Source organism: Streptomyces sennicomposti (genome assembly GCF_019890635.1).
Classification (GTDB): Bacteria; Actinomycetota; Actinomycetes; order Streptomycetales; family Streptomycetaceae; genus Streptomyces; species Streptomyces sennicomposti.
The window spans coordinates 1-57,671 of record NZ_JAIOAB010000021.1; the positions used below are offsets into that span (position 1 = coordinate 1).

The following is a 57,671-nucleotide window of genomic DNA, read 5'->3' on the forward strand; positions in this document are numbered from 1 at the left end:
GATCTGGCGGTCGGCCCAGTAGCGCACGCGCGTGCCGGTGCGGGACTTGGGGATCTTCTTGACGGGGACCGGTCCGGCCCGCGCAGGCCGGTGCGACCGGTCCACGGCGGGCGGTTCTCGGGCAGCGGCTCCGGTGCGGGCCGCTGCCCGGATCCCGAGACGGGATTGCCGCCCGCCGTTACATGGTATTTACATGCATCTTATGCGCAGCTCCGAGACCCCCACCTCTTCCGGCGCCCCCACGGACGCCGACGGCCCCGCCCCCACCCGCGGCCCCGCGGACGCCGGCCACCCCGCGAACGCGGGCGGCCCCGCTCCGGCCGACCGTGCCGCGCGCCGGGCCGTCACCGTCTTCCCCGTCCTCGTCCTCGCGGCCGGGCTCGTCGGACTCCTGTTCCCGGACACGTTCAGCGGCTACGGGACGGACGTGCCGTACCTCCTCGGCCTGGTGATGTTCTGCATGGGACTCACCATGTCCCTGGACGACTTCAAGGGCGTGGCCCGCCGGCCCTGGGTGGTGCTGCTCGGCCTCGTCGCCCACTACGTCATCATGCCGGGGCTCGGCTGGCTGGTGGCCCACCTGCTGCACCTGTCCCCCGCCCTCGCGGCCGGCGTCATCCTCGTCGGCTGCGCCCCCAGCGGCACCGCCTCCAACGTGGTCACCTATCTCGCCCGGGGCGACGTGGCCCTGTCCGTCTCGGTCGCCACCGTCTCGACCGTCCTCGCGCCGTTGCTGACCCCGCCGCTGACGCTGCTGCTCGCGGGCCAGTACCTGCCCGTCGACGCCGGGTCGATGGTGACCGACATCCTCAAGACCGTGCTGCTGCCGGTGATCGCGGGGCTCGTGGTGCGTCTGGTGGCCGGGCGGTACGTCGGCCGGGTGCTCGGCGCGATGCCGTGGCTGTCCTCGCTGGCGATCGCCGCGATCGTCGCCGTGGTCGTCGCGGGCAGCGCGCACGCCCTGAAGTCCGCCGCCCTCACCGTGCTGCTGGCCGTCGTGATCCACAACGGCTGCGGGCTGGCCCTCGGCTACGGCTGCGGACGGCTCGCCCGGCTCGGGCGGCCCGCGTCCCGTGCGATGGCCTTCGAGGTGGGCATGCAGAACTCCGGGCTCGCCGCCTCGCTCGCCACCGCGCACTTCAGCCCGCTGGCGGCCCTGCCCGCCGCCGTGTTCTCCGTGTGGCACAACATCTCCGGCGCGGTCGTCGCCGCGTGGATGGCGCGGCGCACACCGGCCGACCGGGGGTGAGACCTGGCTCGACACCTGGGGCAAGGCCTGTATCGGGGCCAGGTTCGAACCGGGCCGCGACCTGGTTGAAGCGGGCCGCGGCGGGAAACCCGGTGCGGGACGCGCGGAGGCGTCCGGCTGTACGCCGGTCCGCGCGTCCCCTGCGGGTGCGGCGCACAACCGCCGCACCCCCGGAAGCCGCCGCACCCCCTAGGAGGCAGGTCCGTGGTCGAGCCGCAACCAGTGATCGCCCCGCCGGCCAGGTCCGCGCTGTTCCTCGTGTGCACCATCGCCTCCGGCGGCGAGTCCGTCGTACGGGATCTGCTCCCGGACCTGGCCGGGCTGAAGCGCTCGGTGGGGTTCCGGGCCCCGGAGGCGCAGCTCACCTGTGTCACCTCCATCGGCTCCACCGCGTGGGACCGGCTCTTCGCCGGGCCGCGCCCCCGCGACCTGCATCCCTTCGTGCCGCTGACCGGCGCCCGGCACCACGCCCCGGCCACCCCGGGCGACCTTCTGTTCCATCTGCGGTCCCGGCGCATGGACCTGTGCTTCGAGCTGGCGCAGCTGATCGGCGAGCGGCTGCGCGGAGCGGCCACCGTCGTGGACGAGGTGCACGGCTTCAAGTCCTTCGACGAACGCGATCTGCTGGGCTTCGTGGACGGCACCGAGAACCCGGAGGGCGCCCTCGCGGACGAGTCGGTGTTCGTCGGCGCCGAGGACCCGGACTTCGCGGGCGGCAGTTACGTCATCGTCCAGAAGTACCTGCACGACATCACCGCCTGGAAGGCGCTGTCGGTGGAGGAGCAGGAGAGGATCATCGGCCGGACCAAGCCGGACAACATCGAGCTGCCGGACGACGTCAAACCCGTCGACTCGCACGTCGCGCTGAACACCGTCACCGACGAGAACGGCGACGAGCGCAAGATCGTACGGGACAACATGCCGTTCGGCCGGGTCGGCGACGGGGAGTTCGGCACGTATTTCATCGGGTACGCCCGTACGCCCGACGTGACGGAGCAGATGCTGCGGAACATGTTCCTCGGCGACCGTCCGGGTGTGCACGACCGGATCCTCGACTTCTCCACCGCGGTCACCGGCTGTCTCTTCCACGCGCCGAGCGCCGATTTCCTCGACGACCCGCCGGCCGCGCCCAAGGGCGCCGTGGCGCTGGAGGGTTCTCTGGGGATCGGCGGTCTCAAAGGAGCCTGACCCATGTCCACGCCCACGCCCTTGGCACCGAGCAACCTGCACCGCGAACTCGCCCCGATCACCGCGCCGGCCTGGGCGCAGATCGAGGACGAGGCTCGCCGTACCTTCCAGCGCAACGTCGGCGGCCGGCGCGCCGTGGACGTGACCGGACCCGACGGCCCCGAGCTGGCGGCGGTGGGCACCGGCCACCTCACCGGCATCGAGGCCCCGGCCCACGGGGTGACCGCACGGCTGCGCCAGGCGCGGCCGCTGGTCGAGCTGCGGGCGCCGTTCCGGGTCACCCGCGACGCCGTGGACGATGTCGAGCGCGGCGCGCAGGACTCCGACTGGCAGCCGGTGAAGGACGCCGTGCGCACCATGGCGTTCGCCGAGGACCGGATCGTCTTCGAGGGGTATCCGGCGGCCGGTGTCGACGGGCTGCGCGAGCGCACGTCCCATCCGGTCGTCGCGCTTCCCGAGCAGCCGCGGGAGTACCCGGACGCGGTCAGCCGGGCGCTGACGACGCTGCGGCTGGCGGGGGTCGACGGGCCGTACGCGCTGCTGCTGGGCGCCGACGCGTACACGGCGGTGAGCGAGACGTCCGACCACGGCTATCCCGTCGCGGCACACCTGGGGCGGCTGCTGGACGCGCCGCCCGTCTGGGCGCCCGCGCTGGACGGCGCGTTCCTGCTGTCCACCCGGGGCGGCGACTTCGAGCTGCGCCTCGGCGAGGATCTCGCGATCGGCTACACCGCGCACGACGCGTCCGGGATCGAGCTGTACTTCCGGCAGACGCTGACGTTCCTGGTGTACACGGACGAGGCGGTCGTGGCGCTGCGGTGAGCGCGGGCCGCGCGCTCACGCGCTGGGTGAGACGCCTGCCGCGCCGATTCGCCGGAGGGTATTGCTTTTCATTCAACTAAGAGGAACCCTGCATAACTATATGCAGCGGTGAGTGTGCGCCGTCCAGTGCCTCGAACCGCATCCGACCCGTCGGCCCCGGCCGACGCGCAGCAGGACGGAGCAGCTTGTGGCGCAGGCCATGGTCGAACGGCGGTCCATCGACGTCATCCCCGACGAGGAGCGCCACGGCACGGCGTTCTCGCAATTCACCCTCTGGCTCGGAGCCAACCTCCAGATCACCACGGTCGTCACCGGCGCCCTCGCGGTGGTGTTCGGCGGCGACGTGGTCTGGTCGGTGACCGCGCTGCTGCTCGGCAATCTGGTCGGCGGCGCCGTCATGGCGCTGCACTCGGCGCAGGGTCCCCGGCTCGGCCTGCCGCAGATGATCTCCTCGCGGGCGCAGTTCGGGGTGCGCGGTGCGGTGGTGCCGCTGGTCCTGGTGGTCGTGATGTACGTCGGGTTCTTCGCCAGCGGCTCGGTGCTCGCCGGTCAGGCGGTGGGCAAGCTGACGCATCTCGGGCCGGTGCCGGGCATCGTGCTGTTCGCCCTGGTCACCGGGGTGATGGCGACCGTGGGCTACCGCGTGATCCACGCCCTGGGGCGGGTGGCGAGCGTGGTGTGCGCGCTCGCCTTCGTCTATCTGGGGATACGGCTGCTGGACCATGTGGACCTCGCGGACATGGCGCACCGGCACCACTTCTCGCTGCCGATGTTCCTGCTGGCCATGTCCCTGTCGGCGTCCTGGCAGCTGGCGTTCGGGCCCTACGTCGCCGACTACTCCCGCTATCTGCCGCGCACCACCTCCGCCCGCGCCACCTTCGGCTGGACGCTGGCCGGCACGGTGCTGGGCGCGCAGTGGTCGATGACCTTCGGCGTGCTGGTGGCGGCCACCGCCGGGGCGGCCTTCGTGGACGACCAGGTCGGCTATGTGGTGGGCCTCGGCGGGACGGGGCTGATCGCCTCGTTCCTGTACTTCGTGATCGCGCTGGGCAAACTGACGGTGAACGTGCTCAACACCTACGGCGGGTTCATGTCCATCGTGACCAGCGTGAGCGGCTTCCGCGGTCAGCGTGTGCTGTCCCGGCGGGCCCGTAGCGCGTACATCGCGGGCATCATGACCGCGGGCACGCTGGTGGCGCTCGCCGGGCGGAACTCCTTCCTGGACTCCTTCGCCGACTTCCTGCTGTTCCTGCTGACCTTCTTCACCCCGTGGTCGGCGATCAACCTGGTGGACTACTACCTGATCTCCCGGGAGCGCTACGACCTGGCCGCGCTGAGCGACCCCGACGGCCGTTACGGCGGCTGGCGTTGGACCGCGCTGCTGGTCTACGGGATCGGCGTCGCCGTGCAGCTCCCGTTCCTGGCCACCAGCTTCTACACCGGTCCGCTGGTCGAGCCGCTGGGCGGCGCCGACATTTCCTGGATCGTCGGCCTGGTCGTACCGGCGGTGCTCTACGGCGTCCTGGGCGCCCGGCGGGCGGGGCGGGTGACGCGGGACGCGGGAGCGGCGGGGAGGGCGAGGGTCAACTCGTGATCTTGGAACGGTCGTTCCCGATGACGCGGTCGACGGGTTCGACGCGGTCGACGCGGTGGACGTCCGGGACGCAGAGGTTGAGGACGGCCGTGACGACGATCAGCGCGGCGCAGGCCAGGAGCACGGCCCGGGTGTCCCAGACGTGCGCCGCGAGGGCGGTGACGAGGTAGCCGAGGGGGATGGCCAGCCGCTCCCCGATGCCGTTCAGCGCGCCCATGCGGCCCTGTTCGGCGGTGGGCACGTGCTGCTGGAACGCGGTGCTCCAGGCGACGATCGAGATGTCGAGCCCGACGCCCGCGAGCACCGCGGCCGCCAGGACGGCGGGCAGCGGCAACCCCCAGCCCATCGCGGTCAGCGGCAGCGCCAGCGCGCCACTGGCGACGACGGCGCAGGCGAGCAGCCGGCGGGGTTTCCAGCGCAGACACACCAGCGTCCCGGCCAGCAGACCGCAGGCCAGGGCCGCCTGGATCAGCCCCCAGTCGCGGGCCCCGGCGTAGTGCTCGGCGGCGTCGACGGGGCCGAGCAGCTGGAACCCGGCCAGCCAGGCGGCGACGAGCACGGTCCCGGCGGCCGTGTAGGTCCACAGCCAGGTGCGCGACCAGAAGGCGGTCCAGCCCGCCCGCAGGTCGGCGAGGACGCCGGCGGGCGCGGCGACCGGCGCGTCCAGGCGCAGTCCGAGGAGCAGGACGGCGGCGACGGCGAACGTGACCGCGTCCCAAGCCAGGGCCCAGGCGGCCCCGCCGGCGGCGACGACGAGTCCGCCGGCGACCGGCCCCAGCACCTTGACCGCGTTGGTCGGCAGCCGCAGCAGCGCGTTGGCCCGTTGCAGGTGTTCCACGGGGACGATCTGGGCGAGGGCGCCCTGGGCGGCGGGCCCGGTGAAGGAGGCCGCCGTCCCGGAGGCGAGGCCGCACAGGGCGATCGACGCCGTCGTCGCCTGCCCGGTGGCCACGGTGACCGCGAGCACGCCCTGCGCGGCGGCCGCCAGCAGATTGCCGAGGAACAGGATGCGGCTGCGCGGGAGACGGTCCGCGAAGACGCCGCCCGCCAGCAGGAACACGATCGTCGGGACGGTGTTCATGGCGAGCACCAGCCCGAGGGAGCCGGCGCCTCCGCCCTGTTCGATGACGGAGTAGGCCAGCGCGAGCGGGGCCATCGCGGACCCGGTCGCGGAGACGAGATTGGCCGACATGAACCGCCGGAAGGCCACCGTCCGCAGCGGCGTACGGGGGGTCGGCGGTGACTCGGCGGCGGTTTTCATGATCTCCCTCGGCTCGGCGCAGCGAGCACCATAACCGCCGCCCGCCGGTCCGTGGCGCGCGCCGGGGGACGGCACGCGCATGTGGCCGAAAGCAGGGCCGGATGGCCGGAAGAGGCCCAGGACATGCCGGTCATGCCCGCTCATGTCCGCATCCGCGGACGGCCGGCCGCGCACACGTCCAGGTGACGCCGGTCGTGGCCGCATCCGGGTGCGGCGCCCTCGGCCGCGACAGAGACATGTGACATCGCACAGAGCGTGGTCGAGGCCTTCGACGCCGTCGTCGTGGGCGCCCGAGCCGTCGGCTCCGCGTGCGCGTACTACGCCGGCAGGGCCGGGCTCTCCGTGGCGGTCGTCGACCGCGCCTCCCCGGCCGGCGGCACCACCGGGGCGGGCCGCCTGGTCGCGGAGCCCGGCGTCGCGGGGCGGCCGGCGGTGGTGCCCACGATCACCGGACGGGCGTGACTCACCGGCACCGCCCAGTTCTCCCTGGACCCCGCCGACCCGTTCCCCGAGGGCTTCCTGCTGTGACCGCCGTCCCGTGCGCGACGCCCGCCCTGGCGGCGGAGCTGGGTGTGTCGGGACGAGTTCACGGAGCTGCGCGCCCTGATCGAGGTCCCGACCGTGGGCCGGGTCGCCGCGACGGCGGGCGCCGAGCGGCTGGAGGCCCTGCGGCCGCCGGCCGAGCGGATCGTGACCGCGGCGCGGCAGGGCGACGTGCTCGGCTACCTGGAGGCGGATCACCGCTTCCATCTGGAGCTGCTGGGTCTGGCCGGCAACGACCGCCTGGTGGAGGTGGTGGCCGATCTGCGCAAGCGGTCGCGGCTGTACGGCCTCGGCAGTCTGAACGAGACGGGACGCCTGGTCGCCTCCGCCCGGGAACACGTCGAACTCCTCGACCTCATGGTGGCCGGGAACGCGCGGGCCGCCGAGGACTGCGTGCGCCGCCACCTCTCCCACATCCGCACCCTGTGGGCGAACGGCCACCAGGCCCCCGAGGACGACCAGCGGCCCGCCCTCCACCTGGACGGCCACCGCTGAGCCGAGGCGCCACCGCACAACTCCCCGGATCGGCAGGGGAATCCGCGTCCCCGGCTACAGGCTCCGCGTCCCCGGCTACAGGCTCCACTACGACGATTTTCGGCCCGTACCGGGCTGTTGACGCAAGAAGAGTCACCCGCTTCGGCCCGGACCCCAAATTCTGCTTATGATTCGACGCGTGTTCGATTCACGGCACATCAGGACCTTCCACGCGGTGGTGCAGGCCGGGACGTACTCCGGGGCCGCCACGGTGCTCGGCTATACGCAGCCGGCGGTGACCCAGCAGATGAAGGCGCTGGAACGGTCCGTGGGCAGCCCGCTGTTCATCCGGGCGGGCCGGCGGATGCGGCTGACGGAGGCCGGCGAGACGCTGGCCCGGCACGCGGAGGCCATCCTCGACAGTCTGTCCGTGGCCGAGGAGCAGGTCACGGCGATCACCCGGCTGCACAGCGGCCGGGTGCGGGTGTGCGCCTTCCCCAGCGCCAGCGCCACCCTCGTCCCCGAGGCCCTGGCCCTGCTCGCCGCCGACCACCCCGGGATACGGGTGAAGCTCCTGGAGGACGAGCCGCCCGACTCACTGCGCCAACTGGCGCGCGGCGAGTGCGACATCACGCTCGCCTTCACCTATCCCGGGCTGCGGGAGGCGGTGCCGGACGAGGTGGTGGAGGTCCCGCTGCTGGAGGACCAGCTCACGGTGCTGATGCCGGTCGGCCATCCGCAGGCCCGGCGTCGGGCGGTGCGGCTCGCCGACTTCACCGGCGAGCGCTGGATCGCCGGGTGCGCCCGCTGCCGTACCCATTTCCTGCACGAGTGCGCCGAGTTGGGGTTCGCGCCCGACATCGCCTTCACCACCGACGACGGTCTCGTCGTGCAGTCGCTGGTCGCCGAGGGCCTGGGCGTCGCCCTGATGCCGAGCCTCGTGCTGTCCTTCCTCCGGCTGGACCGGGTCGCCGGCCGCGCCCTGGAACCGGCCCTGCGCCGCCGGATCTCGGCGTACGTGCTGCGCGAGCATCTGCGCATCCCGGCCACCGCCCTGGTGATCGACACGTTCAAGGCGGTCGCCGCACGCCGCGTCGGCTGCTGATCCGGCTGATCCGCCCCGCGCGCCGACGACTACCGGGGCCGCCGCCTCACACGTATCCATAAGCAGCGCTTGGGCAGAGCCGAAGAAACCGTCGTTGGACGCCCAGGTCGCCGAGGTCCGACGCTGCCGTCATGACCACTTCCGAAGCCCGGACGCGCACGGCGGTGACCACTCGCCTGGACCGTCTCGTCCACGAGGTGAGAGAGACCGTCGCGCGCTGCCTGCCACCCGACCGCACCGCGCACCTGGTCGGCGAGCGCCTCGCGCCGCACCTCGGCGCCGCCGATCTGCTGACGGATCGTCAGTGCGAGGGCGACTCGGGCCACTACCGCCAGCACGTCCTGCACGCCGAGCCGGACGGCAGCTTCTCGATCGTCTCCCTGGTGTGGCTGCCCGGCCAGCGCACCACCGTCCACGACCACGTCTCCTGGTGCGTCACCGGGGTCCATACGGGCCGTGAGCACGAGCGCCGCTACGCGCTGGTCCCCGGCGACGACGGCCCCCGCCTCGTCGCCACCCGGGACGTCGTCAACGAGCAGGGCGAGGTGTGCGGCTTCGCACCGCCCGGCGACATCCACCGGGTCTGGAACGCGGGCGAGGACAAGGCGATCTCCCTGCACGTCTACGGCGCCGACATCACCCGCCTGGGCAGCAGCGTCCGCCGCGTCTACGAACCGCCGGCCGGCGAACGGTGACCGGCCGCGACACGGCGACCAAGGCGCGCACCCGGCCGGAACCCGCCGCCGCGGCGGCTCCCCGCGCGCCGGGGCGGCCTCCGGCGGCCGCCGTCCGCGACAAGCTGCCCGGCCTCGCGGTGGCCGCCGCCGGGGTCGCCCTCGCCTGGACGGCGCACCGGGTGCTGCCCGCGGTGCCCCTGCTCACCGCCGCGATCGTGCTCGGTGTCGCCGCCGCACACCTGCCGGGGCCGCGCGCCGTCGTGCGGGGCGTGGCGCGTCCCGGACTGTCCTTCGCCGGGAAACGTCTGATGCGGGCCGGTGTCGTGCTCCTCGGACTGAGCGTCGGTCTCGGCGACGTGCTCGGCCTGGGCTGGGAGACCGTGGCCATGGTGCTGGGCACCGTCGCCGCGACGTTCGCCGGGACGGTGTGGCTGGGCCGGCGGATGGGACTGCCCGGCGACCAGCCGCTGCTGATCGCGACCGGCTACGCCATCTGCGGCGCCTCCGCCATCGGCGCGATGAGCGAGGTGTCGGACAGCGAGGAGGAGGACGTGGCCACGGCGGTGGCGCTGGTGACGCTGTGCGGCACCCTCGCCATCGTCGTACTGCCGTTGCTGCACCGGCCGTTGGGGCTGGACGCCACGCAGTTCGGACGCTGGGTGGGAGCGGGTGTGCACGACGTGGGCCAGGTGGTGGCGACCGCGCAGACCGCCGGGCCGACCGCCCTGCGCGAGGCCGTCCTCGTCAAACTGATGCGGGTGGCGATGCTCGCGCCGCTGGTCGCGGCGGTCGGCCTGTCCCTGCGCCGACGCCGGACGGGCGGTTCCGGTACGGCACACACCGCGCCGGACGACGCCGCGCACACCTCACCGGCCGGTGCGCGGCGGGCCCCGATCGTCCCCCTGTTCGTCGTCGGCTTCCTCGCGATGACCGCGCTGCGCTCCACGGGCCTGCTCGCGCAGCCCGTCCTCACCGCCGCCCACCAGGCGCAGGAACTGCTGCTCGCCGCCGCCCTCGTGGGTCTGGGCAGCGCGGTCCATCTGCCGTCCCTGGTACGCGGCGGAGGCCGGGTCGCGGCACTCGGCCTGTGCTCGTGGCTGGTCATCGCGGGTGTGTCGTACGGCGGCGTCCTGCTGACGACGTGAGCGGGGCGCCCCGGCCGCCGTACGGTGTCACACCCCGGGGGCGGGCCGTACGGTGATGCCGTGCCGTTCCAGCAGGGCCGCCGTCACTCCGTCGCCGCGGGTCAGCGCGCCCGTGAACGAGCCGTCGTAGACCTCGCCCCGGCCGCACGAGGGGCTGCGGGGCATGAGCAGCGCCTCGGTGCACCCGGTGCGCCGGGCCGCCTCGAGCGCGCGCCGGGCGCCGGCCAGGAACTCCGCCGTCACATCGCGCCCGGTGTCGTCGACGACCCGCGCCGTGCCGTCCAGCACGTCCTGCCCGTCGCCGCCCACCAGTTCGGCGGGCCGGCGCGGTGTGGGAAGCCCGCCGGCGACCTCCGGGCAGAACGGGACGACCGTACGGCCGGCCACCGCTTCGGCCGACTCCGGCGTCACCTTGTGCCGCCCGTCGAACCGGCACGGCACCCCCCGCAGACACGCACTCACCAGCATCGCTTCCACACCCGCCAGCCTAGGGCCGCCACCGGCCCCCGGCGGCGGCCGGGCGGACACGGGGTCATGGGCGCGACGGCGGAGGCAGCGGAGCAGACGCCGACGGCCGGGGCAGCGGTGGGGGCGGTGTCAGCGGTCCAGGGGCGGGAGGTCCGCCAGGCCGGTCTCGCGCAGGATGCGGTCGACGGTGGCCGCGAGGCCGCTGTCGGCGCCGATGACGGTCTCGGCGCCGCCGGGCAGCAGGTCCAGCGACCGGTACCACTCCCGCAACTGCGTCTCGGTGACCACGTCGGCGATCGGCTTGGTCGCGTGCCGGACGAGCGTCTCCTCGAACGGCACGTGCAGGTAGTAGCCGTGGGTGTGACCGCGGTGGTCGGCCCGCAGCCGGGCCAGCATCTCGCCGTAGCGGTCCGCGCTGAGGATGCCCTCGACCACGACGTGGTACCCGGCGTCCAGGGCGTAGCGCGCGGTCAGTTCGATCAGGCCGATGTTGGCGGCACCGGGCCGGTCGTGTTCGCGCAGCACGACCCGCCGCAGATTGTCCTGCCCGACCAGGGCCAGTCCCCGCCCGAACCTCTCCCGCAGCCCCGCGGCGACGGACGACTTCCCCGAGGCGCTGTTGCCGCGCAGCACGATCAGCCGAGTGTGTCCGGCGCCCACCATCACGCGGGGAAGACTAGCGGCCGGGGCGCCGGAACCCTCGGGGAAGTCCCGAAAGGGTGACGGTTCCGGCGGCACCGGAGTGGGCGGCCCCGCGCCCGGGCGCAGCCGCCCTGTTCACCGCCGAGGGCCGGCGAAGGCTCTCGCGTCAGCGGCCGGCGAGGAGTTCCAGGGTGTCGATCACGCGGTTGGAGAAACCCCACTCGTTGTCGTACCAGGCGACCACCTTGACATGGCGGCCGTCGACGCGGGTGAGCGCCGAGTCGAAGATCGAGGAGGCCGGGTTGCCGGTGATGTCGGAGGACACCAGCGGGTCCTCCGAGTACTCGAGGACGCCGGCGAGCGGACCCTCGGCCGCGGCGCGGTACGCCTCCAGCACGTCCTCGCGCGTCACGTCGCGGGCGACGGTCGTGTTCAGCTCCACGATGGAGCCCACCGGCACCGGTACGCGGATCGAGTCGCCCGACAGCTTGCCGTCCAGGTTCGGCAGCACCAGGCCGATCGCCTTCGCGGCGCCCGTCGTCGTCGGCACGATGTTGACGCCGGCGGCGCGGGCGCGGCGGGCGTCGCGGTGCGGGCCGTCCTGGAGGTTCTGCTCCTGGGTGTAGGCGTGCACGGTGGTCATGAACCCGTGCTCGATGCCCGCGAGCCGGTCGAGCACCGCGGCCAGCGGCGCGAGCGCGTTGGTCGTGCACGAGGCGTTCGAGATCACCGTGTGCGCCTCGGGGTCGTAGGCGTCGGTGTTGACGCCGTACGCGAGCGTGACGTCGGCGCCGTCCGAGGGCGCGCTGACGAGGACCTTGCGCGCGCCCGCGTCGAGGTGGGCGCGGGCGGCCTTGGCGGCGGTGAAGCGGCCGGTGGCCTCCAGGGCGATGTCGACGCCGAGGTCGGCCCACGGCAGCCGCGCCGGCTCGCGCTCGGCGAGCACCTTGATCCGGCGGCCGTCCACGACGAGGGTGTCGCCGTCGACGGTCACCGGGCGACCGAGCCGGCCCGCCGTGCTGTCGAAGGCGAGCAGCCGGGCGAGGGCGGCGGGCTCGGTGAGGTCGTTGACGGCGACGATCTCCAGCTCGCTGTCGCGCTCCAGCAGCGCGCGCAGCACGTTGCGTCCGATGCGGCCGAATCCGTTGATGGCGATGCGGGTCATGAATGGTGTCCCTTCTGGCTGGTCACCTCCAAGATCCCGCGCCGCGCCGGTCCGGGACAGCGGCGCGAGTGCCACGGTCCGCAAGGATCTCGCCACTCACACCCGGAAGACCTCGCCCTGGCTCACACCCGCCGGGTCAAGCCGCGACGGCCGGTCCTCACTCCCCCCGCGCGAAGGTGCGCCGGTACTCGCTCGGTGTCGTCCCGAGGATGCGCTGGAAGTGCAGCCGCAGATTCGCGCCGGTGCCCAGACCGACGTCCGCCGCGATCTGCTCCACGCTCCGCTCGGACCGTTCCAGCAGCTCACGGGCGAGATCGATGCGGGCCCGCATGACCCACTGCATCGGCGTGTACCCGGTGTCCTCCACGAAGCGCCGCGAGAACGTGCGCGGCGACACCGCAGCGTGCCGGGCCAGCACGTCGAGGGTCAGCGGCTCGCCGAGCCGGTGCAGCGCCCACTCGCGGGTGGCGGCGAACCGTTCGCCGAGCGGTTCGGGCACGCTGCGCGGCACGTACTGCGCCTGGCCGCCGCTGCGGTAGGGCGCGGCGACGAGCCGCCGCGCCGCGTGGTTGGAGGCGGCCACCCCGAGGTCGCCGCGCAGGATGTGTAGGCACAGGTCGATGCCGGAGGCCGCGCCCGCCGAGGTCAGCACGCTGCCCTCGTCCACGAACAGGACGTTCTCGTCCACCTCCACCAGGGGGTGTTTCGCCGCGAGCGCCGCCGAGTAGTGCCAGTGGGTGGTGGCGCGTCTGCCGTCCAGCAGACCGGTGGCGGCCAGCGCGAACGCGCCCGTCGAGATCGCGGCGAGCCGCGCGCCGCGCGCGTGGGCCGCGAGCAGCGCCTCGACCACGGCCCGCGGCGGGTCGTCGCGGTCGGGGAACCGGTAGCCGGGGATGAACACGAGGTCCGCCCACTCCAGGGCGTCCGGCCCGTGGGCCACGTGGTACGACAGCCCGTCGCCGCCGGTCACCAGGCCGGGCGCGGGCCCGCACACCCGTACCTCGTACGGCATGCTCGCCCGCGTGGTGAACACCTGCGCGGGAATCCCCACGTCGAGCGGTTTCGCACCCTCCAGCACGAGAACGGCGACACGGCGGAGGGCGGGGGCGGACACGGGAACAGGGTACGCGGGCGCGGCGGCCCGCCTGGCCGGATAAGCCGGGGCCCGGCGGCCCGCCCGGCCCGGCAGGTCACGCGGACCTGGCCGCGCCCACGCCCGCGCCCACGCCGGACCAGCTCCTCCCCGCCCGCCTCCACAGCACACCCTCCCGCACGCTTATTGACAGCCACCCCGACAAGCCCCTAACAATATGGGAGCGCTCCCACACCTCACGCCGGCACGCACGCCCGGAGCGCCCGCACGCAGCACATCCCGCCGACCTCCCCGCGACGAAGGTGAGAACCGCCGTGCACGCTGCCGAACCGCACGTCCGCAGAACGACGGGCCGGCCGTCCCGGCCGCTGCTGCGCAGCCGGAGCCCGTTGCGCCGGGCCCTGGCCGCGGGGGCGCTGACCGCCGCCCTGCTGGCCACCGCCGGCCGGCTCCCCGCCGCCGCGGCGGACGCGACCGCCCTCGCCGGCGCCCCCGTCGCGAGCACCGCCGCCGACGACCCGGCCGCCGTGGACGTCACCGTCAACGCCGGCCAGGGCCTCGGCACCATCCCGGACACCGCGTACGGGCTCAACAGCGCCATCTGGGACGCGCACATGAACACCCCCGACACCCAGGACCTGGTCAAGGCCGCCGGCATCGGCATGCTGCGCTACCCGGGCGGCAGCTACGGCGACATCTACCACTGGCAGACGCACACCGCGCCCGGCGGCTACGTCGCCCCCGGCACCGACTTCGACTCCTTCATGGGCACCGTCCAGAAGGTGGGCGCCCAGCCCATCCTGATCGCGAACTACGGTTCGGGCACCCCCGAGGAGGCGGCCGGCTGGGTGCGGTACGCCAACGTCACCAAGAAGTACGGCGCGAAGTTCTGGGAGGTCGGCAACGAGCTGTACGGCAACGGGCATTACGGCTCCGGCTGGGAGACCGACGAGCACGCCGACCGCTCCCCCGCCGCCTACGCGCACGGCGTCCTCGACTACATCTCCGCGATGAAGGCGGTGGACCCGACGATCAAGGTCGGCGCGGTGCTCACCACGCCGGGCAACTGGCCGGACGGCGTCGTGGCGGACGGCGACGCGGCCGACTGGAACCACACCGTCATCCCGCTGGTCGCGGGCAAGGCCGACTTCGTGATCGTGCACTGGTACCCGGGCGGCTCGGACGCGGCCGGCATGCTCGACACGCCCGCGCAACTGGCGGGCGAACTCCAGCAGTTGCGTACGGAACTGGACGCGGCGGGCGCGGCGGACACTCCGATCGCACTGACCGAGACCAATTCCAACCTTCTGATGGACACGCAGCCCAACGCGCTGTTCGCCGCCGACACCTATCTCACCGCGCTCGCCAACGGGGTGTTCACGGTGGACTGGTGGGACACCCACAACGGGGTCGGCACGATCTCCACCGCCCCCGACGGGGCCACCGACTACGGCGACATGGGCCTGCTGTCCAGCGGAGGCTGCACCGGCTCGGTCTGCGAGCCGCCCGTCAACACGCCCTTCCCGCCCTACTACGGCATCCAGATGCTCAGCCACGCCGGCCGTCCCGGCGACCAGCTGGTCAACGCGGGCACGGACAGCGCGCTGGTGAGCGCACACGCCGTACGGCGGGCCGACGGGGATCTGAGCGTGCTGCTGATCAACAAGGACCCCTCGGCGGCGCACACCGCGCACCTGCGACTGAGCGGCTACACGGCGGACGGCTCGCCCGCCGACGTGGCGGTCTTCCGCGACCGGGCGTCGGCCGTCGAGACCGGCACCGGCGACGGCTCCTCGCAGCCGCTGCCGCCCTACTCGATCACCACCGTCACCCTGCATCCCAAGAGCGGCACCGCGTCCGCGCTGGGCGCGCCGCGGTCCCCGAAGGTCGCCTCCGTCACCGACACCACCGCGACCCTGTCGTGGACGCCGGCCACCGGCGGCACTCCGGTCCGCTACGAGGTGTACCGGCAGCAGGGCACCACCAGCGAGCTGCTGACCGGCACGAGCGCCACCTCGGCGACCGTGCGCAACCTGACCCCGGGCACCACGTACACGCTCAACGTGCTGGCCCGGGACGCCGACGGGCGGCTGTCACGCGCCTCGGACCCGGTCACGGTGCGCACCACCTCGCCCGCCGAGTCGACCTGCCAGGTGGCGTACCGGCTCACCGGCGGCTGGGGCAGCGGCTTCAACGCCGAGGTCACGGTCACCAACACCGGTCCGAACCCGATCGACGGCTGGACCCTCGCTTATTCCTTCCCGGACAGCGGTGTCTCGGTGACGGGGTACTGGAACGCGCAGGTGAGCCAGTCCGGCCGGAACGTGATCGCGACTCCGGTGTCGTACAACTCCGAGCTGGCCGCGCACGGCGGCAACTCGGTGTCGTTCGGCTTCACCGGGGCCAACTCGGGCGCGTATGCGGCGCCGACGGTGTTCACCCTCAACGGCACGGTGTGCACGACGACTTGAGTCGCTCGCGACGGGGCGGGGGCGTGCTGCCCCCGCCCCGTCGCGTCCGGTCAGTCCGCCGCCGTCGCGGCGGTCTCCTTCTCGCCGGTGACGATGCGGCGGATCGTCTCCAGCGGCAGTTTCGGCGAACCGTCCGGGAAGAGCAGGCCGTTGGTCTCCTGCGCGGTGTCCATGAACTGCGTGTAGCAGAAGCCCGCGACGACGGGGCTGGAGCGCAGCGCGGCGAACAGGTCCCCCAGCAGCGCCGCGTACTGGGTGTCGGAGCTGGTGCGGGTGTAGGAGAAGTCGTCCTCGTCGGCGCGCAGCGACAGTCCGCCGAACTCGGTGATCATCAGCGGGGCGTCGCCCGCGGCGTACCGCTCGGTCTGGCGCCGGGTGACCGCCAGCGCGCGTCCCTGCGGTCCCGGGCCGGCCAGCACCGTGTCGAAGGCGGCGGCGTCGCCGTAGCGGCGGGTGAGTTCGTCGGGGTCGCAGGAGTAGTCGTGCACGCCGAGGATGTCGCTGTCGGTGTGCTCCCAGCCCTCGTTGGACAGGACCGGGCGGGTGGGGTCGAGGGCGCGGGTGAGGTGGGCCAGGGCGAGGGAGTAGTGGCGCTGCGCGGGGTCGTGCGGGATGTCCGAGGCGCCCCAGCTCTCGTTGACGGGGACCCAGGTGACGATCGAGGGGTGGCTGCGGTCGCGGCGGACCAGCTCCAGCCACTCGCGGGTGAACAACTCCACGGCGTACGGGCCGAATTCGTAGGCGGCCGGGGCCTCGCCCCACACCAGCAGGCCGAGCCGGTCGGCCCAGTACAGGAAGCGGGGGTCCTCGGCCTTCTGGTGGACGCGCACGGCGTTGAAGCCCATGGCCTTGATCAGCTCCACCTCGCGGCGCAGCTCGTCGGTGCCGCTGTTGGCGAGCAGGGTGTCGGTGCGGTAGCCCTGGTTGAGCACCGAACGGACGTAGTAGGGGCGGTCGTTGAGCAGGAAGGCGCCGTCGCCGACGCCGGTGCTGCGCAGTCCGACGTAGCTGTCGACCGTGTCGAGGACGGTGCCGGCGCCAAGGTCGCGCACGGTGACGCGGGCGTCGATCAGGGTGGGCCGCTCGGGGCTCCACAGCAGGTCCTCGCGGTCGATGCCGTTGCGCAGCGCGGGGACGACGAGGTCGATGCGGCTGCGCGGGGTGCGGACGGTGGTGGTGCTCTCGGCGAGCACCTCGCCGTCGTGGGTCAGCACGATGTCGACCGCGAGTCCGGCGGCGGGGGCCTCGGCCAGGGTGATCTCGGCGAGGACGCCGCGCGCGGGGTCGGGTGTCCAGGCGAGGTCGGTGATGTGCTGGGCGGTGACCGTCTCGGTCCACACGGTCTGCCAGATGCCGGTGGTGCGCTCGTACCAGACGGCGTGCGGCCGGTCCTGCCAGTCCTGCTTGCCGCGCGGCTGCGCGAGGTCGGCGGGGTCGTCCTCGGCGCGGACGACGAGGACGTGCTCGTCTGCGCCGGGGCGCAGCGCGTCGGTGACGTCGGCGGTGAACGGGCTGTGCCCGCCGGTGTGTTCGGCGACGAGGCGGCCGTCCAGCCAGACCTTGGCCCGGTGGTCGACGGCCCCGAAGTGCACCAGGGCCCGGTGGCCGTCGCCCGCGCCGAGCAGGTCGTGCTGAATGCTGCGGCGGTACCAGACCACTGGGTGCGGGGCGGTCTCGCCGATCCCGGAGGCGGGGGCCTCGGGCGGGAACGGGACGGTGATCCGCCGGTCGAAGGCGTCGGCGGCGTCCTCGGCGTACCACGCCTCGCGTTCGCCGGCGCCGGTGTCGTCGTAGGCGAAGTCCCAGACGCCGTCGAGGCTGTGCCACCGCTCCCGGCGCAGGATCGGCCTCGGATACGTCCCGTCCTGCTCGCTCGCGCTCACGAGTCCTCCTTCTGCCGGCTCCGGTATGCCGGGAACACGGGGGCATGCCGGGTATCGGCGCTGATCGGCGTTTTCAGAATCGAAGCCCTGCCATCATGAGTGATCGTTTGCATCGATGCAAGGCCCGGCGGACGGTGTGAGGGAGGGCGCGGCCGACTGCCCGTGCCGCGCGTGCGGCAGACTCAGGGGGCCGACTCGACGGGAAGGAGCCCCAGTGGCCAGGGTGCGGATGCGGGATGTGGCCGAGCACGCCGGCGTCTCGGTGCGGACGGTGTCGAACGTGGTCAGCGGCTATCCGCATGTGAGTCCGGAGACCCGCGCCAAGGTGCAGCGCTCGCTGGACGAGCTTGGGTACCGGATGGACTACCTGGCGCGCGGCCTGCGTTCGGGGCGGACCGGGTTCATCGCGCTGGCGGTGCCGTTCCTCGCCGAACCGTACTTCGCGGAGCTGGCCCAGGCGGTCATCCGGGCGGCCGGCCGGCGCGGGATCACGGTGCTGGTGGAGGCGACGGCGGGCGACAGCGAGGTGGAGCGCCGCATCCTCGACGGCGGTCTGACCAATGTCGCCGACGGGGTGCTGCTGAGCGCGCTGACCGTGCCGGCCGCCGACGTGGGCGCCCGCACACCGGACTTCCCGCTGGTCATGCTGGGTGAGCACAGCGTCGGCAACCAGTTCCCGCGGGTCGGCATCGACAATGTCGCGGCGGCCCGCACGGCGGTGGAACACCTCGTGGAGCAGGGCTGCCGCCGGATCGTCGCGCTCGGGCGGAACGGCAGCGAGAACGGCCGCCAGCGCACCGAGGGCTACCAGCAGGCGATGGCGGCGGCCCGGGTGCGGCGGGTGAACTGGCTGGTGGTGCCGGTCGAGGACTGGACCAGGGAGCAGGGCTACGCGGCGGTGCGGGAACTGCTGGAGGGCGACGGCCCGCTCCCCGACGCGGTCTTCGCGTTCAACGACGCGCTGGCCGTCGGCGCGCTGCGGGCGCTGGACGCCTCCGGGGTGCGGGTGCCCGAGGACGTGGCGGTGGCCGGCATCGACGACATCCAGGAGGCGGCGTACACGCACCCGCCGCTCACCTCGGTCGCGCCCGACCTGGACGTGATCGCCGAGCGCGCGCTGGCCCTGCTGGAGGAGCAGACGGGCAGGTCCGGGGCGGCGCGGGAGGCCGGGGCGCCGGTCGCCGCGGTGCAGGAGGCGACGCCGTTCCGGCTGGTGGTGCGCGAGTCGTCGCGGTGGCGGTCGGCGGGGCGGTGAGGTGACGGCCGGCGGGGCGGTGCGGGGCGTTCGGCGTACGAGGGCGCCGCGGGACAGGGCGCGCGCACCCGTGGCCCCGCCCGCGGCGCACCCGTGCTGACGAGGGCTTCCGGCTTCTTCGAGGCAACCTATTGCATCGTTGCAAATCGTGTGCCAAGGTCTGCGCCATCGAGTTCACATCGAATTAACGAGGTGAATACCCCCATGAGCGGAGCGATGGCACGCCGTCGGTTTCTGGCCCTTGGCGGTGGTCTTGCCCTGACCGGAGGGCTCGCGGCGTGCTCCTCCCCGCTCGCGTCCGGTCTCACGGGCTCGCAGCCGAACACCGCGGACGTCATCTTCTGGAACCTGTTCACCGGCGGTGACGGGGCCAACATGGTGCTGATGGAGGACGCCTTCCGCAAGGCCAACCCCGGCACGACGGTCGAGGCGACCATCCTGGGCTGGGGCAACCCGTACTACACGAAACTGGCGCTGGCCACGGCGAGCGGCACGCCCCCGGACGTCGGCATCACCCACCTGTCCCGGCTGCCGCTGCTGGCCGCCTCCGGACTGCTGGAGCCGATCGAGCGGACCGGGGCGAGCGAGCTGGGCGTGACCGAGGACCGGTTCACCCCCGCGGCCTGGAAGAAGGCCACCGTGGACGGCACCGTGTACGCGGTCCCCCTGGACACCCACCCCTTCGTCCTCTACTACAACGTGGACCTGGCCGAGAAGGCCGGGCTCCTCGACGCGGCCGGCGACGGGCTGGTCCCGCTCAAGGGCAAGGAGGACTTCCTCGCCGCCGTGAAGGCGATGAAGGAGACGGCCGGCGCGCAGTACGGGGCGGTCATGTCCATCACCGCGGACCCCTCCACGGCGTGGCGCTACTTCAGCATGATCTACTCCGGCCTGGCCGGGCCGGTCGTCACGGACTCCGGGACGAGGATCGACCTCGACGACGAGGCGGTCCAGGAGACCGTGTCCTTCATGCAGAGCCTCACCGCCGGCGGCCTGATGCCGAAGAACCTCACCGGTTCCGGAGCGAACGCCCTGTTCAGCACGGGCAAGGCCGGCTTCCTCTTCGACGGCGAGTGGCAGATCCCCTCCTACCGGCTGGTCAAGGGCCTGCGCTTCAACGTGGTGCCGTTCCCGGCGCTCCTCGGCCCACAACCGGTGGCGTACGCCGACTCGCACGCGCTGGTCGTCCCACGCAGCGGCAGGCGCTCGGACGCCCGCACCCGCACCGCGGCCGAATTCATCAAGAGCCTCCTCGACCACAGCGCCGTATGGGCCGAGGGCGGGCACATCCCCGCCTGGCTGCCCACCCAGCGCAGCAAGGCGTTCCTCGACCAGTCGCCGCAGCGCAACTACGTCCAGGCGGCCTTCGACGCGCAGTACGACCCCGTGGCCTGGTACACCGGCGCGGGCTCGGACTTCCAGAGCGTCGTCGGCGGAACGATCATCGAGGCCCTCGCCGGGCGGGTCTCGCCGAAGGGCATGGCCGCGCGCATGCGCTCCGATCTCAAGCGGTACACCACGGCCCGACCGCCGGTCACGATGAAGTAGGAGGCAGTCACCATGACGACCGTCGTCTCGACGCGACCGGCACCCGCGGCGTCCACAGCGGCCCCGCCGGCCGACCGGCCGCCCCGCTCCGAACGCCGGGCCGGTGCGCTGCTCACCGCCCCCTTCCTCGTGATCTACCTGCTGTTCCTGATCGGCCCGCTGCTCGTGGGCGTGGTGCTGAGCTTCTTCAACACCACCACCGTCAAGAGCGGTCTCGGCGACTTCGTCGGCCTGGCCAACTACCGCGAGGTGGTCACCGACTCCCTGTTCTGGGACGCCATGTGGCACTCGGTGGTCTTCACCCTGCTGACCACGCCCCCGCTGGTGATCCTCGCCCTGGTCGTCGCCATCCTCGCCGCCCGGATGCGGCGCGGCCGGGTCTTCTACCGGATCGCCTTCTTCGCGCCGTACGTCGTGCCGTCGTCCGTGGTCGCGCTGATCTTCCTGTGGATGTACACCCCGCAGATCGGACTCCTGCCGAAGCTGTTCGGCGCGGTGGGGCTGCCGGTGCCCGACTTCATCGGCAGCACCTCCGGCGGCTGGACCGCGGTGACGCTGATGACCCTGTGGTGGACGTTCGGCTTCAACTTCGTCCTCTACACGGCCGCCATCCAGGACGTCCCGCCGGACGTGTACGAGGCGGCGGCCATCGACGGGGCCAGCCCCTGGCAGCAGATCCGGCACATCACCGTGCCCCTGCTCGGCCGCACGACCAGTCTGGTCCTGATCCTCCAGATCCTGGCCTCCCTCAAGGTCTTCGACCAGATCTACCTGCTCCTGGCCGGCGGCCCGAACCAGTCCACCCGCCCGGTCATCGAATACATCTACGACACCGGCTTCACCTCGTACCGGGGTGGCTACGGCGCCGCCGCCACCATGGTCTATTTCGTCGTCATCGTCGCGGTATCGGCGGCCTGGTACGGACTGCGGCGCCGACGCGCCGGCAGCACCGCGGTCTGAGCGGAGGACCTGACCCATGACCACCATCACCACCGAGCCCACACCCATCGCGCGGCGCAGCGCACCGGCCGTGAACGGCGCGAAGCTCTTCAACCGCCTCTGCGCCGTGTGTCTGACCCTGTTCGCCCTGATCTGGCTGGTGCCGTTCGTCTGGGCGCTGATCACCTCGCTGCGCTCGGACGGCTCGATCACCCAGAACCCGACCTCGCCGTTCGCCGGCGGCTGGTCCCTGCACGCCTACTCCTACGCGTGGGACAACTATCCGATCGGCACCTGGTACCTCAACAGCCTGGTCATCTCCACCCTCGCCGTGGTGTTCACGGTGGCGTTCTGCTCGATGGCGGGCTTCGCGCTGGCCTTCCTGCGCTACCGCGGCCGGGCCGTGGTCATGGCGCTGATCGCGGCGGGGCTGATGCTGCCGAGCGAGGCGCTGGTGCTGCCGCAGTTCATCGAGTACCGCTCCTTCCATCTGCTCGGCACCTTCTGGGCACTGATCCTTCCCTCGGTCGCGGCGCCCGTCTCGGTCTTCGTCTTCCAGGCGTTCTTCCGCGGCATCCCGACGCCGTTGATCGAGGCGGCGCGCATCGACGGGGCGAGCTGGTGGCGGGTGTACGCGACGGTGTGCATGCCGATCTGCCGGCCGGCCCTGTCCACGGTCGCGATCCTCACGTTCATCACGTCGTGGAACTCCTTCCTGTGGCCCCTGCTGGTCCTCAACCAGACCAAGTCCCAGACGATCCCGGTCGGCCTGGCCTCCCTGGTGAACAACACCAACATCCAGTACGCCGAGGTCATGGCCTCCTCCGTCCTCGGCTTCCTCCCCCTGATCGCGGTCTTCCTGGTCTTCCAGCGGCAGATCGTGCAGGGGATCGCCACGACGGGGATCAAGTGAGGGCGTCCCACACCTGAGGCGCCCGCCGGAGCCACCCGGCACTCCGCCCCTCGGCCCCGTCGCCCTGCGTGACGGGGCCGCCTGTCGGGAGGTGGGCGGGGTGAGCCGCCTGTGGGGAGGCGGGTGCGGTGGGCCGCCTGTGGGGAGGCGGGGCCGGGTGGTCGCGGCTCGGGCGGTGAGTGCGGGTGTTGCTCATTGACAAGGCGTGCGGGGCGTTTCGATACTTGACGCCTCGTCAGGAAACGATCGTCACCATCGCGCCCTGGGCGTACCCCCGTCGACCGCGCCTCGCGTCGCGGGGCGCCTTCCGCTGAGGAGCGAGTGCCCGTGCGCCACTTCGATCTCGTAGTGATCATCGTCTACCTCGTCGCGATCGCCTGGCTGGGCCTGCGGCTGTCCGGGCGGCAGCGATCGGCGACGGAGTACTTCGTCGGCGAGGGCAAGATGCCCTGGTGGACCGTGTGCTTCTCGGTGGTGGCCACGGAGACCAGCGTCCTCACCGTGATCAGCGTCCCCGGCGGCGCCTACGGCGACCAGGCCTTCGGCAACGTCGAACTCGCCCTCGGCTACGTCATCGGCCGCGTCGTCGTCGCCACGCTGCTCATCCCGCTCTACAAACGGGGCGGTTTCGTCAGCGCCTACGCGTATCTCGGGGACCGTTTCGGGCCGCGGCTGCAAGGGCTGGCCTCCGTCACCTTCGTGGTCACCCGGCTGCTCGCGGAGGGCGTCCGCCTGTTCGCCTCCGCCATCCCGATCAAGCTGCTGCTGGACGAGCTGGGCGTCGGCGCCGACTACCGGACGATCATCGTCGCGATCACCGCCGTCACCGTGCTCTACACCTATCTCGGCGGCATCAAGGCGGTCATCTGGACCGACGCCGTGCAGATGCTGCTCTACCTCGGCGGCGCCGTCCTCGCGATCGCGGTGCTGTCCGGGCACGTCGGGACGCAGGGTTTCGGGGACGCGCTGCACAGCGGCCATCTCCGGGTCTTCGACACGGACTTCTCCCTCAGCCACGTCCTCACCAACTCCTTCGCCCTGCCGACGGCGATCCTCGGCGGCGCCGTCTTCGCCATGGCCAGCCACGGCTCCGACCAGCTGATCGTCCAGCGCATCCTGTCCACCCGCTCGCTGCGCGACAGCCAAAAGGCGATGATCGGCTCGGGTCTTCATCACCGTCCAGTTCGCGGCGTTCTCCCTGGTCGGCGCGCTGCTGTGGGCGTACAACGACGGGCGGAGCTTCACCGGCCTCGGGCTGCACAGCTCCGACGACCTCTACCCCGACTTCATCCTGCACGGTCTGCCCGTCGGCGTCTCGGGCCTGCTGGTGGCCGGCATCCTGGGCGCGGCGATGGGCTCGCTGTCCTCCGCGCTGAACTCGATGTCCAACTCGACCGTCTCCGACCTGCTCCGCACCCTCCTCAGGCGCGTCCCCACCGAGGAGACGATGCTGCGGCTGGCGCGAGCGACGACGCTGGTGTGGGCGGTGCTGATGGCGGTCTTCGCCTGCGCCTTCAGCACCAGCACGGGCAATGTCTACCTCACCGGCCTGACCATCGCCGGCTACACCTACGGGGCGCTGCTCGGCGCGTTCCTGCTCGGCCGTCTCGTCCAGCGGGCCAACGAGGCGGACTCCCTGGTGGCGTTCGTGGTGACGGTGGCGGTGATGACGTATGTCGTACGCGGTGTGAAGATCGACACCGAGGTCGCGGGCACGACGGTGGCCGCCGGGATCGCCGCGCAGTGGCTCGTGCCGATCGGCGTCGTCCTGACGCTGGCCGTGGGCGGCACGATGAGCCTCCTCCACCGGCCGCCGACAGCCACCGTAGCCACCGACGTCGACGACGGCGACGAACCCGGAGCGACCGAAGGGACCGAGCCGCAGAGCGCCCCGTCCCGCTGAACCGCCCCGGCCCGACCAAGCCCTCCCCCGGGAGACAGCATGCGCGTGATCGGCCTCATGTCCGGCACCTCCTACGACGCGATCGAAGCGGCAGCCGCCGAACTCCGCCTCGACGGCGATGAGTTGGTGATGTCCCTGCTCGGCGCCCGCAGCCTGCCCTGGCCGGAGGAGCTGCGCCACGGCATCGAGGCCGTCCTGCCGCCCGCCGCGACGACCGTCGAGGCCGTGTGCCGGCTGGACACGCTCATCGGGCAGGCCTTCGCCGACGCCGCCGTGGACGCCGTGGAGGCGCTGTGTTCCGGCGCCGCCGATCTGGTGGTCTCGCACGGGCAGACGGTCCACCACTGGGTGGAGGACGGCACGGTCCGCGGCACCCTCCAACTCGGGCGGCCCGCCTGGATCGCCGAGGCCACCGGCCTGCCCGTGGTGTCCGACCTGCGCAGCCGCGATGTCGCGGCGGGCGGCCAGGGCGCTCCGCTGGTCAGCGCGGTCGACACGTTGCTGCTGCGCGGCCGGCCGGGTGTGGCCGCCGCCCTCAACCTGGGCGGCATCGCCAACGTGACCGTCGTCCCCCGCGCTGCCGCCCCCGTCGCCTTCGACACCGGCCCCGCCAACGCGCTCCTCGACGCCGCCGTACGGCACTTCAGCGGGGGCACGCGCCACTACGACGAGGACGGGCGCGGCGCGGCGGCGGGCCGGGTGGACGACGGGCTGCTGGCCCTGCTGCTGGAGGAGCCGTACTACCGGCGGCCCGCGCCGAAGACCACCGGCAAGGAGCTGTTCCACCTGCCGTACCTGCTGGCGGCGCTCGCCGCCCGGCCCGTCCCCGAACTCGCCGACGTGCTCGCCACGTTGACCCGGCTCACCGCGGTGACCGTCGCGGACGCCTGCCGCGCCCACGGCGTCACCGAACTCGTCGTCTCCGGCGGCGGGACGCGCAATCCGGCGCTGATGCGCGCGATCGACGCCGAACTGCCGGGCGTACGGGTCCTCACCAGCGACGCCGTGGGTCTGCCGGCCGACGCCAAGGAGGCGCTCGCCTTCGCCGTGCTGGGTTTCCTGACCGTGCACGGGCTGCCCGCCACCGTGCCCTCGTGCACCGGGGCCCGGCACACCTCCCTGCTCGGCAGCATCACCCCCGGCCGCACCCCCCTCGATCTGCCCCCTCCGGCCGCCGTCGCACCGACGCGGCTGCGCATCGTCCCCGCACCCGTCTCATCTCGGCGACTCGGCTCGTCCCAGTGCAGCCCCTCAACCACCAGCCCCGCATGGAGGATCGTGTGACCCGCACAAGCCGTACGTCCGCCTGCCGCATCCTGGCCGCCGCCGTGTGCGCCGCCGCCGTCACGCTCGGCGCGGCCTCCCCCGGCGTGACGGCCGTCCGTCCGTCGTCCACCGGAGGGCGCTCGGTGCCGCTGCGGGTGGCGACGTACAACATCCACGCCGGGGCGGGCGAGGACAACGTCTTCGATCTCGACCGCACCGCACGGGCGATCCGCGACCTGGACGCCGACGTGATCGGCCTCCAGGAGGTCGATGTGCACTGGGGCGACCGCAGCGGCTTCACCGACGAGGCACGCGAGCTGGCCCGGCGACTGCGCATGCGGGTCTTCTTCGCACCCATCTACGACCTGCCGCCCGCCGCCGGACACACCCAGCGGCAGCGGTTCGGGGTCGCGGTGCTCAGCCGCCTGCCCGTCGTCAGCGCGGAGAACCACGAGATCACCCGGCTGTCCACCCAGTCCCCCGATCCGGTGCCGGAGCCCGCGCCGGGCTTCGCCGAGGTCACGGTCCGGGCCCACGGCACGCTGGTCCACGTCTACTCCACCCACCTCGACTACCGCCCCGATCCGTCGGTCCGGCGCACGCAGGTGGACGACATGCTGGGCATCCTCGCCGAGGACCGCGGACCGAAGGTCCTCGTCGGCGACTTCAACGCCGAACCGGACGCCCCCGAACTGATCCGCCTCTGGGGGCCGTTGGCCGACGCGGCGCCGGACGCCAGCGACACGTATCCCGCGCTCGACCCGGTCAAGCGCATCGACGTGATCGCCACCTCCCCCGACGCCGTCGTCACCCGCGCCCGCACGGTCGACACGGCGGCCTCCGACCACCGGCCGGTCGTCGCCGATCTCCTGCTCCGCCGGCACACCCCCTGAGACGCCTCTCGCCCCGATCGCAGCTGGTCCCGGCCGGGCACGGTCCGCCTCCCCCGGCCGGGACCGCCGCCCTCGCACGCCGAAGCACCCTTGCCACACCGCCCGTCACTGATCCATGCTCGGCGGCGTGTGGACGCCCCAGGAACCCGACGCCGCCCCCTCGCCGTCCCCCGACGCGCTGCCGCCGGGCCGCCCGGCCGACGAACTGCTGGCCGAGCTGCGCGACCTGCGCGCCGGTGACGCCCCGACCCGGGGCGGCCGTACCTTCGCCTACGTCTACGACGCGGGGCTGCCCGGCCTGGACGATCTGGCCGCCGCCGCGTACGGCGCCTACGCGACCGTCAACGGCCTGGACCCCACGGTGTTCCCGAGCGTGGCCCGGCTGGAGAACGACCTGGTGGGCGCGGTCGCCGCGGTCCTGGGGACGCCCGGCGCGCAGGGCGCCTTCACCAGCGGCGGCACCGAGTCGGTGCTGCTCGCGGTGAAGGCCGCCCGCGACCACGCCCGCGCCGAACGAGGCATCACCGAGCCACAGTTGGTGCTGCCCTCGACCGCGCACGCGGCCTTCCACAAGGCGGCCCACTACCTCGGTCTGGAGGCCGTGACGGTACCGGTCGACCCGGTGAGCTTCCGGGCCCCGGCCGCGGCCGTGGAGGCGGCGCTGACCGAACGGACCGCGCTGGTCGTGGCATCGGCGCCGTCCTATGCGCACGGCGTGATGGACCCGGTGACCGACATCGCGGCGGCTGCCGCCGCGCGCGGGATCCTGTGCCATGTGGACGCCTGCATCGGGGGCTGGTTCCTGCCGTTCCTGCGCCGCACGGGCCGCGAGGTGGAGCCGTTCGACCTCTCCGTGCCGGGGGTGACCTCGCTCTCGGTGGACCTGCACAAGTACGGCTACGCCGACAAGGGGGCCTCCGTTGTCCTGTACCGGGACGCGGAGCTACGGCGTCACCAGTACTTCGCGCACGCGGGCTGGCCCGGCTACCCGGTGGTCAACCCGACCGTTCAGGGCACCAAGTCCGCCGGGCTGCTGGCCCAGGCGTGGGCGGTGCTGCGGCACATCGGCGAGGACGGCTACACCGCGCTGGCCCGGCGGATCGCGGACGCCGCCGACCGGCTCCTCCCCGCGCTGCGCGCCCTGCCCGGCGTGCGCGTCCTCGGCGAACCGGCGGGATCGCTGGTGGCGTTCACCGTGACCGGCGCCGACGACGCCCCGGATCTCGCGCGGGTGCTGCATCTGGCGGACGAGATGCGCGAGCGCGGCTGGTACCTCCAACCGCAGCTCTCCTTCGGCCCGTTGCCGCCCAACCTGCACCTCACCCTGACTCCGGCCACCGGCGACCGGGTGGAGGCCCTGCTGGCGGACCTCGCCAACGCCGTGAAGACGGTCCGGGCGAGCGAACCCGCCTGCCCCGGCCCGGCGTTGGCCGAGTTCGCCGCCGGGCTCGATCCCGATCGTCTCGGCCCGGAGGAGGTCGCCGCGGTGCTCGCCTTCGCCGGCCTCGACGGCTCCGGCCCGCTGCCCACCCGGATGGCGCCGGTGCTGATGCTGCTCGACGCGCTGCCGGTCCGGCTGAAGGAGCGCCTGCTGACGGAGTTCATCGGCTCGCTGTTCCACATCTGAGCCGGAACCGCCGGCGGAAGCGCCCTGACGGCCGCCGCCCCGGACATGCCGCCTAGGCTGCGCACATGAACGCGCACACCTACCTCTCCGAACTCTTCTCGCTGGACGGCCGCACCGCCGTGGTGACCGGCGGCAGTTCCGGCATCGGCCGGGCCATCGCCGGGGCGCTGGCCCGCGCCGGGGCGAGTGTGGTCGTCGTGGCCCGCGGTGAGGAGCAACTCGTCGATTCGGTTGACGAGTTGAAGGCCGACGGCTGCCGGGCGGGGTGGGTCAGCGGCGATCTGAGCACCCGCGACGGGGTGCGGACGGCGGCCGAGGCGGCGGCCGGGGTGTTCGGCGAGCCGGACATCCTCGTCAACTCGGCCGGCATCAACCTGCGCCCGCCGCTGAGCGAGCTGGACGACGACGTCTGGGACACCACCATGGCGGTGAACCTGGAGGCGCCCTTCCTGCTGGGGCAGCGGTTCGGCCCGGGCATGGCCGAGCGCGGCTTCGGCCGGATCATCCACGTCACCTCCCAGCAGGCGCACCGGGCGTTCGTGCAGAGCGGCGCGTACGGCGTCTCCAAGGGCGCGCTGGAGTCGCTGGCCCGCTCCCAGGCCGAGGCGTGGTCGCCGTACGGCGTCACCTGCAACACCCTGGTGCCGGGCTTCGTGATGACGCCGCTCAACGCACGTCTGTCCTCCGACCCCGAGAAGGTGGCGGCGCTGGCCGCACGCACGATGGTCGGCCGCAACGGCCTGGCCGAGGACTTCGCGGGCGCGGCGGTCTGGCTCGCCGGCCGCGCCTCCGCCTACGTCACCGGCCAGTCGATCTTCGTGGACGGCGGGTTCTCCGTGCACTAGATCCGGTCCGGCCGGGCCGTCCTGCGCCCCGCTCGGCGACGGGGCTGCCTGTCCGGCCGCCGAGCGGGGCGGACGCCGACCGGGGCGGACGCCGACCGGTGTCAGGCGCCGAGCGGTTTCAGGCGCCGAGCGGTTTCAGGCGCCGACGTAGGCTGCCAGGTGTTCGCCGGTGAGGGTGGAGCGGGCCGTGACGAGGTCGGCCGGGGTGCCCTCGAAGACGACACGGCCGCCGTCGTGGCCGGCGCCGGGGCCGAGGTCGATGATCCAGTCGGCGTGCGCCATGACCGCCTGGTGGTGCTCGATGACGACGACCGACTTGCCCGAGTCCACCAACCGGTCGAGCAGGCCGAGGAGTTGCTCGACATCGGCGAGGTGGAGACCCGCGGTCGGCTCGTCCAGGACGTAGACGCCGCCCTTCTCCGCCATGTGCGTGGCCAGCTTCAGCCGCTGCCGCTCGCCGCCGGAGAGCGTGGTGAGCGGCTGGCCGAGGGCGAGGTAGCCGAGTCCGACGTCCGCGAGCCGCCCGAGGATGCGGTGCGCGGCGGGCGTACGCGCCTCACCCGCGCCGAAGAACTCCTCGGCCTCCTTCACCGGCATCGCGAGCACCTCGCTGATGTCGCGCCCGCCGAGCCGGTACTCCAGCACCGACGCCTCGAACCGCTTCCCCTCGCACTCCTCGCAGGTGACCGCCACACCGGCCATCATCGCCAGATCGGTGTAGACGACGCCGGCGCCGTTGCAGGTGGGGCAGGCGCCCTCGGAGTTCGCGCTGAACAGGGCCGGCTTGACGCCGTTGGCCTTGGCGAACGCCTTGCGGATCGGCTCCAGCAGCCCGGTGTACGTCGCCGGGTTGCTGCGCCGGGAGCCGCGGATCGGGCTCTGGTCGACCGTCACCACCTCCACCCCGGCGGCCCCGCCGCCCAGCGACCCGTGCACGAGGGAACTCTTGCCGGAGCCGGCCACGCCGGTGACCACGCACAGCACCCCGAGCGGGATGTCCACGTCCACCCCACGCAGGTTGTGGGTGTTCGCGCAGCGGATCTCCAGCGCGCCGGTGGGCTTGCGCACCGTCTCCTTGAGCGCGGCCCGGTCGTCGAAGTGCCGGCCGGTGACGGTGCCGGCGGCCCGCAGCCCCGCGACGTCGCCCTCGAAGCACACCGTGCCGCCCGCCGTGCCCGCCCCGGGACCGAGATCGACCACGTGGTCGGCGATCGCGACGACCTCCGGCTTGTGCTCCACGACGAGCACCGTGTTGCCCTTGTCGCGCAGCCGCAGCAGCAGGTCGTTCATCCGCTGGATGTCGTGCGGGTGCAGGCCGGTGGTGGGCTCGTCGAAGACATAGGTGGTGTCGGTGAGCGAGGAGCCGAGGTGGCGGATCATCTTGACGCGCTGCGCCTCGCCGCCCGACAGGGTGCCCGCGGGCCGGTCGAGCGAGAGATAACCGAGCCCGATCTCCACGAACGAGTCCAGGGTCTGCCGCAGCGTGGCGAGCAGCGGCGCCACGGACGGCTCGTCCAGACCGGCGACCCAGGCGGCCAGGTCGCTGATCTGCAGGGCGCAGGCGTCGGCGATGCTGAGTCCGTCGATCCGCGAGGACCGGGCGGCCTCGCTGAGCCGGGTGCCGCCGCACTCGGGGCAGTCGGTGAAGGTGACGGCACGGTCCACGAACTCGCGGATGTGCGGCTGCATCGCCTCCCGGTCCTTGGCGAGCATCGACTTCTGGATGCGCGGGACGAGTCCTTCGTACGTCATGTTGATGCCCGCGATCTTCATCCTGGTCGGCTCGCGGTGCAGGAAGTCGTGCAGCTCGGTCGCGGTGAAGTCGCGGATCGGCTTGTCGGCGGGGAAGAAGCCGGACTCGCTGTAGAGCCGGTGGTTCCAACCGCCCGCCTTGTAGCCGGGGACGGTGAGCGCGCCCTCGGCGAGCGACTTGGCGGCGTCGTAGAGCTGGGCCGGATCGAGGTCGGTGATCTGGCCCCGGCCTTCGCAGCGCGGGCACATGCCGCCCGTGATGCTGAACTCGCGCCGCTCCTTGACCTTCTTGCCGCCCCGCTCGACGGTGACCGCGCCGGCCCCGCTGATGGAGGGCACGTTGAAGGAGAACGCCTTGGGCGAGCCGATGTGCGGCTTGCCGAGCCGGCTGAACAGGATGCGCAGCATCGCGTTGGCGTCGGTGGCGGTGCCGACGGTGGAGCGGGGGTCGGCGCCCATGCGCTGCTGGTCCACGATGATCGCGGTGGTGAGCCCTTCGAGGACGTCGACCTCGGGGCGGGTCAGCGTGGGCATGAAGCCCTGGACGAAGGCGCTGTAGGTCTCGTTGATCAGCCGCTGCGACTCCGCGGCGATCGTGCCGAACACCAGGGAGCTCTTGCCCGAGCCGGAGACCCCGGTGAACACCGTCAGCCGGCGCTTGGGGATCTCGATGCTGACGTCCTTGAGGTTGTTCACCCGGGCCCCGTGCACACGGATCACGTCGTGGCTGTCGGCGATGTGTCGTGCGGACGGCTGCCCGGGCGTGCGCGTGTCCGTCCTCGGGGCCGTGTTCATCGTCTCTCCATCCGTCGTGGCGGGGGCGGCCCCGACGGAGGGAGCCCTGGCGTCGCGGGCTTGTCGTCGCGGGCTCGTCATCGGTGCCGGACTCGACCTTACTGACCCGCGCCGGATCGTACGTCGGCCGAGCGGCCGCGGTGCCTTCGGTCCGCGGCGGTGACGGTGTCGGCGCTGGCGGTGATCTCGTCCAGTTCCCGCAGGGCGGAGTCCTCCGGCGCGCCGCCGGTGGTGAGGCCGAGCAGGAAGCCGGTGTGCGCGCTGTCGACCGCGACGACGGTCAGCTCCAGGTACGCGGTGTCGCCGTCGCTGGTCGCGACGCGCAGGACGGCGGTGTGGGCGGGCCGGCCGCCGACCGTCGCGGGCCGGGACTCCTGGAGGCTGGCGGGCTGGTCCGGGAAGAAGAACTCGGCGTTGGACCGGGCGGCGGTCTCCGTGGCCGTCTTCAGACCGGCGGGGGCCACCGGCCGCCCGGCCGGACCGGTCATGAAGGCGCTGCTCGGGCCGTCCGCTTCCGCTTTCTTGGTCATCTGGGAGGAGAAGGCGTCGACCAGGTCCTCGTCCTTGGCCGTGTCGTGCCGCCAGCCCTCCGGTACGGCGTAGGAGAGACCGGCCTTGGCGTCGGTCACCCGGGGCCGGCCCGCCAGCGGACCGTCCTCGCCGCGGTTCACCCACCACACGGCGCCCCCGATGAGGGCCAGGACCAGCACGGCGACGAGACCGGCGAGCAGCGCGCGCGAGGACCGGCGCGCGGGCGGAGCGGAAGGCCCGACAGGCCCGGACGGCGGCCCGAAAGCAGGCTGGACCCCCGGCACAGGCGGCGGCCCGAAACCAGGCTGAGCAGGCGGAAAGCCCGGCTGCCGGGGCTGCCCGAAGCCCGACTGGGGGTGCCCGGAACCAGGCTGGGGCTGCCCAGAACCAGGCTGGACCGGCGCCGGTCCCGAGGGCGCGCCGAAGCCGGAGTGGGCCTGCTGGTGACCGCCCTGTGCCGGAGGGGCCCCGGGCTGGGGCGCGGGATGGCCGGGCTCGGGCGGAGGACCGGCGGGCGGAGTGGTCGTCATGCCGGCAACCCTTCCAGTCCGCCCGCTCCCCCGACTGAGTCGTCGTACTCAATCGCACCCCCGGGCGTCCCCCTACGTACTCACCCGGCCCGCCCGGAACGGAACCCGACCCACCCGAAAACGGAGTCGGAGAGGACACCCGAAACGGCGGAGGCGAGCCGCGCTCTCAGGGCGCGATCGGCAGCTGCCGCTTGTGCTCCGTGAGCCGGTACCGCCGCACGATCGCCTCGAAGGCGGCCTCGGCGACCGGCTTCCCCTCCAGGAAGTCGTCGATGTCGTCGTAGGTGACACCGAGCGCGTCCTCGTCGGGCTTGCCCGGGTCCAGCGTCTCCAGGTCGGCGGTCGGCGTCTTGCCCACCAGCTCGGCCGGGGCGCCCAGGGCCTGTGCCACGGCCCGCACCCGCCGCTTGGTCAGACCGGTGAGCGGCACCACGTCGGCCGCGCCGTCGCCGTGCTTGGTGAAGAACCCGGAGACCGCCTCCGCCGCGTGGTCGGTGCCGACGACCAGGCCGTCGTGCGCGCCCGCCACCGCGTACTGGACGATCATGCGCTGGCGGGCCTTGATGTTGCCGTGCAGGAAGTCCTGGTGGTTCGGGTCCCGGAAGACCGCGCCGCCGGCCAGCACCGCGTCCAGGGCGGCGTCGCTCGCCGGCCGCACATCGACGGTGAGGACCCGGTCGGCCCGGATGAAGTCCAGCGCGCGCTGCGCGTCCTTCTCGTCGGCCTGGACGCCGTACGGCAGCCGCATCGCGAAGAACGTCGCCTCCCGCCCGGTGGCCCGCACCCGCTCGACGGCGAGCTGGCACAGCCGTCCCGCGGTCGTGGAGTCCACGCCCCCGCTGATGCCGAGCACCAGCGACCGCAGCCCCGTGGAGGTCAGCCGGTCGGCGAGGAAGGCCACCCGGCGCTCGATCTCCTGCTCGGCGTCGAAGGACGCGCTCACCTGGAGGTCGCGGGCGATCTCCTGCTGCAGGGACATGGACGCCACGTCGGTCACGGTTGCTCCTCGGTCGGGTGCGGGTACGGAAAGTCCGAGCGGGCCGCCGGGCCGGAGCCGGACGGCCGCCCGCGCCCGCGGGTACCCGCCCGCGGCCGCGGTAGCTCGACGAGCATGATGTCACCCCCGCCACCGGCGACGGCGACCGCCGTCCGCGCCGCCCGGGCCGGTCACAGCAGGCGGCGGATGTCCCCGCGGACCCGGTAGAAGCCGCCGGCCGCCGGGTGCAGCGCGTCGACCACGTAGCGGGCGCCCGGCTCGCGTATCGCACGGGGGAACTGGACGTTCCAGGAGGAGTCGTACCCCTCGGACACCACGTGGACGCGCAGGCGGCCGCTGTACTGCACGCACTCGACCACGATCGCCCCCGCGGGAACCTGCGCCACGGTGGCCACCGCGGCGGCGGTCGTGGCCGGCGCGTAGGCGGGCAGGGTCGCGGCGAGCTTGACGTCCCGGGCCACCGGCACCGTGCCCTGCTGGGCGGCGGCGACCGCGGCCTCGCTCGCGTCCACGCACACCAGCGAGCCGTCGGTGGTCACCAGGTACAGCCGCTCGTCGTGGTACTGCATCGACAGGGCGGAGCCGCCGCCGGTGGCCAGCTTCCACAGCCGGGTGCCGTCCTGGTCGAAGCAGTACACGGACGAGGCCGCGTCACCGGCGAAGACGAACCGTCCGCCGGGCGAGGTGGCGCACGAGTAGACCGCGCTGTCGCAGGCGTAGGTGGCCTCGATCGCGCCGGTCGTCTTGGACAGCCGCTGCACCACGCGATGGGCCGTGCCCGCGTACAGGGTGTCGTCCTCCTGCCAGCCGAACAGGACGCCGCCCCGGGTCGGGCTGTGCCACAGCTCGCCGCCGCCGTCGGGCGCGTAGGCGGTCACGCCCCGCTGGTGACCGTGGTAGACGGCCCGGTCGTCGGCGCGGACCATCCAGGCGTGCTCGCCCTGGCTGCGGCGGGCCCACTGGTGCTCGTCCTCGTGGTCGATGACGGTGATCCGTCCGTCGCGGTCCGAGACGTTCAGCACGCCCTCGTGGATGTCCAGCCAGAAGATGTCGACGTCGGCCGCGATGTCGTAGGCCGCGAACGGCAGCTTGGAGGACAGGTCGTAGACCTTGCCGTCGTCGCAGCCGGCGTAGATCCAGAAGTCGTCGGCGACCAGGCACTTCACTCCGTCGGGGAGGCTGAAGCGGGCGAGGACGCCGCCGTCGTGGGCCAGGGTGTAGACGTCGCCCGCCTGGTTGCCGACCCAGCAGTGCTCGTCGTCCACGTGGATCCCGAACGCCGCGGAGCCGGTGGCGAACCGCCACAGCACGGGCGCCACGGCACGCGCCGTGGAGGGCGCGGAGGACACCTGACGGCGGGTCACGGCGCGCGGGGCGCGCTGTCCGGGGACGGCCGGGGCGTACCCCTTGCGGACCTTCTCCCCCACCTTCTTCGCGGCGGCGGCCCGCGCCTTCTCCGCCGAGGGGAACGTCGTGGTCTGAGTCTGCCCGGCGGCGCCGATTCGGCCGTAACGGACCGTCACGACCTGCCCGTCGACGGCGACTTCGTAGAACTTGTGCGCGCCGCCGCCGTCCTGCGACAGCTCCAGATACGTCGTCGAGTTCCCCGCAGACATGGCAGACCCCTCCCCAGGCCGTGGCTCCCCCGGCCGTTCCGGCGAATCCCACTGCTCACACCGTAGAGGCGACCACTGACAATCGCGGGAGACGAGTGGGGGCCTCGCCCCGGCGCCGAAGCGCCGGGGCGAGGCCCCCTTCCTCAACGCCGTTCCTGTGAACGGCCGCGAGGCGCCGTGACCGGTACTACTGTCAGTACAGGTCCCGGTAGGTGTTCCAGCCCGTACCGAGCTTCACCCGGGCCTTGAACTTGCCCGTGCCGGTCGACGAGTAGACGAACAGCTCGCCCTTGGAGTTGGCCGCGACGAGGTCGGCGCGGTTGTCTCCGTCGATGTCGCCGGGCGAGGCCAGCTTGTTGTACTGCTGCCAGCCGTCACCGATCTTCACCTTCGAGGCGAACGGCGCGGACGAGTTGCCCGTACCGCGGTACAGGTAGAGCGTGCCCGAGGGCGTACGCGCGACGATGTCGGTACGGCCGTCGCCGGTGAGGTCGCCCCCGCCGACGATCTTGTCGTACGCGTTCCAGCCGGCGCCGACCTTCACCGCGGAGACACCGGTGCCGGCGCCATTGCCGCGCTCCAGGTACAGGACGCCGGAGCTGTCCCGGGCCAGGAGGTCGCCCTTGCCGTCGTCGTTCAGGTCGCCCGGACCGAGGAACAGGTTGACCTTGCCCCAGCCACTGGCCATGGAGTCGTTGTTGTACAGGACTCCGTCGTACACCTCCAGCAGATCGGCGTACCCGTCCGGGTCGAGCGAGGAGGCGTAGGCGATCTTCGCGCCCAGCCAGCCGCCCGTGTCGCTGATCTGCTCGCGGGCCGACAGCTTGCCGTTGTTCTGCACTCCGTACCAGAACAGCGTGCCCTTGGTGTCCATGCCGATCAGCGACGTCTTGCCGAACCGCGGGTTGGCCCCGCTGCCCACCAGGAGGTCGATGCCGTTGAACCCGCTGCCGACCCTCTGCCGCGGCAGGAACTTGCCCTTGCCGTCGGACAGGTAGAAGTACATGTCGCCCGAAGTGGTCCGGGCGACCAGGTCGTTCTGGCCGTCGCTGTTCCAGTCGTACGCGGCGGCGATCTGGTTGTACGTGTTCCAGCCGCCGCCGATCAGCACCTTGCCCGCGAGCGGGGCGGTGGTGCTGCCCTTGCCCGCGTAGTAGTACAGGTCGCCGTTGGCGTTGCGGGCCACGACGTCGCCGAGCCCGTCCTTGTTCATGTCGCCGACGCCGACCAGCTGGTCGTAGGCCCCCCAGCCGCCGCCGACCTTGACCCGGCCGCGGAACGGGGCGCTCTCGCTGCCCGTGCCCGCGTACAGGTACAGGTCACCGGCGTACGTGCGCGCCAGCAGGTCCGGCTTGCCGTCGCCGGTGACGTCGCCCGGGGCGAAGACCTTGTTGTAGATCTGCCAGCCGCCGCCGCTCCAGACGGCGTACCCCGTGCCGGTCGTACCCGCGCTGTGGTACAAGGACAGGGTGCCCGTCGTGGACAGGGTGAGGACGTCAGGACCACCGGTACCGTCGAGGTCTCCGGGGGTGATGATGTCCTTCTGCCGGACCGACGGGTCGTCGGCGCCGATGGTGTACGTCGAGAACGCGCCGCCCTCGGTGCTCAGCCAGACGCCGGTCGTGCCGTCCATGAGCCGGACGAGGGTCTCGTCGATGCCGTCGCCGTCCAGGTCGAACTGCGGGTTGGCACCTGCCTTGATGGCCGGGCGCGCCCGAAGCCCCTGCTGCGGTGCCGGACGCTCGAGCTTGGGCACCGAGGACTTCGGAGTCGGCACGCTCACGTCCCCGGACGGCCGGTCGGCCGCGAGGGCGGGCGTGCTCAGGAACATGCCTGCCGCCACCGCGAGGGCGGTGCAGCCAAGCAGTCGGGAACGACGTGCTTTGCCGTACAGGCTTGATATGGACAAAAGCCCCCCACTGAATGTGTAGAAGTTCTGGCCGACTTCTGAAGATCCGTCAAAGCCAGTGATCGCGGATTGTATGGCATGTCTATGACTGCCAGAGAACGCGGGGCCCGGAAATCGGCCCGGCGGTCAGCGGGGAACGGCGGTCGGAGGGCTTCCGCGCTACGCGGGGCCCGGAGCCGTGAGGTGTGTGCGTGCCAGCTTGCGGAAGTCCGCGACGAGCGGGCTGTGGCCCTCGGCGCGGGTGGCCAGGACGACATGGCTCGGCTCGACGCCGTCGAGCGGCACGGTGGTGAGATCGGGGCGGAAGCCGTGGCCGTGGACGCCCGCCGTGATGGCCACCGCCTCCCCCGCAGCGATCACCTCGAACTTGTCCTCGACCGCGTCGACCAGGGGACCGTCCGGCGCCGGGCGGCCGTCGGGTCGCGGGTCGATGCGCCAGTAGGCGCTCCAGGCCGGGTCGGAACGCCGGATGCGGGGCAGGGGCTCGTCGGCGATGTCGTCCAGGGTGACGGACTCCTTGCCGGCCAGCCGGTGGTCGAGCGGCACGACCAGGACCCTGGGTTCGTCGTACAGGACGGTCACGTTCAGCCGGTCGGCGGCCAGCGGCAGCCGGGTCACCACCGCGTCCACCCGGTGGTCGAGGAGGGCCGTCCGCGCGTCGTCATAGCGCAGGTGCAGGGTCTGCACCTCGGCGTCCGGGTGGCGGCTGCGCAGCCGGCGCACCGCCGGGGTGACGATGAGGCCCGCCGTGTAGCCGATGGTGATCCGGTCGGGGCGCGCGGCGGCCCGGGTGAGGGTCGCGGCCTGCGCGGCGGCGCGCAGCAGCGCCTTCGCCCGGGGCAGGAACACCTCCCCCGCCTCGGTGAGACGGGCGCCCTGCGGGGTTCGGTCCAGCAGCCGGGCGCCCAGCAGCTGTTCCAGGCGGCGGATCTGCCGGCTCAGCGACGGCTGGGTGATGTGCAGGGCCTCGGCGGCACGTCCGAAGTGCCGGTGCTCGGCGACCGCGGTGAAGTACCGCACCAGCCGCAGATCGAGATCCGGGCCGGAAGCGGGGGCGACGGAGGCCTGGCCGGGCATACCGGCAGCGTACCGCGACGCGGCCGGTATGCACCGGGTGTTCCTGCCGCGCAATCCCGGCTGATCTGCGGTGATGCCCGAGGCGTATTGCGGGATGCAGAACAAGCTTTGGACGCGGTGCCGGATCGGTCCGGACGATGGAGACAGCCCAGGGCCACCTCGTCACCTCCGTTTCCCCACTTCTTCCAAGGACCGCACCATGCGTGTATTCGTCACCGGCGCGACGGGCCACATCGGCTCCGCCGTCGTCTCCGAACTCCTCGAGGCCGGGCACCAGGTCGTCGGCCTGGCCCGCTCGGACCGGTCCGCCGCCGCGCTGACGGCGGCCGGCGCCGAGGCGTACCGGGGCTCCCTCGACGACCCGGACGGGCTGCGCGAGGCCGCCGCGGCGGCCGACGGCGTCATCCATCTGGCCTTCAAGCACGACTTCTCGGACTACCAGGGGGCGGTGGCCTCCGATCTGCGTGCCGTCGAGGCGATGGGCGCCGGGTTGGCGGGCTCCGGGAAGCCCTTCGTGGTCACCTCCGGCACGCTGATGCTCGCGTTCGCGCTGCCGCCGGGACAGCTCGGCACGGAGGCGGACGTGGCCGCGCCGCCGGTTCCCCGCGTCGAGGCGGAGAACGCCGCGATCGCGCTGGCGGAGAGCGGAGTGCGCTCGTCCGTCGTACGGCTGCCGCCGTCCGTGCACAGCTCGCTCGACCGGCACGGCTTCGTCCCGCGCCTCGTCGCGACCGCCCGGGAGAAGGGGGTGTCCGCCTACGTCGGGGACGGCGCGAACCGCTGGCCCGCCGTGCATACGCTGGACGCGGCCCGGCTGTTCCGGCTGGCGCTGGAGAAGGCGCCGGCCGGGACGCGGCTGCACGGCGTCGCCGACGAGGGGGTGCCCTTCCGGGACATCGCCGAGGCCATCGGCCGCCATGTGGGCGTACCGGTGGCGAGCGTGGCCCGCGAGGAGGCCGACGCCCACTTCGGCTTCCTCGGCGTGATGGCCGCGCTGGACAACCCGACCTCCGCCGACCGGACCCGGGAACTCCTCCAGTGGCGGCCGGAGCGGGCGGATCTGCTCGCGGACATCGAGGCCGGCCACTACTTCGACACGGCCGACCGCGCGTCCTGAGGATCAGACCGGCGTCCGACGAGGGTGAGTCCCTGGTCTGACGCCCCGCTCCCTTTCTTACGCCCGCGGGCTGACCCTCGCCGATCCCGTGGTCGGATGTGGCCGAAGACGGCGCGTGGGAGCCTCCAGAAGTCCCAACTCCCCTACTTCTGGAGGCTCTTATGCCCATGCCCATGCGTACAGCGCCGCCCGATGCCCCCGCGCGTCCGACGACCGCCTCGCCCGTCCCCCCGTGGGCGCGGCGCGCGGCGGCCGCGGCCTTATGGACGTCGCTGCCGTCGGCACTGTGGCGGTTCGCGGTGGTGGCCGGCCTCCCGCTCGGTCTCGCCCGGTCCGAGTACGACGCGATGCTGATCCCCGGCTGGGGCTATATCGTCGTGCCGGCGCTGTCCGTGCTGCAAGAAGCCCTGGCCTTCCTCACCCTGGGGCTGGTGCGGCCGTGGGGCGAGGTGTGGCCGCGGTGGATTCCGCGTCTGGGCGGCCGGCCCGTACCGGTGCCGGCCGCCGTCGTGCCCGCCGCACTGGGCGCGCTCTGCTGCACGGTCTACGGCGTGCTGTTCGTCTGGACCACGCTGCACGCCGACATGGAGATCACCCGGTGGGGAGCGTGGGTGATGAACGCCTGCTACGTGCCGCTGGTGGCGTGGGGGCCGCTGCTGGCCGTCGTCACCGTGCACTACTACCGGCGCCGCGGGTACGGCGCTCCCGGCCCCGCCACGACGCCCGCCGCTGAGTTTGGCGCGGCCGGGCCGAAGTAGCGCGGCCGGACCGACCCGGAGCGGACCGACCCGAAGCGGACCGACACGGAGTGAGCCGACACGGAGTGAACCGCCGTGGAGCGAGGTGGGAGCGCCTGCGCGCGGCCGGTCAGGTCAGCGTGGGTTCCGCTGCGACACGGTCGGTGTTCTCCCCGGGGCCCGACGGCGGCTCGGGCACCACCGGGTCCGGGCCGGAGCCGCGCCGCCCCGGAATCATCAGAGCGGCGACCGCGGCGAGGGCCACCACCGCGGCGCCGACCACGAGGGCGGGCCGCAGACCGTCGACGAAGCTCTGTGCGCTCTCGTAGCCGCCCTGCGCGGCGAAGATCGAGGCCATCACCGCGATGCCGAGCGCGCCGCCCACCTCGCGCAGGGCGTTGTTGGCGCCGGAGGCGATGCCCTGCTGCTCCGGGCGGACGCTGGACATCACCAGGTTGGCGGCCGGGGCGAAGTACAGGGCCATGCCCACACCGCTGATGATCAGGCCGGGCAGCTGGACGCCGTAGGAGACGTCTGTGGTGACCACGTAGGCCAGGTAGCCGAGGCCCGCCGCCTGGAGGAAGAGACCCGCGGCGACGACCGGACGGCCGCCGACACGGTCGGAGAGGATGCCGGCGATCGGCGCGACGAGCATCGGCATTCCGGTCCAGGGCAGCATCCGCAGACCGGCATCGGTGGGCGAGTAGCCCAGCACGCCCTGCATGTACTGGCTCAGCAGGAAGATCGAGCCGAACATGCCCAGGAACATCAGCAGGCTCGCCGCGTTGATTCCGGAGAAGGCGCGGGAGCGGAACAGCCGCATCGGCAGCATGGGGTTCTTGGCCCGGGCGCCGTGCAGGACGAAGCCCATCAGGAGTGCGGTGCCCGCGAACAGCCCGGTCAGCACCAGGGAACTGGTCCATCCGTCGGAAGGCCCGCGCACCAGGCCGTAGACGATGCCGAAGAGGCCGCCGCTGGCGAGGAGGGTGCCGGGGATGTCGAGGGGCGCACCGGTGCCGTAGGACTCGGCCAGGCGCAGCCGGGCGAGCGGCATGACGGCGAGGCCGAGCGGGACGTTCAGCCAGAAGATCCAGTGCCAGGAGACGTGTTCGGTGAGGCTGCCGCCGATCAGCGGGCCGGAGGCGACGGCGAGGCCGTTCACGGCGCCCCAGATCCCGTACGCCGTACCGCGCTTGGCGGGCGGCACCGCGGCGGTGAGCAGGGTCAGGGTGAGCGGCATCATCACAGCCGCACCGACCCCTTGGACCGCGCGGGCGGCGATGAGGGAGTCGATGCCCGGCGACAGGGCAGCGGCGGCGGAGGCGCCGGTGAAGACGGCGAGCCCGGCGATGAAGAGCCGCCGACGGCCGAAGCGGTCGCCGAGGGCGGCGCCGAACATCAGCAGGACGGCGAAGGTGAGCGTGTAGGCGCTCACGGTCCATTCGAGGTCGTCCAGCGCTCCCCCGAGATCCTTGCGGATGGAGGGCAGGGCGGTGGTGACGACGAGATTGTCGAGGGCCGCCATGAATCCGGCGACACCGGTGATGATCAGGGCCCAGGCTATGGCCCCACGGCGTGGAGCGTTCTCCAGTGCCATCTCTCCCCCAGCGATGCAGTGATCGTCTGCGCGATCTCTGATTAGTTGTTGATGACTGACTTCCAGGCCCCGGAACGGCCCTGGCACGTCTGCCGTGGCAGACGTGCCACTCCCCCTGCTCTGATGCTCTGTTCTGCCGCGCCTCAGGTTTCGTCGGCTTGGCCGACCGGTTCCGCTTTCGGCAGCCGGCCCTTGACGCGGGCGAACGACGAGAGTCCCTCCCACACCCGGTGCCCGGGCGGGAAGCCCATCGCCAGCAACGCGTTGATGAGCATGCCGCACGCCAGGAAGGACGTCGTCTCGTCGACGTCCCCACCCAGTGGGAGGTGCACGGCCTCCCACATCCGCATCCAGCCGGCTCGGACGGCCTCGCCGAAGTCCCGGTCGCCCTCGGCCTCGGCGGCGGCCACCGCCACATACGTCTGCATCTGCAGCGTGAGCAGCTCCGGCCGCTCGACGATGACCTTGCTGTACGCGGCTGCCATGGACCGCAGGGCTTCCTCGCCCTCCAGTCCCTCCGAGGCCTCCTGGAAGATCCGGATCAGATCCTCCGTGCAGCGGTCGACCGCGGCGAGGAAGATCGCCTTCTTGCCCGGGAAGAGCCGGAAGAGATAGGGCTGCGAGACCCCGACCCGTCGGGCGATCGCCTCGGTGGAGGTGCCGTGGTAGCCGCCGCGGGCGAACTCACTCGTCGCCGCACAGATCACGCTCTCCCGCCGGGCCTGCGCGCTCATCCTGACCATGGAAGTAAGTTAGCAATCAATTACTAAGTGCTTCAACATTTCAGGGAACGGACCGCTGAACAGGGTCCGAAGGGTCTGAAGGGCCTCAAAATCAGAAGATGGTCGCTGAAAGAGTGGTCGGACCATCTGGGCAGGGGGGTGGACCGGCTATTACGCCGTAATAATCCGACGGGCGCGCGGCCGTACGGTGACGCCTCAAGAGAGGCCCCGGTGGGAGGCGGCGAGGGGCCGCGAGGACGGAGGGCTCCGCCGGGAGGGGGCAGCGGGCTCGGCGGAGGACGGCTCAAGGTCTCCCCCACACCGCCCGCTCACACCGCGGGTTATTACGGCGTAATAGATCTGAGGCTCAGGAGCGGGCCGAGGAAGCCTGCTCGGCCTGGAGGGCGGCTGCGGCCAGGTAGGCCGCATGCGCCTCCTGTGTCGTGGTGACGGGTGAGGCCGTGCGCTGTTCGAGCTTGCGCAGGGACCGTACGGCGGCGGCGAGATAGCGGTTGAGACTGAGCATCTGGGTGGGAGTGACGCAGTCGGGAAGTACCGCCGAGATCTCGTCCAGCCAGTACTCCGCATCCTCGTCCAGCACCAGGGCCTCACGCTGCTCGACAAGCCGGCGGGCGACGGGGAGCAACAACCGATGAGAACGTTCGGCAGCCTCCTGCCGCCGCCTCTCCGCTTCCGCCTCCAACGCCCGGCGACGCTCAGCTTCGAGAACCGCTTCAGGCGTCCGGCGGACCGGGCGGCCGTCCGGAGTGTCATCGGTCAGCGTGACGGCCTGCAAGCGCTTCGTCTTGTTGTACGCCGCGCTCGGCGCCGCCACGGCCAGGGCGGGCGCGAGCTGCGCCCAAGGGACTCCCGCACTCCGGGCGTCGGTCACTGCGCGAAGCTGATGCAGATCGGTCTGTTCCCTGAGGTACTCCCACAGGTGCACGCGCTTGAGCGCGGCGGACTGCTGGACCTCGGCCGCACAGTGCCGAAGTGCGGACGCGTGCTTCTCGGTGTAGAGGAGCGCGGCGTAGATCTCTTCGTCCCCCGGCATACGCTCGATGTCCGGGTCGCCGGCGGCCTCATGCAGCTGCCGCAACTCCGCGACCACTGCGCCCGCATCCAGGGAGCCGATTCGGATCGGCGGCTTGACCAGCGGTTTTGTGGGTCTGGCCGCTGCTTGTCTGCGCTTCGCCATACAGAGAAGTCTGCCCGAGAACGATGGATTCACATAATGTGAAACCTTGTTGGAGCTGAGAGAAGGTCAGGAGCCTTCGTAGCAGGGCTTTGTCGGCGCGTGAGTATTACGGCGTAATAGCTGTGGCGATTCGGACTGCCCGTCAGAGAGCGCACGCGGGGCGGCAGTCGCACCGCCCCGCATCGCTCGCACCCGTCAGGACCGTCGGACCTGACTGCGGGGCGGAGGGACCGAAGTGACTCGAATCCCGGTTCGGGCGGCGCGGGCAGAACGAGCACATAGACCGCCAGGCGGCGCGGCCGGTGACCGGTCCGGTGACGGTGCCGGGCACTGGGGCGGGGCGGGAGCGTTTTCAGTCCCTAGGGACTGACGTTTCTCCGGGAACGGGCTCAGGGACTGAAGGCATCAGGGACCAAACCTCTCAGGGATTGGCCTGTGTGGGCGGCAGGGACCCAGGCTTCCGGCGCGGCTGCGCGGCGCGGGCTGCGCATCGAGGGACCCTCAGAGACCAGGGACCAAAACGGAGGGCCTGACAGTGTCTGGGTCCACATTCGGTCCCTGTCACGTTTCCGCAGGTCAGAGGGCTTTTCGCTAGGGACTGAGGGACTGTAGGGACCCAACCCGCTAATTATGAGCTGAATCTTGTTTGTGTGTTCATATGCGCGCGCGCATACAAGCAAGTAGTTGAGCACGTCATAATTAGCGATTTTGGTCCCTCCGGTCCCTCTGGAGGGCTTCGCAAGCCTCTGACCTGCAGAAATACCAGGGACTAAGGCTCAGGGACCAAAAAGCTGCAGACCCTGTTTCCGACCCTGCGCTGGGTCCCTCGCGGTGTTGGTCCCTGGAGGGAGCCGTTCCCCGCCCAAGGGACCAGGGACCAAACGCCAGGGACCAGGGCTGCCAACCCAGGTTCAGGGACCGAGCGGCTGAGGCCCGAGGGGCCAGGGACTGAGAGGAAGCGCTCTAGGGGGAGAGTGCCGAGGACTGAGCAGGGACTCAAGCCGCCGTGCCCAGCGCGGCCCGGCTGATCCCTCCAGCGGTCCAAGCTATTACGCCGTAATAGGAAACGGCCGAGCCTCCCCGCCCCCGGCCGGTTCCCCTTGAACTCAGGCCGATCTTCGGTCCCTACAGTCCCCGGGCGGTGTGCTGCCGAGCCGGCCGCTACCCGGTCCCACCCCCGCAGCCGCGCCTCGGGCTATTACGCCGTAATAGCCCGAGGCGTCGAGACGCCCCGTCTGACCCCCCTCTTTGCATGACCATGCGAGATACTGCATAATCTTCCTATGTCCAAGGTCCTAACCTCCCTCCCCGCCGGCGAGCGCGTCGGCATCGCCTTCTCGGGCGGCCTCGACACCTCGGTCGCGGTCGCGTGGATGCGTGACAAGGGCGCCATCCCCTGCACCTACACCGCCGACATCGGCCAGTACGACGAGCCCGACATCGCCTCGGTGCCCGGCCGTGCCAAGACCTACGGTGCCGAGATCGCGCGCCTGGTCGACTGCCGGGCGGCGCTCGTCGAGGAAGGTCTGGCCGCGCTCACCTGCGGGGCGTTCCACATCCGCTCGGGCGGGCGGGCCTACTTCAACACCACCCCGCTCGGCCGCGCCGTCACCGGCACGCTCCTGGTCCGCGCGATGCTCGAGGACGACGTCCAGATTTGGGGCGACGGTTCGACCTTCAAGGGCAACGACATCGAGCGGTTCTACCGCTACGGGCTGCTGGCCAACCCGCAGCTGCGGATCTACAAGCCCTGGCTCGACGCGGACTTCGTGACCGAGCTGGGTGGCCGCAAGGAGATGTCGGAGTGGCTTCTCGCCCACGACCTCCCGTACCGCGACAGCACGGAGAAGGCGTACTCCACCGACGCCAACATCTGGGGCGCCACCCACGAGGCCAAGACCTTGGAGCACCTGGACAACGGTGTGGAGACGGTCGAGCCGATCATGGGCGTGCGGTTCTGGGACCCCGAGGTCGAGATCGCCACCGAGGACGTGACCCTCGGCTTCGAGCAGGGCCGTCCGGTGACGATCAACGGCAAGGAGTTCGCCTCGCCCGTCGACCTGGTCGTCGAGGCGAACGCCATCGGCGGTCGGCACGGCATGGGCATGTCCGACCAGATCGAGAACCGGATCATCGAGGCCAAGAGCCGGGGCATCTACGAGGCGCCCGGTATGGCCCTGCTGCACGCGGCCTACGAGCGTCTGGTCAACGCGATCCACAACGAGGACACGCTCGCCCAGTACCACAACGAGGGCCGTCGGCTCGGTCGGCTGATGTACGAGGGCCGCTGGCTCGACCCGCAGGCCCTGATGGTCCGGGAGTCGCTCCAGCGCTGGGTCGGCGCGGCCGTCACCGGCGAGGTGACGCTGCGGCTGCGGCGCGGTGAGGACTACTCGATCCTCGACACCACCGGCCCGGCCTTCAGCTACCACCCGGACAAGCTGTCCATGGAGCGCACCGAGGACTCCGCCTTCGGCCCGGTGGACCGGATCGGTCAGCTCACCATGCGCAACCTCGACATCGCCGACTCGCGCGCCAAGCTGGAGCAGTACGCCGCGATCGGTCTCATCGGGACCGCTAACCCCGCCATCGGTGCGGCCCAGGCCGCCGCGACCGGGCTGATCGGCACCATGCCGGAGGGCGGCGCTGAGGCCATCGCCTCCCGTGGCGAGGTCTCCGACGAGGACGAGATGCTGGACCGTGCCGCGATGGAGTTCGGCACCGACTGAGCAGTTTCCGGGCGGCAGTCGTCAGTGGGGGAGTGGGGCGGAGCAGGTCCCTGACGACTGCCCCACCGGGAAGGGCCCTGGTCGACACCTTCGGTGCGGTGTCGACCAGGGCCCCTTTCTTGTTCTCCGGCCTTCCTGTGCCCTCCCTGCCGTCCCTGACCCGCCTCCCCCCGTTGTCGTCGTCCGGTGGGGGAGTGGTCAGCGGCAGGTGCTCAGAAGCCGGTGAGGGTGATCTTGCCGATGGCCGAGCCGGACTCCAGGATGCGGTGTGCCTCGCGGAGGTTGGCCGCGTTGACCGGCCCGAGATCCCGGGTGGCGGTGGAGGTGAGGACGCCGGCGTCCACCAGCCGGGCGACCTGGGACAGGATGTGCCCCTGCCTGGAGCGGTCGGGGGTGCGGAACAGGGAGCGGGTGAACATGAACTCCCAGTGGAACGAAATGCTCTTGGGCTTCAGCACGCCGACCGGCAGGGAGTCGAAGTCGTCGATGGCGACGATCCGGCCGAAGGGCTGGAGTGCCTCCGCGTAGTCGGCCAGATTGCGGTCGGTGTGCGCCGTGCTGAACACATGGGTGAGCCGGTCCGCGGCCACCTCGGCGAGCTGGGGGACCAGTGGCTTGTGGTGGTCGACGACATGCTGCACGCCCATCCGGGTGGCGAACTCGACGGTCTCCGGACGGGAGGCGGTCCCGATGACGGTCAGGCTGGTCAGGGACCGGGCCAGCTGCGCCGTGATGGACCCGACGCCGCCGGCCGCCGCGGTGATCAGCAGTGCGCCGTCCTGGTTCAGACCCCCGTCCTCCAGACCCAGCCGCTCGAACAGCCCCTCCCAGGCGGTGAGCGAGGTCAGGGGGAGCGCGGCGGCCTCGGTGAAGGACAGCTTGGTCGGCTTCAGGGCGACGAGACGTTCGTCGACGACGTGGTACTCGGAGTTCGCTCCCGCCCGGTCCACGGCACCGGCGTAGTACACCTCGTCACCGGCCTTGAACCCCTCCACCTGCTCGCCGACCGTGACGACCGTGCCCGCCGCGTCCCAGCCGAGTACCTTCGGCTCCCCACCGGGATCGGTGCTCTGCCGGATCTTGTAGTCCACGGGGTTCACGGCGACCGCGGCCACCTCCACCAGCAGATCGTGCGGGCCCGGCTCCGGGAGGGGCAGTTCCAGGTCGATCAGACTGTCCTCGTCGCCGATCGGCAGGCTCTTGCGGTAGCCGACGGCTTGCATGGTGCTGTTGCTCATGGGGGACGGGTGCCCATTCCCGGCCGGCGTTCATGCGGTGTCAGAGGTTTTCGCCCAGCCGTTCCAGCAGGGGCGCGGCCGCCGCCAGGGTCTGCAGTTCGGCGGGGGTGAACCGCTCGGTGAGCACCGTGGCCAGCTGGCGGCCGCGTGCCTCGCGCTTGCGCCGCAGTACCCCCTCGCCGGCCTCGGTGAGCGACACGATGATCCGCCTGCCGTCGTGCGGGTCGGGCCGGCGCTCGACGAAGCCGCGCGTCTCCAGCCCGTTCACGACGGTGCCCATGGCCTGTGCGGTGACCTGCTCGGCCCGTGCCAGCTCGGCCGCCGAGGCCGGTCCCGCGCCGGCCAGCCGCGACAGGGCCGAGCGCTCGGGCAGCGACAGCTCGCCGGGGGCCCTGCTGTGCCGGAGCCGCCGCGCGACGAGACCGATGGCGTCGTACAGCGCGCCTCCGAGGTCGTACGGGTCCGCCGTTTCCGGGGGACTGTGACGTTCGGATCGCGTGGACTCGGGCCCATCGCTGTCGTCGGGGCGGTCCGGAGGGGCGGGCTGCTGGGTCACGTCTCCAGGCTAGGCGGGCCGGAACACACGGTGAAGTCGTCCCGCGCCCCGGGCATGGCTGCCGGGGGAGGGGAGGGCCAAGGCCGGGAAGCGGGGCGGGGGAGTGGAGTGGGGGGCGGAGCTGGCAGGGCGGGGGAGGGGGCGCACCGCGCGAACCGCCGAGGTTCCGGTGTCCGCGACCGTCGCCGCCCCCCGTCCTCGCGTCGGCTCAGCGCGGGGTGAAGTGCACCAGCACCCGCCCGGTGTTGGCCTCGCTGACCTCGACCCGGTCGTAGAGCTTTTTGATGTGCTTCTGGCCGAGGAAGGCGAGTACCCGGTTGCGGAGCTGTCCCGTGCCCTTGCCGGGGATGATCTCGGCGACCGGCTCGCCCGACCGGTGCGCCCGGAAGACGAACTGACGCAGTGCCAGTTCGATGTCGCGGTTGTTGCGGAACAGTGGATGCAGATCCAGGCTCAGCAAGGCGTCTTCTCCTCGGTGCACGGACGGGGCGGGCATGCGGAAAACGCCGTCCTCGGGCGACGGCCCGCGTCCCCTCGTTTTCAGCTCATGGCCTCATCCGTCGATCCTGACCACCGCACCGCCGGGACGCGGCCGCCGCCGGTGCCCCGCCCGCTGCTCTTGCTGCGCCTGGTGACGGTCGTCGGCTCTCGGCGAGGTTCCCTCTGGGCCCTCAGATGTCCGTGGCCAGCCGGGCGTGGAGTTCGACGTCGTAGCGGACGCCGTCGTACTCCAGCTTCCGGCGCTGGAGTCCCTCGACGGCGAAGCCGGCGGCCCTGGCCACGCGGCAGGAGGCCGGGTTGTTGACCCGATGCCCCAACTCCAGCCGGAACAGGCCGACTTCCTCGAAGGACCAGCCGGCCAGCGCCCGGCAGGCGCGGGACGCGACGCCCCGGCCGCGGGCCGCCGCCAGGGTCCAGTACGACACCCATCCCGTCCGGTGGCGCCGGTCCACGGCCCCCACCGCGACGTTGCCGAGCACCGTGTCCGCTTCGTCGGTCACGGCGAAGGCGAAACGGGCGCCGGAGTCCCACTGCGCCGCCTCGGCCGCGAGCCAGCGCCGGGCCTCGGCCGGTGACGAGACGGGTTCGGCGGTCTGCCACGCCATCGACGGCTCGGCGAACGCGGTCAGCACCGCCGGTACGTCCGCGGCCTGCCAGCGGCGCAGCCGCAGGCCCTCGGCCGTGTCCACATGATCACGCATCCTCCGGAGTCTGCCGCAGCCGAGTCCGGCTGCCAACGCCCCGGAGCGGGGGAGGGGTGGTAATCGGCTGGTGGGCCGTTCCGGGAGGAGCGTATGATCATCTTCAAGGGCGGGGTCGTAGCACAGAGGTAGTGCGCCGCGACAGCATCTCGGAGGACGCCGTTTCGAATCCGGCCGCCCCGCCCCCTTCTCAAACTCTGCTTCCCGAACTCCGCCCCGCGGAACAGCGGCCGGGAAACGGCGAGTTGGGCCCCTGCGACAGCGGCGGCCACCGGCCCGCACGCGGAGAGCCGGTGACCGCCGGTCGTCAGTTCTTCCAAGCCCCTCCGGGCCTCTGTACGGCCCTCAGGGCTACGTCGAGGCCCGTCTAGCCCCCTGATCCCGTACGGGCCCTAGGGGGGCCGGGGGAGGCCCCGTAGGGCCTTGCCAGGCCGCGCAACGGCCTTACGGCGTGGAGGACGCCATCGCCACGGGACCCCGCTGCGAGCGGGGCGTCTTCGCGCCGGGCTTGCCGGGTTCGATGGTGCGCGGGTCGATGGCCTCGCCCGGGGCGCCCTCGCGGTAGAGGCCGTCCGGCAGGCTGTCCCGGTCGTGCGGCAGCAGGAAGAAGACCCGCCGCTTGTACAGACCGCTGTCCGGGTCGGGGGCGGCCTGGTCGTCGAGCAGGGCGTAGCCGACCATGCGGCCGTCGCGGGCGTAGGGCGGCTTGGTGTTGCGGCGCTTGGTCTTGTCGAGCGCCTGACGGACGTAGTCGAGGTTTTCCGGGTTCTCCAGCCACACCACCTCTTCCTCGTGGATGAGGTCGCTCTCGGTCAACAGCGAGCTCATGGCTGCAGCCCCTCCTTCATCGGCTCGGTCCCCACCTTGGGGGACGTGGCCCGGCATGTGTGCATGTGCGCTCCACGGTGGCCTGCGCACCGGCCAGTGGCGGGCCGCTGTGTGGCGGTCGCCGTGTGCGGGGCCCGGTCACCATGGTAGAGCGCATGCGGACGGCGGTGTAGGCCGCATGCTAGGGAGTGCCCGAAAGCGACTGTCATCATGCCTGTTCCAGCAGTGCGATACCGGGGTAGTACTTGCGTCCGTTGGACTTGATCATGTCGGCCGGCGAGGCCACTCCGACCTCCTGCCGGACGCGGTTGGCGAAGGCGCGCGGGGTGGCGGGCCGGATCCCCTCGCCCGCGTGGCACCAGGAGCTGTACTCCGTGTAGAGCAGCCCCTGCTCGACCCGCAGGTCACGTGCGTTCTCGCCGTCACGGGTGCAGCACTCGGCCAGGAACCGGCCGATGTGGTCCTCCGTCGAGGCGTAGGCGGAGGTCGCGATGCGCACCCGGTCGGGGCCCTCCAGCGGGTCCCGGGTGGCGAGGTAGCGCTGAGCGCCCTCGATCAGCCACTGCAGGATACCGGGTCCCTCGTCGCGGACCAGTTCGAAGGCCAGATTGTCGATCCGGCGTTCGGCCGGGACGGTCCGGGTGAAGGGCAGCAGGCGGATACGGCGCCAGAAGGCGAACCCGCCCGTGGACACCTCGGGCCGGTGGTTGCCGAGCAGCCACAGGTGGTGGGTGGGCGTGAAGGAGAAGTAGTCCTGCCGCATCCGGCGCGCCTTGATCTTGTCGCCGCCGGTCAGCAGCCGCACCCGGGCCTCGTCGAACTTGTCGTTGGGCTTCAGCTCGCTGCACACCACCAGCCGCCGCCCGTGCAGTTCGGTCAGCTCCGTGGAGTGCTCGGAGAAGGCGCCGCGGTCCATCAGGAAGCCGGGCGGGGCGGCGTCGGCGTAGTCGCCGAGGATCTGGATCATCGTGTCCAGCAGCACCGACTTGCCGTTCTTGCCCTCACCGTGCAGGAACGGCAGCACCTGCGCGCCCACGTCGCCGGTGATGGAGTAGCCCAGCATCAGGTGCAGGAAGTCGATCATCTCCCGGCCCTCGGCGTCGTCGCCGAAGGTGTCCGCGAGGAACCGGTGCCAGCGGGGCGTCTCCATGCGCTGCGGGGCCACACTGGTGGCGCGCGAGTGGAAGTCGCGGGTCGGGTCCGCCTTGCGGATGTGGCCGTTGTGCAGGTCGACCACGCCGGCGGGCGTGCACAGCGCGTACGGGTCGCCGTCCAGGTCGTCGGGGTCCACGGACAGGTCGGGGGAGGCCTTCGCCTGGGTCAGCAGCGCCTTCATGCCGGCCGTGGACAGGGTGCGCCGCTTGTGGTGGGCGATCTCCCGCTCGCTGAACACACCGCGCGGATCGCTGTCGGGCATGTCCTCGGCCATCTCGCCCGCCGCCCACAGCGCGGCCTTCTCGCCGCCGCCGCGCTTCCACCGGTAGCCGTCCCACACGAACCAGCCGAGGCCCTCCACGTGCCGGAACTGGTCGCGGTGCAGCCGCACGAACAGCCGCGCGTTGCCGCGATCGGTCAGCGAGGGCGGCAGGGGAGCGGTCGGCATGCCCGTGCCCACGGGGCGGGGCGCGGTCGCGGCGGCGTCCGGGTAGGCCTGCGGGGGCACCAGGGCGGGCGAGGACTGTTCGACCGGCTGCTCCAGCATCTGCAGGTCGAGCATCTGCTGCGCGGCGGCCTGTGGGTCGAACCGCGGCGTGCTCTCGGCGCTGCTCATGAACGTCCTTCGAGGTGGAGCGGACGGGCGGACCCCACGGCGAGGGCATCGTCGACGATCGCCTCGTTGCGCGCCTGCTGCCACGGCCTGGCGTGCTGGGCGACCCGGACGAGCCGGTCCCGGACCACGGTGTGGTCCAGGTGCCCGGCCGCGATCAGTCCGCCCGCGGTGTAGGCGGCCCGGTTGAGCTTCTCCGTGAACGCGGTGCCCTCGCGCGCCTCGGCGCAGCGGGCCACCTGGGCGATCAGCGGATCGAGGATCCGGTGCGCCGCGCCGGTCCGCGCGGCCCGGCGGGCCGGGGGCACCTGACCGGAGCGGGTGGGCCGCCGGGCGGCCGTACCGTCCGGGGCGCCGCCCGTCCCGGCGTGCGCCGCGCCCTTCACAGGCCCGGCGCCCTCCGCCGGCCCCGCGCCCTCCGCAGGGGCCGTCAGCGGCCCGTCCGGAGGCTCGGACGGCGCCGGGGCGACGAGGTGGCCGGTGCGGACGAGTTCGTCGCGCAGCCAGTCCGGCAGCGGCGCCGGGAGGCGCGTCGAGCCGACCGGCCGGTACACGCCCTGTGCCGTGCGGGTGGTGGGCGCCACGATGTAGCCGCCGTCGGCGCGGACGTCCACCTGCCAGGCCAGGGCGGCCCTGCTGCCCGAGCCGGTGGAGCAGCGCAGCCGGGTGTCCGGATCGGGGTTGCGGTACCACACGTGCAGACCGCCGGAGGGCGTACGGACCCTGAGGGTGTCCTCGTCGGCGGCCGGGTCGGGGCGGCCGCGGTAGGCGGCCAGCAGGGCGAGGGTGTCGAAACCGGAGGCCAGCCCGGCGAGGCTCACCTGCTCGGGGATGGCGATGCCGGGCAGCAGCCGGGCGCGGTCGGGCACCTCGGCCGCGTGGGCGTCGATGTCGATGACGACCAGCCCGGCGGGGCCGCAGGCGACACCCACGCCCGCCGACGGGGCGGCGGTCCACCACGCGTCGATGCGCCCGGGGTCGGTCGTGGCCGCGTGGAAACCGTGGCAGGGACGCCCGGCGGGCAGACAGGGGCAGTCCGCCGGGGTGTGCCGGCGAGCGCGGCACTCCGGGCAGTTGGCCGCGGGTGTCTTCCGTCCCGGGGCCAGCGGATGAACCGGCCAGCCCTGGGCGGCGCACCACCGCGCGACCGAGCGCGGCGGCACGGGGCCGCCCGCAGCGGTGCGTTCGCTGATCTCACCATGGCGCGGCACGCGAATCGTCCTTGTCACATCTCGTCTTCGGTCACTCCACGGCGGCCCGGTCGGGAGGTGACGCCCTGTCAGGGACCGAAGGGACTGTAATCCAGAAAGAGTGTAGGGCTCACCGGCCCAAAGGATCCCGCAGCCCCCCCGCGTGCCGTTTCTATCAGTTTTCTCGGTCCCTTGAGTCCCTTGGTCCCTGGGTGGGAGTCACCATGCGGGTGAATTGCCCGCACTTGACCCTGCTGAGGGGTGTCCGGCACCCTGCCTCCCGGTGTCACGGAGCCGTCCGGAACGGCGGTCTCCCTATCGGGCTCTCTTTCAGGACCGGGTCCCTCCGGTCCCTGGACACACCTGTCCTGGGCCCCTGACCGGCGCGAACGACGCACGGACAGCGGCCCCGTCGGGCAGGGACGCAGGGTTTTCGGTCCCTGGTTCCCCGTCCGCCTCGGCTCAGGCACTGTCCTGACGCGCCGCGTCACGCTGCCGCTGGTGCTCGTTGAGCAGCTCCAGCATCCTGTCGAACGCGGTGTCCGGCATCTTGCGGATCAGATGGTGGGCGAGGAAGACCCCGTCGTCGTAGGGAAGCCGGGGCGGGAGGGCCGCGTCGGGGCCCGCGTGGTCGCCGTTCACCCGCTCCTCCTGCGGGTGTTCGCTCTCCGCGTGATCGCCGTCCGCGTCCGTCCCTGCGCCCCGGGGCTCCGGGACGCCGTCCACGGAAGCGGTGGACGCCGGGGCGGCGAGGGCCGACGAGGGACCGGAGGGACCCGCGGCGGGAACCGGGGTGAGGTGTGCCGGGGACACCGGACGCTGCTCGCCGTTGTCCTGGGACTCCGCGGGACCAGGGACCGCCGATGCGGCCGGCCCCGACCGCTCCGTCTGCTCCGTCCGCCCCGTCTGTTCCGTCCGCCCCGTCGCACGCGCCGGCTGCGTCGCCTCGGCCGATACGGCGGGCGGCTGCACGCCCTCGGCTTCGGCTTCGGCGTCGGCCCCGTGCTCGGTCTCGGTCTCGGTCTCGGCGCGCGCCTCGTCCGCGTCGGACGGTGCCTGCCCCTCCCCTCCCCCGGCCTCCGGCTGTCGCGGCTCCTCCCCTCCCCCGGACGAAGGAGCCTGCGAAAAACCGTGCGAGGAAGAAGAGAAGTCGTCCGCACGGCCGGGCGTGTCGCCCCGGTCCGACGCCTGCCCGGTGGCCTCGGCGTCCTCGCTGACCGGGGCGGCCTCAGCGGTGGGGGAGGGGTCGGCCGCCGTGGCCTGGTGGGCCGCTGCGGGCTGGTCGGCGTCGGCGGGCTCCTCGACGGCCGCGGCCTGCCGCTCCCTGCGCCGCTCCGCCTTCTCCGCCTCCGCGCGCGCCTGCTCGCGCTTGAGCGCCTCCAGGGCGGCCTCCTGCTCCTCCGGGGGCTTGTTGCCCACGGCGCGCAGCAGATCGATGCGCTCCTCGCCGATGCGCTCCTGCAGTTCGGGGGCGAGGTTCAGGAGGGCCAGCCGCTGCGACACCCAGCCCTGCGACTTGTGCAGCCGCTTCGCCAGCTTCGTCTGCGTGCCGTGGATGGCGAGCAGCCGCTGCAGCGCCCTGGCCTCGTCCAGGGGCTCCAGCTCCTGGCGGTGCACGTTGGCGACGAGGGCGGACTCCAGGATGGCCTCGGAGTCGGCTCCCTGGTCGTCGTCCACCATCACGTTCAGATGGGTCAGTCCCGCCTCGCGGGCCGCCGCCAGCCGGCTGCTGCCGTCCACGACGACATGGGTGGCGTCGGGGGCCAGTTCGGCTTCACGCTCGGGGTTGGCCTTGACGTAGGCGTCGCGGTTCATCACCGTGATGGCCTGCTTCTGGCCGTGTTCGCGCAGGCTGCCGGTGAGTTCGGTCAGGTCGCCCAGGCTGGTGCGCGGGTTGTCCGGGTTGGGGCTGATGCGGTCCAGGGGGAGCCGGGTGGGCGGGGCGACGCCCTCCGTGGGAACTCCGGTCGCCGCGCCGATCGCCGCCCGGCGTGCGCTGACCGGTCGTGCGGTGGCGCCGAAGCGGCCCGTTCCGAGCTGGTCGGCCTTGCTCATGAGATCTCCCGTGCGAGGGCCCGCATGCCCACCGCCTGCTGCGAGGAGGGGGCGTACGACAGAAGGGGCTGCTTCATGCGTACGGCCTCCTTCTGTTCCTTGAGGTCGCTGATGAGTCCGACCACCCGGGGGTCCTTTATGTCGACCCAGCCCTGGAGGGAGGACGTGGCGATGTAACCCCGGCGGCCGTCGTAGAGGTTGACGACGATGCCCAGGTAGTCCAGGTCCAGGGCGAGGTCGCCGCGCAGGTCCTCGATCTGGTTGGTGAGCAGGTCGTAGGCGTCGGCCGAGCTGTCCTCCGCCTGGACCACGATCAGGGCGCCGGACTGGCCGGGGCGCTCGCCCTCGCGGCGCCGGCCGTAGTAGGCGGCGGCGTCCATGCTCAGGCCGAGGCTCGGCGGGCAGTCGACGAGGATGACGTCGTAGTCGCTCTCCAGCGGCAGCAGCGCCCGCTCCAGCGCCGCCTCCCGGGCCCGTACGGCCGACAGGCGCACGTCGAGCAGGAAGGCGTCGTGGCAGGCGGGCAGCAGATGGAGCCGGCCGCCGAAGGTGTCCTCGTCGATGGAGACGATCAGGTCGCGCAGATCGCCCTTGGGGTCGCCCGCCATGTGGTTGGTGAGGCTGTCGCCGTTCATCGGCAGCGGGGTGGCGCCGAGTTGGTTGGTCAGGTGGCACTGCGGGTCGAAGTCCACCAGGAGCACCCGCAGCCCGAGACCGGGCAGGCTCTCCACGTCCAGGGGGTCGCTGTCCGCGCCGTCGGCGATCTGGTCGCTGGCGCGCAGGGCCGTGGAGAGCGCCTTGGCCACCCGCACCGGGTGCAGCTTGCCCGGGTCCTCCGCCAGGGCCTCGCCGACACCGGCCGCGATGGCGGTCTTGCCGACGCCGCCCTTCTGGTTGCAGACGATGATGCGGCGGGTGACGGCCGGCCGCTCGATGTCCGGCGCCGGGGTGGTGTCGAGCCACAACTGCACCGACTGCGCCAGACCCTGGATGAGGGAGACCCGCCGGTCGGCGGCCACGTCGCGGAACCTCTCCCACTGACCCTCGGGCAGGAAGGTGGAGAAGGAGTCGGCCCCTGCGGTGTCGACGGTGGCGGGTGTCGAGGCGAGGGCGAGCCATGCGTCGATGCCCTGTTCCACGGCCGTCTGGATCTCGACGCCGTGCTGGGCGGCCCTTACCTTGAGGTTCTGCCGGAGCCATCCCGGCAGTTTGGACACGACCTTCTCGCGGTCGCTGGAGGTGGCTGGCGAACTCATGGGGGACACCTTACTAACGTGCTTGATCATTCGCCGCAGCGACACGTTAGAAAGCAAAAAGAGACGATGAGTTACTCCTCATTTGTCCCCATTGCCCCATCAACAGGCCGCCTCTGAACGGGAATCAGGTGTCTCGGGAGGAGCCGGGCGGGGGGAACGCCGCTGACCTCGGACGGCGTGTCGGCCGACGCGGAGGACCGGGCGCGGACCGACTCCGGGCGCGGTGCCGGACGACCCCCGGCGCGATGTCGGAGACACCCGGTGGGACAGTTCGGGTGCGTACGGATACTCGAAGAGGGAACGGGGCGCGGGGAGCGAGACGTTCCGTTCCGCGTCCGCGTCCATTGTGATCGCGGACCGCGTCAGGCTCCGCCGAGAGGTGGCGCAGGCGCTTGGGAGAGAGGGTGCGCGGGGCGGTCAAAGGGAGCAGTCACTCCTCGCCACTCTCAACGTATAGCGCACAGGGGGGCTTGCGGCAAGGCCCCGGTCATGGCGCAGAATCGCACGCCTGGCCCACCCACCTGCGGAAACGAGGGACTCACCGAGTGCACTCCCTGTCATCACCGGGCAGCGCGGACCATGCGGGCGGAACTCTGAGCGGAGCAGCTGACATGACCTCCTTGACCACCAGCGTGTTCGACCTGCCCGACCGCCTCGCCGCCAAGGCGGACCCCGGGCTGATCGCCGGCGACGAGCGGCACTTCGCGGCCATCGCGACCACCCTCGAACAGACGATCGTCGAACTGTCCGCACAGCTCGACGCCGAACTGCGGGCGCCGGGCGGCGTCGGCCGGCACGCGATGGACCGGGACGCGGAGGTGCACCGGCTCACCGCCCGGCTGCGCACCCTGCGCCGCTTCGGCGTGGACCTGTGCCTGGGGCACATGGCCGGCGCCGACGACGCCGAACCGGTGTACGTCGGACGGCTCGGCCTCACCGACAGCACCGGCCGCCGGCTGCTGGTCGACTGGCGCTCCCCCGCGGCCGAACCCTTCTTCGGCGCCACCCACGCCCACCCCATGGGCCTGGCGAGCCGCCGCAGATACCGCTGGACCCGCGGCCGGATCACCGACTACTGGGACGAGGTGTTCACCGCCGACGGGCTCCGGCGGCGCGCCGCCCTCGACGACCAGTCCGCGTTCATCGTCAGCCTGGGGAGCACCAGGTCGGCGAAGATGCGCGATGTGCTCGGCACCATCCAGGCCGACCAGGACGCGGTCATCCGCGCCGGATCGCGCGGCGCCCTCGTCGTGGACGGCGGCCCGGGCACCGGCAAGACGGTGGTCGCCCTGCACCGCTCCG

Annotated in this window: 44 protein-coding genes, 1 tRNA gene and 3 pseudogenes (1 of these 48 running past the window's edge); 24 read left to right on the forward strand and 24 right to left on the reverse strand. The window is 72.3% G+C overall.

Annotated elements, in window-relative coordinates:
• The first annotated feature begins 202 nt into the window (after window positions 1-202).
• The 4 genes from K7787_RS14485 to K7787_RS14500 all read left to right on the forward strand — a co-directional run bounded on the left by K7787_RS14485 (window position 203) and on the right by K7787_RS14500 (window position 4,853).
• Window positions 203-1,249, forward strand: coding sequence for a bile acid:sodium symporter family protein (locus K7787_RS14485; RefSeq protein ID WP_164390764.1), 1,047 nt, complete (start codon window positions 203-205; stop codon window positions 1,247-1,249).
• A gap of 204 nt (window positions 1,250-1,453) precedes the next feature.
• A complete protein-coding gene (locus tag K7787_RS14490; protein ID WP_009192433.1) occupies window positions 1,454-2,437 on the forward strand; it encodes a Dyp-type peroxidase in 984 nt (327 codons plus the stop codon).
• A gap of 3 nt (window positions 2,438-2,440) precedes the next feature.
• The gene (locus K7787_RS14495; RefSeq protein ID WP_043262148.1) at window positions 2,441-3,259 is read left to right on the forward strand and encodes a family 1 encapsulin nanocompartment shell protein; all 819 of its coding nucleotides are present in this window, start codon (window positions 2,441-2,443) and stop codon (window positions 3,257-3,259) included.
• Between the two features lie 199 nt (window positions 3,260-3,458).
• Window positions 3,459-4,853 carry a purine-cytosine permease family protein gene (locus K7787_RS14500; protein WP_203622199.1) on the forward strand — a complete coding sequence of 465 codons (1,395 nt, stop codon included), beginning with the start codon at window positions 3,459-3,461 and terminating at the stop codon, window positions 4,851-4,853.
• Here K7787_RS14500 and K7787_RS14505 read toward each other — a convergent pair.
• Entirely contained in the window at window positions 4,843-6,114 is a 1,272-nt protein-coding gene (locus tag K7787_RS14505; protein ID WP_223001629.1) for an MFS transporter, read from the reverse strand. The two genes, K7787_RS14500 and K7787_RS14505, sit on opposite strands and share 11 nt — an antisense overlap.
• A 375-nt stretch (window positions 6,115-6,489) precedes the next feature.
• On the opposite strand from K7787_RS14505, the pseudogene K7787_RS32440 reads away from it, so the two are divergent.
• From K7787_RS32440 to K7787_RS14530, 5 genes and pseudogenes are all read left to right on the forward strand, one after another.
• Window positions 6,490-6,642 (forward strand): annotated as a pseudogene (locus K7787_RS32440) (proline racemase family protein); the annotation flags it as partial.
• A gap of 51 nt (window positions 6,643-6,693) precedes the next feature.
• Window positions 6,694-7,152, forward strand: a pseudogene (locus K7787_RS14515) (GntR family transcriptional regulator); the annotation flags it as partial.
• 178 nt (window positions 7,153-7,330) lie between these two features.
• The gene (locus K7787_RS14520) at window positions 7,331-8,236 is read left to right on the forward strand and encodes a LysR family transcriptional regulator (RefSeq protein ID WP_009192439.1); all 906 of its coding nucleotides are present in this window, start codon (window positions 7,331-7,333) and stop codon (window positions 8,234-8,236) included.
• 131 nt (window positions 8,237-8,367) lie between these two features.
• Window positions 8,368-8,931, forward strand: coding sequence for a cysteine dioxygenase family protein (locus tag K7787_RS14525; RefSeq protein ID WP_223001630.1), 564 nt, complete (start codon window positions 8,368-8,370; stop codon window positions 8,929-8,931).
• A complete protein-coding gene (locus K7787_RS14530; protein WP_308036354.1) occupies window positions 8,928-10,058 on the forward strand; it encodes a YeiH family protein in 1,131 nt (376 codons plus the stop codon). The genes K7787_RS14525 and K7787_RS14530 overlap by 4 nt, the downstream gene beginning before the upstream one ends.
• Window positions 10,059-10,085: 27 nt before the next feature.
• On the opposite strand, the gene K7787_RS14535 is transcribed toward K7787_RS14530, so the two are convergent.
• The 4 genes from K7787_RS14535 to K7787_RS14550 form a co-directional block, all read right to left on the reverse strand.
• On the reverse strand, window positions 10,086-10,535 hold the full coding sequence (locus K7787_RS14535; RefSeq protein ID WP_439946101.1) for a 2-thiouracil desulfurase family protein: 450 nt from the start codon (window positions 10,533-10,535) through the stop codon (window positions 10,086-10,088).
• Window positions 10,536-10,655: 120 nt separating this feature from the next.
• On the reverse strand, window positions 10,656-11,189 hold the full coding sequence (locus K7787_RS14540) for a P-loop NTPase family protein (RefSeq protein WP_223001676.1): 534 nt from the start codon (window positions 11,187-11,189) through the stop codon (window positions 10,656-10,658).
• A 145-nt stretch (window positions 11,190-11,334) separates the two neighbouring features.
• Entirely contained in the window at window positions 11,335-12,333 is a 999-nt protein-coding gene (gap, locus tag K7787_RS14545; protein WP_009192444.1) for a type I glyceraldehyde-3-phosphate dehydrogenase, read from the reverse strand.
• A gap of 157 nt (window positions 12,334-12,490) precedes the next feature.
• Complete coding sequence (locus K7787_RS14550) at window positions 12,491-13,447, reverse strand: GlxA family transcriptional regulator (RefSeq protein WP_009192445.1); 957 nt, start codon at window positions 13,445-13,447, stop codon at window positions 12,491-12,493.
• 293 nt (window positions 13,448-13,740) lie between these two features.
• On the opposite strand from K7787_RS14550, the gene K7787_RS14555 reads away from it, so the two are divergent.
• Complete coding sequence (locus tag K7787_RS14555; protein WP_223001631.1) at window positions 13,741-15,897, forward strand: cellulose binding domain-containing protein; 2,157 nt, start codon at window positions 13,741-13,743, stop codon at window positions 15,895-15,897.
• A 50-nt stretch (window positions 15,898-15,947) separates the two neighbouring features.
• Here the strand turns inward: K7787_RS14555 and K7787_RS14560 are convergent, their stop codons facing one another.
• Window positions 15,948-17,780, reverse strand: coding sequence for a glycoside hydrolase family 2 protein (locus tag K7787_RS14560; RefSeq protein WP_223001632.1), 1,833 nt, complete (start codon window positions 17,778-17,780; stop codon window positions 15,948-15,950).
• Between the two features lie 214 nt (window positions 17,781-17,994).
• On the opposite strand from K7787_RS14560, the gene K7787_RS14565 reads away from it, so the two are divergent.
• From K7787_RS14565 to K7787_RS14605, 9 genes and pseudogenes are all read left to right on the forward strand, one after another.
• Complete coding sequence (locus K7787_RS14565; protein ID WP_308036355.1) at window positions 17,995-19,035, forward strand: LacI family DNA-binding transcriptional regulator; 1,041 nt, start codon at window positions 17,995-17,997, stop codon at window positions 19,033-19,035.
• Between the two features lie 204 nt (window positions 19,036-19,239).
• Window positions 19,240-20,583 carry an extracellular solute-binding protein gene (locus tag K7787_RS14570; RefSeq protein WP_247720885.1) on the forward strand — a complete coding sequence of 448 codons (1,344 nt, stop codon included), beginning with the start codon at window positions 19,240-19,242 and terminating at the stop codon, window positions 20,581-20,583.
• 12 nt (window positions 20,584-20,595) lie between these two features.
• Window positions 20,596-21,543 carry a carbohydrate ABC transporter permease gene (locus K7787_RS14575; RefSeq protein ID WP_009192450.1) on the forward strand — a complete coding sequence of 316 codons (948 nt, stop codon included), beginning with the start codon at window positions 20,596-20,598 and terminating at the stop codon, window positions 21,541-21,543.
• 16 nt (window positions 21,544-21,559) lie between these two features.
• Window positions 21,560-22,435 carry a carbohydrate ABC transporter permease gene (locus K7787_RS14580; protein WP_009192451.1) on the forward strand — a complete coding sequence of 292 codons (876 nt, stop codon included), beginning with the start codon at window positions 21,560-21,562 and terminating at the stop codon, window positions 22,433-22,435.
• Between the two features lie 327 nt (window positions 22,436-22,762).
• Window positions 22,763-24,338 (forward strand): annotated as a pseudogene (locus K7787_RS14585) (sodium:solute symporter).
• 39 nt (window positions 24,339-24,377) lie between these two features.
• Complete coding sequence (locus K7787_RS14590) at window positions 24,378-25,622, forward strand: anhydro-N-acetylmuramic acid kinase (RefSeq protein ID WP_223001633.1); 1,245 nt, start codon at window positions 24,378-24,380, stop codon at window positions 25,620-25,622.
• A complete protein-coding gene (locus K7787_RS14595) occupies window positions 25,607-26,497 on the forward strand; it encodes an endonuclease/exonuclease/phosphatase family protein (protein WP_247720886.1) in 891 nt (296 codons plus the stop codon). Before K7787_RS14590 ends, K7787_RS14595 begins: the two co-directional genes overlap by 16 nt.
• A 115-nt stretch (window positions 26,498-26,612) precedes the next feature.
• A complete protein-coding gene (locus K7787_RS14600; protein ID WP_223001635.1) occupies window positions 26,613-28,124 on the forward strand; it encodes a pyridoxal phosphate-dependent decarboxylase family protein in 1,512 nt (503 codons plus the stop codon).
• Window positions 28,125-28,189: 65 nt separating this feature from the next.
• Complete coding sequence (locus K7787_RS14605; protein ID WP_223001636.1) at window positions 28,190-28,969, forward strand: SDR family NAD(P)-dependent oxidoreductase; 780 nt, start codon at window positions 28,190-28,192, stop codon at window positions 28,967-28,969.
• A 135-nt stretch (window positions 28,970-29,104) separates the two neighbouring features.
• On the opposite strand, the gene K7787_RS14610 is transcribed toward K7787_RS14605, so the two are convergent.
• The 6 genes from K7787_RS14610 to K7787_RS14635 all read right to left on the reverse strand — a co-directional run bounded on the left by K7787_RS14610 (window position 29,105) and on the right by K7787_RS14635 (window position 38,176).
• Window positions 29,105-31,516 (reverse strand): ATP-binding cassette domain-containing protein, encoded by a 2,412-nt coding sequence (locus tag K7787_RS14610; protein WP_223001637.1) that lies wholly within the window; start codon window positions 31,514-31,516, stop codon window positions 29,105-29,107.
• A 98-nt stretch (window positions 31,517-31,614) separates the two neighbouring features.
• The gene (locus K7787_RS14615) at window positions 31,615-32,226 is read right to left on the reverse strand and encodes a hypothetical protein (RefSeq protein ID WP_223001638.1); all 612 of its coding nucleotides are present in this window, start codon (window positions 32,224-32,226) and stop codon (window positions 31,615-31,617) included.
• A 517-nt stretch (window positions 32,227-32,743) separates the two neighbouring features.
• Window positions 32,744-33,574: an NAD(+) synthase gene (gene nadE, locus K7787_RS14620; RefSeq protein ID WP_308036356.1), complete on the reverse strand. Its 831-nt coding sequence runs from the start codon at window positions 33,572-33,574 to the stop codon at window positions 32,744-32,746.
• A gap of 170 nt (window positions 33,575-33,744) precedes the next feature.
• Window positions 33,745-35,190 carry a WGR domain-containing protein gene (locus tag K7787_RS14625; protein WP_169436950.1) on the reverse strand — a complete coding sequence of 482 codons (1,446 nt, stop codon included), beginning with the start codon at window positions 35,188-35,190 and terminating at the stop codon, window positions 33,745-33,747.
• Window positions 35,191-35,383: 193 nt separating this feature from the next.
• A complete protein-coding gene (locus tag K7787_RS14630) occupies window positions 35,384-37,021 on the reverse strand; it encodes an FG-GAP-like repeat-containing protein (protein WP_247720887.1) in 1,638 nt (545 codons plus the stop codon).
• A 237-nt stretch (window positions 37,022-37,258) separates the two neighbouring features.
• Complete coding sequence (locus tag K7787_RS14635; protein ID WP_009192462.1) at window positions 37,259-38,176, reverse strand: LysR family transcriptional regulator; 918 nt, start codon at window positions 38,174-38,176, stop codon at window positions 37,259-37,261.
• A gap of 199 nt (window positions 38,177-38,375) precedes the next feature.
• Between K7787_RS14635 and K7787_RS14640 the strand changes: the two genes are divergently transcribed.
• Both K7787_RS14640 and K7787_RS14645 read left to right on the forward strand, forming a co-directional pair.
• Complete coding sequence (locus tag K7787_RS14640) at window positions 38,376-39,293, forward strand: SDR family oxidoreductase (RefSeq protein WP_223001640.1); 918 nt, start codon at window positions 38,376-38,378, stop codon at window positions 39,291-39,293.
• Window positions 39,294-39,466: 173 nt separating this feature from the next.
• Entirely contained in the window at window positions 39,467-40,051 is a 585-nt protein-coding gene (locus tag K7787_RS14645; protein ID WP_372456644.1) for a hypothetical protein, read from the forward strand.
• Between the two features lie 109 nt (window positions 40,052-40,160).
• Here K7787_RS14645 and K7787_RS14650 read toward each other — a convergent pair whose 3' ends face one another.
• The 3 genes from K7787_RS14650 to K7787_RS14660 form a co-directional block, all read right to left on the reverse strand.
• Window positions 40,161-41,627, reverse strand: coding sequence for an MFS transporter (locus K7787_RS14650; protein ID WP_223001642.1), 1,467 nt, complete (start codon window positions 41,625-41,627; stop codon window positions 40,161-40,163).
• A gap of 143 nt (window positions 41,628-41,770) precedes the next feature.
• Entirely contained in the window at window positions 41,771-42,370 is a 600-nt protein-coding gene (locus K7787_RS14655; protein ID WP_223001643.1) for a TetR/AcrR family transcriptional regulator, read from the reverse strand.
• Window positions 42,371-42,716: 346 nt separating this feature from the next.
• Window positions 42,717-43,547 (reverse strand): hypothetical protein, encoded by an 831-nt coding sequence (locus K7787_RS14660; protein ID WP_247720888.1) that lies wholly within the window; start codon window positions 43,545-43,547, stop codon window positions 42,717-42,719.
• 1,283 nt (window positions 43,548-44,830) lie between these two features.
• On the opposite strand from K7787_RS14660, the gene argG reads away from it, so the two are divergent.
• A complete protein-coding gene (gene argG, locus K7787_RS14665) occupies window positions 44,831-46,276 on the forward strand; it encodes an argininosuccinate synthase (RefSeq protein WP_223001644.1) in 1,446 nt (481 codons plus the stop codon).
• Between the two features lie 212 nt (window positions 46,277-46,488).
• Here the strand turns inward: argG and K7787_RS14670 are convergent, their stop codons facing one another.
• From K7787_RS14670 to K7787_RS14685, 4 genes are all read right to left on the reverse strand, one after another.
• Complete coding sequence (locus K7787_RS14670; RefSeq protein WP_223001645.1) at window positions 46,489-47,514, reverse strand: zinc-binding alcohol dehydrogenase family protein; 1,026 nt, start codon at window positions 47,512-47,514, stop codon at window positions 46,489-46,491.
• 40 nt (window positions 47,515-47,554) lie between these two features.
• Window positions 47,555-48,070 carry a MarR family winged helix-turn-helix transcriptional regulator gene (locus K7787_RS14675; protein WP_308036357.1) on the reverse strand — a complete coding sequence of 172 codons (516 nt, stop codon included), beginning with the start codon at window positions 48,068-48,070 and terminating at the stop codon, window positions 47,555-47,557.
• 208 nt (window positions 48,071-48,278) lie between these two features.
• On the reverse strand, window positions 48,279-48,530 hold the full coding sequence (locus K7787_RS14680; RefSeq protein WP_019979990.1) for a Smr/MutS family protein: 252 nt from the start codon (window positions 48,528-48,530) through the stop codon (window positions 48,279-48,281).
• A gap of 211 nt (window positions 48,531-48,741) precedes the next feature.
• On the reverse strand, window positions 48,742-49,272 hold the full coding sequence (locus K7787_RS14685) for a GNAT family N-acetyltransferase (protein ID WP_223001646.1): 531 nt from the start codon (window positions 49,270-49,272) through the stop codon (window positions 48,742-48,744).
• 109 nt (window positions 49,273-49,381) lie between these two features.
• Here K7787_RS14685 and K7787_RS14690 point away from each other — a divergent pair.
• Window positions 49,382-49,456 (forward strand) — tRNA-Leu (locus K7787_RS14690).
• Between the two features lie 260 nt (window positions 49,457-49,716).
• Here the strand turns inward: K7787_RS14690 and K7787_RS14695 are convergent.
• The 5 genes from K7787_RS14695 to K7787_RS14715 form a co-directional block, all read right to left on the reverse strand.
• Window positions 49,717-50,100, reverse strand: coding sequence for a DUF6009 family protein (locus tag K7787_RS14695; RefSeq protein ID WP_019979988.1), 384 nt, complete (start codon window positions 50,098-50,100; stop codon window positions 49,717-49,719).
• A 208-nt stretch (window positions 50,101-50,308) separates the two neighbouring features.
• Entirely contained in the window at window positions 50,309-51,871 is a 1,563-nt protein-coding gene (locus tag K7787_RS14700) for a DNA primase family protein (protein WP_043262158.1), read from the reverse strand.
• Entirely contained in the window at window positions 51,868-53,079 is a 1,212-nt protein-coding gene (locus tag K7787_RS14705; protein WP_443742880.1) for a bifunctional DNA primase/polymerase, read from the reverse strand. Before K7787_RS14705 ends, K7787_RS14700 begins: the two co-directional genes overlap by 4 nt.
• Window positions 53,080-53,520: 441 nt before the next feature.
• A complete protein-coding gene (locus K7787_RS32445; RefSeq protein ID WP_223001647.1) occupies window positions 53,521-55,113 on the reverse strand; it encodes a ParB/RepB/Spo0J family partition protein in 1,593 nt (530 codons plus the stop codon).
• Window positions 55,110-56,369, reverse strand: coding sequence for a ParA family protein (locus K7787_RS14715; protein WP_009192478.1), 1,260 nt, complete (start codon window positions 56,367-56,369; stop codon window positions 55,110-55,112). Before K7787_RS14715 ends, K7787_RS32445 begins: the two co-directional genes overlap by 4 nt.
• A gap of 611 nt (window positions 56,370-56,980) precedes the next feature.
• On the opposite strand from K7787_RS14715, the gene helR reads away from it, so the two are divergent.
• A protein-coding gene (gene helR / locus K7787_RS14720; protein WP_223001648.1) for an RNA polymerase recycling motor ATPase HelR crosses the window boundary here: on the forward strand, window positions 56,981-57,671 show its 5' end (the start). The gene runs 1,457 nt beyond the window's last position; the window shows 691 of its 2,148 coding nt (coding positions 1-691); its start codon is at window positions 56,981-56,983; the stop codon falls past the right edge of the window.

Coding starts and splice junctions, on each gene's coding strand:
- K7787_RS14670 (WP_223001645.1), bottom strand. CDS start 47,514: ATGAGCAACAGCACCATGCAAGCCGTCGGCTACCGCAAGAGCCTGCCG.
- K7787_RS14625 (WP_169436950.1), bottom strand. CDS start 35,190: ATGTCTGCGGGGAACTCGACGACGTATCTGGAGCTGTCGCAGGACGGC.
- K7787_RS14630 (WP_247720887.1), bottom strand. CDS start 37,021: ATGTTCCTGAGCACGCCCGCCCTCGCGGCCGACCGGCCGTCCGGGGAC.
- K7787_RS14655 (WP_223001643.1), bottom strand. CDS start 42,370: ATGGTCAGGATGAGCGCGCAGGCCCGGCGGGAGAGCGTGATCTGTGCG.
- K7787_RS14590 (WP_223001633.1), top strand. CDS start 24,378: ATGCGCGTGATCGGCCTCATGTCCGGCACCTCCTACGACGCGATCGAA.
- K7787_RS14525 (WP_223001630.1), top strand. CDS start 8,368: ATGACCACTTCCGAAGCCCGGACGCGCACGGCGGTGACCACTCGCCTG.
- K7787_RS14600 (WP_223001635.1), top strand. CDS start 26,613: ATGCTCGGCGGCGTGTGGACGCCCCAGGAACCCGACGCCGCCCCCTCG.
- K7787_RS14695 (WP_019979988.1), bottom strand. CDS start 50,100: ATGAGCTCGCTGTTGACCGAGAGCGACCTCATCCACGAGGAAGAGGTG.
- K7787_RS14700 (WP_043262158.1), bottom strand. CDS start 51,871: ATGAGCAGCGCCGAGAGCACGCCGCGGTTCGACCCACAGGCCGCCGCG.
- K7787_RS14660 (WP_247720888.1), bottom strand. CDS start 43,547: ATGGCGAAGCGCAGACAAGCAGCGGCCAGACCCACAAAACCGCTGGTC.
- K7787_RS14610 (WP_223001637.1), bottom strand. CDS start 31,516: ATGAACACGGCCCCGAGGACGGACACGCGCACGCCCGGGCAGCCGTCC.
- K7787_RS14575 (WP_009192450.1), top strand. CDS start 20,596: ATGACGACCGTCGTCTCGACGCGACCGGCACCCGCGGCGTCCACAGCG.
- K7787_RS14650 (WP_223001642.1), bottom strand. CDS start 41,627: ATGGCACTGGAGAACGCTCCACGCCGTGGGGCCATAGCCTGGGCCCTG.
- K7787_RS14605 (WP_223001636.1), top strand. CDS start 28,190: ATGAACGCGCACACCTACCTCTCCGAACTCTTCTCGCTGGACGGCCGC.
- K7787_RS32445 (WP_223001647.1), bottom strand. CDS start 55,113: ATGAGCAAGGCCGACCAGCTCGGAACGGGCCGCTTCGGCGCCACCGCA.
- argG (WP_223001644.1), top strand. CDS start 44,831: ATGTCCAAGGTCCTAACCTCCCTCCCCGCCGGCGAGCGCGTCGGCATC.
- K7787_RS14495 (WP_043262148.1), top strand. CDS start 2,441: ATGTCCACGCCCACGCCCTTGGCACCGAGCAACCTGCACCGCGAACTC.
- K7787_RS14505 (WP_223001629.1), bottom strand. CDS start 6,114: ATGAAAACCGCCGCCGAGTCACCGCCGACCCCCCGTACGCCGCTGCGG.
- K7787_RS14570 (WP_247720885.1), top strand. CDS start 19,240: ATGAGCGGAGCGATGGCACGCCGTCGGTTTCTGGCCCTTGGCGGTGGT.
- K7787_RS14635 (WP_009192462.1), bottom strand. CDS start 38,176: ATGCCCGGCCAGGCCTCCGTCGCCCCCGCTTCCGGCCCGGATCTCGAT.
- K7787_RS14540 (WP_223001676.1), bottom strand. CDS start 11,189: ATGGTGGGCGCCGGACACACTCGGCTGATCGTGCTGCGCGGCAACAGC.
- K7787_RS14685 (WP_223001646.1), bottom strand. CDS start 49,272: ATGCGTGATCATGTGGACACGGCCGAGGGCCTGCGGCTGCGCCGCTGG.
- K7787_RS14500 (WP_203622199.1), top strand. CDS start 3,459: ATGGTCGAACGGCGGTCCATCGACGTCATCCCCGACGAGGAGCGCCAC.
- K7787_RS14645 (WP_372456644.1), top strand. CDS start 39,467: ATGCGTACAGCGCCGCCCGATGCCCCCGCGCGTCCGACGACCGCCTCG.
- gap (WP_009192444.1), bottom strand. CDS start 12,333: ATGACCCGCATCGCCATCAACGGATTCGGCCGCATCGGACGCAACGTG.
- K7787_RS14485 (WP_164390764.1), top strand. CDS start 203: ATGCGCAGCTCCGAGACCCCCACCTCTTCCGGCGCCCCCACGGACGCC.
- K7787_RS14640 (WP_223001640.1), top strand. CDS start 38,376: ATGCGTGTATTCGTCACCGGCGCGACGGGCCACATCGGCTCCGCCGTC.
- K7787_RS14595 (WP_247720886.1), top strand. CDS start 25,607: ATGGAGGATCGTGTGACCCGCACAAGCCGTACGTCCGCCTGCCGCATC.
- K7787_RS14715 (WP_009192478.1), bottom strand. CDS start 56,369: ATGAGTTCGCCAGCCACCTCCAGCGACCGCGAGAAGGTCGTGTCCAAA.
- K7787_RS14580 (WP_009192451.1), top strand. CDS start 21,560: ATGACCACCATCACCACCGAGCCCACACCCATCGCGCGGCGCAGCGCA.